The sequence below is a fragment of the Oerskovia enterophila genome (assembly GCF_044748475.1).
GTDB lineage: Bacteria > Actinomycetota > Actinomycetes > Actinomycetales > Cellulomonadaceae > Oerskovia > Oerskovia enterophila.
The window spans coordinates 667020-724528 of sequence record NZ_JBIVFZ010000002.1 but is presented as its reverse complement, the minus strand read 5'-3'; the positions used below and the strand labels follow the sequence as shown (position 1 = coordinate 724528).

Annotated in this window: 47 protein-coding genes (2 of these 47 cut by a window edge); 27 read left to right on the top strand and 20 right to left on the bottom strand. The window is 73.8% G+C overall.

What is annotated here, in order from left to right; translation table 11 throughout:
* From ACIPWA_RS07730 to ACIPWA_RS07695, 8 genes are all read left to right on the top strand, one after another.
* Window positions 1-709 carry the 3' portion of a hypothetical protein gene (locus tag ACIPWA_RS07730; RefSeq protein ID WP_400289276.1) on the top strand. 725 nt of this gene lie to the left of the window's left edge, so only the last 709 of its 1434 coding nucleotides appear in the window; the start codon falls outside the window, past its left edge; it ends in the stop codon at window positions 707-709.
* Window positions 710-1022: 313 nt separating this feature from the next.
* On the top strand, window positions 1023-2243 hold the full coding sequence (locus tag ACIPWA_RS07725; protein WP_400289274.1) for an inositol-3-phosphate synthase: 1221 nt from the start codon (window positions 1023-1025) through the stop codon (window positions 2241-2243).
* Window positions 2240-3286 carry an SCO3242 family prenyltransferase gene (locus ACIPWA_RS07720; RefSeq protein WP_068626166.1) on the top strand — a complete coding sequence of 349 codons (1047 nt, stop codon included), beginning with the start codon at window positions 2240-2242 and terminating at the stop codon, window positions 3284-3286. Before ACIPWA_RS07725 ends, ACIPWA_RS07720 begins: the two co-directional genes overlap by 4 nt.
* On the top strand, window positions 3283-4239 hold the full coding sequence (locus ACIPWA_RS07715) for a sugar phosphate isomerase/epimerase family protein (protein WP_400289272.1): 957 nt from the start codon (window positions 3283-3285) through the stop codon (window positions 4237-4239). Before ACIPWA_RS07720 ends, ACIPWA_RS07715 begins: the two co-directional genes overlap by 4 nt.
* Complete coding sequence (locus ACIPWA_RS07710; RefSeq protein ID WP_400289270.1) at window positions 4236-5030, top strand: EboA domain-containing protein; 795 nt, start codon at window positions 4236-4238, stop codon at window positions 5028-5030. The genes ACIPWA_RS07715 and ACIPWA_RS07710 overlap by 4 nt, the downstream gene beginning before the upstream one ends.
* Window positions 5030-5908 (top strand): TatD family hydrolase, encoded by an 879-nt coding sequence (locus ACIPWA_RS07705; RefSeq protein WP_056645150.1) that lies wholly within the window; start codon window positions 5030-5032, stop codon window positions 5906-5908. Before ACIPWA_RS07710 ends, ACIPWA_RS07705 begins: the two co-directional genes overlap by 1 nt.
* Window positions 5908-7197, top strand: a complete 1290-nt coding sequence (gene eboE, locus ACIPWA_RS07700) for a metabolite traffic protein EboE (RefSeq protein WP_400289269.1) — start codon at window positions 5908-5910, stop codon at window positions 7195-7197. The genes ACIPWA_RS07705 and eboE overlap by 1 nt, the downstream gene beginning before the upstream one ends.
* Entirely contained in the window at window positions 7194-8600 is a 1407-nt protein-coding gene (locus tag ACIPWA_RS07695) for an alkaline phosphatase family protein (protein WP_068626173.1), read from the top strand. The genes eboE and ACIPWA_RS07695 overlap by 4 nt, the downstream gene beginning before the upstream one ends.
* Before the next feature lie 220 nt (window positions 8601-8820).
* Here the strand turns inward: ACIPWA_RS07695 and ACIPWA_RS07690 are convergent, their stop codons facing one another.
* On the bottom strand, window positions 8821-12399 hold the full coding sequence (locus tag ACIPWA_RS07690) for a S8 family peptidase (RefSeq protein WP_068708617.1): 3579 nt from the start codon (window positions 12397-12399) through the stop codon (window positions 8821-8823).
* Window positions 12400-12762: 363 nt separating this feature from the next.
* Between ACIPWA_RS07690 and ACIPWA_RS07685 the strand changes: the two genes are divergently transcribed.
* Complete coding sequence (locus ACIPWA_RS07685; RefSeq protein ID WP_400289266.1) at window positions 12763-13443, top strand: hypothetical protein; 681 nt, start codon at window positions 12763-12765, stop codon at window positions 13441-13443.
* A 7-nt stretch (window positions 13444-13450) separates the two neighbouring features.
* Here ACIPWA_RS07685 and ACIPWA_RS07680 read toward each other — a convergent pair whose 3' ends face one another.
* From ACIPWA_RS07680 to ACIPWA_RS07655, 6 genes are all read right to left on the bottom strand, one after another.
* A complete protein-coding gene (locus tag ACIPWA_RS07680; RefSeq protein ID WP_400289264.1) occupies window positions 13451-15091 on the bottom strand; it encodes an AMP-binding protein in 1641 nt (546 codons plus the stop codon).
* Between the two features lie 147 nt (window positions 15092-15238).
* Window positions 15239-15907, bottom strand: coding sequence for a hypothetical protein (locus tag ACIPWA_RS07675; protein ID WP_400289262.1), 669 nt, complete (start codon window positions 15905-15907; stop codon window positions 15239-15241).
* Entirely contained in the window at window positions 15897-17834 is a 1938-nt protein-coding gene (locus ACIPWA_RS07670; RefSeq protein ID WP_400289260.1) for a hypothetical protein, read from the bottom strand. Before ACIPWA_RS07670 ends, ACIPWA_RS07675 begins: the two co-directional genes overlap by 11 nt.
* The gene (locus tag ACIPWA_RS07665) at window positions 17831-18946 is read right to left on the bottom strand and encodes a hypothetical protein (RefSeq protein ID WP_400289258.1); all 1116 of its coding nucleotides are present in this window, start codon (window positions 18944-18946) and stop codon (window positions 17831-17833) included. The genes ACIPWA_RS07670 and ACIPWA_RS07665 overlap by 4 nt, the downstream gene beginning before the upstream one ends.
* A complete protein-coding gene (locus ACIPWA_RS07660) occupies window positions 18943-20565 on the bottom strand; it encodes a MoxR family ATPase (RefSeq protein ID WP_056645168.1) in 1623 nt (540 codons plus the stop codon). The genes ACIPWA_RS07665 and ACIPWA_RS07660 overlap by 4 nt, the downstream gene beginning before the upstream one ends.
* A 111-nt stretch (window positions 20566-20676) precedes the next feature.
* The gene (locus ACIPWA_RS07655) at window positions 20677-23502 is read right to left on the bottom strand and encodes a cation-translocating P-type ATPase (protein ID WP_400289255.1); all 2826 of its coding nucleotides are present in this window, start codon (window positions 23500-23502) and stop codon (window positions 20677-20679) included.
* A gap of 159 nt (window positions 23503-23661) precedes the next feature.
* Between ACIPWA_RS07655 and ACIPWA_RS07650 the strand changes: the two genes are divergently transcribed.
* Window positions 23662-23979, top strand: coding sequence for a YbjQ family protein (locus tag ACIPWA_RS07650; protein WP_211268485.1), 318 nt, complete (start codon window positions 23662-23664; stop codon window positions 23977-23979).
* 37 nt (window positions 23980-24016) lie between these two features.
* Here ACIPWA_RS07650 and ACIPWA_RS07645 read toward each other — a convergent pair whose 3' ends face one another.
* Window positions 24017-25063: an AAA family ATPase gene (locus ACIPWA_RS07645; protein WP_068626192.1), complete on the bottom strand. Its 1047-nt coding sequence runs from the start codon at window positions 25061-25063 to the stop codon at window positions 24017-24019.
* Window positions 25060-25695 (bottom strand): nicotinamide riboside transporter PnuC, encoded by a 636-nt coding sequence (gene pnuC / locus ACIPWA_RS07640; protein ID WP_400289253.1) that lies wholly within the window; start codon window positions 25693-25695, stop codon window positions 25060-25062. The genes ACIPWA_RS07645 and pnuC overlap by 4 nt, the downstream gene beginning before the upstream one ends.
* Window positions 25696-25822: 127 nt before the next feature.
* Here pnuC and ACIPWA_RS07635 point away from each other — a divergent pair, with 127 nt between their 5' ends.
* Window positions 25823-26263: an OsmC family peroxiredoxin gene (locus tag ACIPWA_RS07635; protein WP_068626195.1), complete on the top strand. Its 441-nt coding sequence runs from the start codon at window positions 25823-25825 to the stop codon at window positions 26261-26263.
* Window positions 26264-26378: 115 nt separating this feature from the next.
* Here ACIPWA_RS07635 and ACIPWA_RS07630 read toward each other — a convergent pair whose 3' ends face one another.
* Window positions 26379-27419 carry an NAD-dependent epimerase/dehydratase family protein gene (locus tag ACIPWA_RS07630; protein WP_068626198.1) on the bottom strand — a complete coding sequence of 347 codons (1041 nt, stop codon included), beginning with the start codon at window positions 27417-27419 and terminating at the stop codon, window positions 26379-26381.
* A 180-nt stretch (window positions 27420-27599) separates the two neighbouring features.
* Here ACIPWA_RS07630 and ACIPWA_RS07625 point away from each other — a divergent pair, with 180 nt between their 5' ends.
* From ACIPWA_RS07625 to ACIPWA_RS07615, 3 genes are all read left to right on the top strand, one after another.
* Window positions 27600-28505: an ABC transporter ATP-binding protein gene (locus ACIPWA_RS07625; protein ID WP_400289250.1), complete on the top strand. Its 906-nt coding sequence runs from the start codon at window positions 27600-27602 to the stop codon at window positions 28503-28505.
* On the top strand, window positions 28502-30607 hold the full coding sequence (locus ACIPWA_RS07620; RefSeq protein WP_400289247.1) for a YhgE/Pip family protein: 2106 nt from the start codon (window positions 28502-28504) through the stop codon (window positions 30605-30607). Before ACIPWA_RS07625 ends, ACIPWA_RS07620 begins: the two co-directional genes overlap by 4 nt.
* A 217-nt stretch (window positions 30608-30824) precedes the next feature.
* Window positions 30825-31295: a DIP1984 family protein gene (locus ACIPWA_RS07615; protein ID WP_400289245.1), complete on the top strand. Its 471-nt coding sequence runs from the start codon at window positions 30825-30827 to the stop codon at window positions 31293-31295.
* A gap of 56 nt (window positions 31296-31351) precedes the next feature.
* On the opposite strand, the gene ACIPWA_RS07610 is transcribed toward ACIPWA_RS07615, so the two are convergent.
* Window positions 31352-31954 carry a helix-turn-helix domain-containing protein gene (locus tag ACIPWA_RS07610; protein WP_068708591.1) on the bottom strand — a complete coding sequence of 201 codons (603 nt, stop codon included), beginning with the start codon at window positions 31952-31954 and terminating at the stop codon, window positions 31352-31354.
* 246 nt (window positions 31955-32200) lie between these two features.
* Here ACIPWA_RS07610 and ACIPWA_RS07605 point away from each other — a divergent pair, with 246 nt between their 5' ends.
* The 5 genes from ACIPWA_RS07605 to ACIPWA_RS07585 all read left to right on the top strand — a co-directional run bounded on the left by ACIPWA_RS07605 (window position 32201) and on the right by ACIPWA_RS07585 (window position 38176).
* Entirely contained in the window at window positions 32201-32962 is a 762-nt protein-coding gene (locus ACIPWA_RS07605) for a GNAT family N-acetyltransferase (RefSeq protein ID WP_068708589.1), read from the top strand.
* 98 nt (window positions 32963-33060) lie between these two features.
* The gene (locus ACIPWA_RS07600) at window positions 33061-33564 is read left to right on the top strand and encodes a GNAT family N-acetyltransferase (protein WP_400289243.1); all 504 of its coding nucleotides are present in this window, start codon (window positions 33061-33063) and stop codon (window positions 33562-33564) included.
* A 10-nt stretch (window positions 33565-33574) separates the two neighbouring features.
* Complete coding sequence (locus ACIPWA_RS07595) at window positions 33575-34153, top strand: GNAT family N-acetyltransferase (RefSeq protein WP_068626212.1); 579 nt, start codon at window positions 33575-33577, stop codon at window positions 34151-34153.
* A gap of 60 nt (window positions 34154-34213) precedes the next feature.
* Window positions 34214-34651 carry a carboxymuconolactone decarboxylase family protein gene (locus ACIPWA_RS07590; RefSeq protein ID WP_400289241.1) on the top strand — a complete coding sequence of 146 codons (438 nt, stop codon included), beginning with the start codon at window positions 34214-34216 and terminating at the stop codon, window positions 34649-34651.
* Window positions 34652-35332: 681 nt separating this feature from the next.
* Window positions 35333-38176, top strand: a complete 2844-nt coding sequence (locus tag ACIPWA_RS07585) for an FAD-binding and (Fe-S)-binding domain-containing protein (protein WP_400289663.1) — start codon at window positions 35333-35335, stop codon at window positions 38174-38176.
* 96 nt (window positions 38177-38272) lie between these two features.
* Here the strand turns inward: ACIPWA_RS07585 and ACIPWA_RS07580 are convergent, their stop codons facing one another.
* Together ACIPWA_RS07580 and gadC are read right to left on the bottom strand one after the other, a co-directional pair.
* The gene (locus ACIPWA_RS07580) at window positions 38273-39265 is read right to left on the bottom strand and encodes a DUF6301 family protein (protein WP_068626214.1); all 993 of its coding nucleotides are present in this window, start codon (window positions 39263-39265) and stop codon (window positions 38273-38275) included.
* 61 nt (window positions 39266-39326) lie between these two features.
* The gene (gadC, locus tag ACIPWA_RS07575; RefSeq protein ID WP_400289239.1) at window positions 39327-40853 is read right to left on the bottom strand and encodes a glutamine/gamma-aminobutyrate antiporter GadC; all 1527 of its coding nucleotides are present in this window, start codon (window positions 40851-40853) and stop codon (window positions 39327-39329) included.
* Window positions 40854-41041: 188 nt separating this feature from the next.
* On the opposite strand from gadC, the gene ACIPWA_RS07570 reads away from it, so the two are divergent.
* Window positions 41042-41785 carry a nitroreductase family protein gene (locus tag ACIPWA_RS07570; RefSeq protein WP_400289237.1) on the top strand — a complete coding sequence of 248 codons (744 nt, stop codon included), beginning with the start codon at window positions 41042-41044 and terminating at the stop codon, window positions 41783-41785.
* 118 nt (window positions 41786-41903) lie between these two features.
* Here the strand turns inward: ACIPWA_RS07570 and ACIPWA_RS07565 are convergent, their stop codons facing one another.
* From ACIPWA_RS07565 to ACIPWA_RS07540, 6 genes are all read right to left on the bottom strand, one after another.
* The gene (locus ACIPWA_RS07565) at window positions 41904-42476 is read right to left on the bottom strand and encodes a GNAT family N-acetyltransferase (protein WP_068627742.1); all 573 of its coding nucleotides are present in this window, start codon (window positions 42474-42476) and stop codon (window positions 41904-41906) included.
* Window positions 42477-42585: 109 nt separating this feature from the next.
* On the bottom strand, window positions 42586-43359 hold the full coding sequence (locus tag ACIPWA_RS07560) for a CofC family guanylyltransferase (protein ID WP_400289234.1): 774 nt from the start codon (window positions 43357-43359) through the stop codon (window positions 42586-42588).
* Window positions 43360-43436: 77 nt separating this feature from the next.
* A complete protein-coding gene (cofD, locus tag ACIPWA_RS07555) occupies window positions 43437-44372 on the bottom strand; it encodes a 2-phospho-L-lactate transferase (protein ID WP_235535322.1) in 936 nt (311 codons plus the stop codon).
* 89 nt (window positions 44373-44461) lie between these two features.
* Window positions 44462-45175, bottom strand: coding sequence for a maleylpyruvate isomerase N-terminal domain-containing protein (locus ACIPWA_RS07550; RefSeq protein ID WP_056645198.1), 714 nt, complete (start codon window positions 45173-45175; stop codon window positions 44462-44464).
* 107 nt (window positions 45176-45282) lie between these two features.
* Window positions 45283-46500 (bottom strand): homoserine O-acetyltransferase MetX, encoded by a 1218-nt coding sequence (gene metX, locus ACIPWA_RS07545; protein WP_056645200.1) that lies wholly within the window; start codon window positions 46498-46500, stop codon window positions 45283-45285.
* 73 nt (window positions 46501-46573) lie between these two features.
* Window positions 46574-47938: a bifunctional o-acetylhomoserine/o-acetylserine sulfhydrylase gene (locus ACIPWA_RS07540; RefSeq protein WP_056760622.1), complete on the bottom strand. Its 1365-nt coding sequence runs from the start codon at window positions 47936-47938 to the stop codon at window positions 46574-46576.
* Between the two features lie 440 nt (window positions 47939-48378).
* On the opposite strand from ACIPWA_RS07540, the gene ACIPWA_RS07535 reads away from it, so the two are divergent.
* Entirely contained in the window at window positions 48379-49794 is a 1416-nt protein-coding gene (locus ACIPWA_RS07535) for a C40 family peptidase (protein WP_400289230.1), read from the top strand.
* Between the two features lie 132 nt (window positions 49795-49926).
* On the opposite strand, the gene ACIPWA_RS07530 is transcribed toward ACIPWA_RS07535, so the two are convergent.
* Window positions 49927-50430 carry an inorganic diphosphatase gene (locus ACIPWA_RS07530; protein ID WP_056645206.1) on the bottom strand — a complete coding sequence of 168 codons (504 nt, stop codon included), beginning with the start codon at window positions 50428-50430 and terminating at the stop codon, window positions 49927-49929.
* Window positions 50431-50721: 291 nt separating this feature from the next.
* Here ACIPWA_RS07530 and dacB point away from each other — a divergent pair, with 291 nt between their 5' ends.
* The 6 genes from dacB to folE form a co-directional block, all read left to right on the top strand.
* The gene (gene dacB, locus ACIPWA_RS07525) at window positions 50722-52119 is read left to right on the top strand and encodes a D-alanyl-D-alanine carboxypeptidase/D-alanyl-D-alanine endopeptidase (protein WP_400289228.1); all 1398 of its coding nucleotides are present in this window, start codon (window positions 50722-50724) and stop codon (window positions 52117-52119) included.
* Between the two features lie 70 nt (window positions 52120-52189).
* The gene (locus ACIPWA_RS07520; RefSeq protein WP_400289225.1) at window positions 52190-53386 is read left to right on the top strand and encodes a zinc-dependent metalloprotease; all 1197 of its coding nucleotides are present in this window, start codon (window positions 52190-52192) and stop codon (window positions 53384-53386) included.
* A gap of 11 nt (window positions 53387-53397) precedes the next feature.
* Window positions 53398-54564, top strand: coding sequence for a tRNA lysidine(34) synthetase TilS (tilS, locus tag ACIPWA_RS07515; RefSeq protein ID WP_400289223.1), 1167 nt, complete (start codon window positions 53398-53400; stop codon window positions 54562-54564).
* A gap of 5 nt (window positions 54565-54569) precedes the next feature.
* A complete protein-coding gene (gene hpt / locus ACIPWA_RS07510; RefSeq protein WP_056645212.1) occupies window positions 54570-55124 on the top strand; it encodes a hypoxanthine phosphoribosyltransferase in 555 nt (184 codons plus the stop codon).
* A 234-nt stretch (window positions 55125-55358) separates the two neighbouring features.
* A complete protein-coding gene (gene ftsH / locus ACIPWA_RS07505; RefSeq protein WP_400289220.1) occupies window positions 55359-57413 on the top strand; it encodes an ATP-dependent zinc metalloprotease FtsH in 2055 nt (684 codons plus the stop codon).
* 10 nt (window positions 57414-57423) lie between these two features.
* Window positions 57424-57509 carry the start of a GTP cyclohydrolase I FolE gene (gene folE, locus ACIPWA_RS07500; protein ID WP_056646542.1) on the top strand. It continues 517 nt past the right edge of the window, so only the first 86 of its 603 coding nucleotides appear in the window; its start codon is at window positions 57424-57426; the stop codon falls past the right edge of the window.

The window sequence follows — 57509 nt, the reverse complement described above, 5'->3', positions numbered from 1 at the left end:
CCCCTGGGGCTGCGTGCTCGTGGACCCGGCCGTGGGGTCGGACTCGCCGAGCACCGAGGAGATGCAGGTCGATCCCCAGGCCGGCTGCGGCCAGGCGGACCTGGGCACGGCGCCCGCGGCCGACGCGGCGATCGGGGCCGCGAGGGACGTCCTCACCTCGCTCGGGGTCGACCCGGCGGGCTACGAGCTCACGACCGACTCGTTCGACGAGGAGGGCAGGGCCGTGTCGGTGACCGCGGCGCAGGTCGTCGAGGGGCAGCGCACGGGGCTCGCGTGGAACCTCACGTACTCGGGGGCCGGGCTCTCGTCCCTCTACGGGTCGCTCGCTCCCACGGTCTCGATCGGCGACTACACGGTCGTCAGCCCCACCGCGGCGGTCGAGCGCCTGGGCGACCCGCGGTTCGCGGGCTCCGGGATGATCGCGTACGCCCAGGGCGGGCAGATCGGCGTCATGAGGGAGGACTCGGCCGTGGCGCCGGTCGAGCCGGTCGAGCCGACGGTGCCCCCGACGGCCGGCGAGGGGGCTGCGATCTCCTGGCCCGTGAGCGACGTGACGATCACCGCGGCCCGTCTCGGCTGGGCCGTGCACTACCAGGGTGACGGCGGGGCGGTGCTGGTCCCGTCGTACGAGCTGAGCGACGCCGAGGGCAACGCGTGGTCGGTCGTCGCGGTGACGGACGACGAGCTGGACTTCGCGCCGGTGGGCTGACCGCCGGGGGTGACGGCCCTGACCGCCGGGGGTGACGCACCCGGGTGCCGGGGGTGACGCGAGAGCGTTGCTCCCGGCACCTTTCTTTTGCCGCCATTTCCAAGACTCCACGGCAGAACCCTCCGGCTTTTGATTGACCATCGACAAAAGGGGGGTTAGGGTCAGGCCACGGCCTCGGCCCGGACAGCAGGAGCACGTCGCGCAGCAGCGAGAGTGCGCCCACCGCCGGGCTCGCAGGCCCGTCGGGGGCGACGAGGCCCTCGGCTCGCCACATCGACCCCGGTCCCCGGGGTCGACGGGACCAGGAGCGACGATGCACCTTTCAGCCCACCAGTCGACGTGGAACCACGGCCGCACCGGCATCTGGTTCGTCGGGGCCCGCGGGTCGGTCGCCACGACCGCGACCCTCGGCCTGGCAGCGATCGCCTCGGGACTCTCCGCCCCCACCGGCTGCGTCACCGCGCAGGCCCCGCTCGACGACGTCGCCCTGCCGGCCTTCGCGGACCTCGTCGTGGGCGGCCACGACATCAGCGACACGCCCCTCGGCAAGAAGGCCGAGCAGCTCGTCGAGGCCGGCATGATCCCCTACCGCCTCCTCGAGGCCGTACGCCCCCAGCTCGACGTGGTCGACGCGGACATCCGCCCCGGCTACGACGCGGCCCACCGCACGGGCTCCCAGGCCGCCGCGGCCGAGGCGCTCGCAGCCGACATCGTCGACTTCCGCGAGCGCCACGGCCTGGCCCGCGTCGTGGTCGTCGACCTCGCCTCGACCGAGCCGCTGCCGGCCCCGGCCCCCGAGCTCGAGGACCTGGACCTGCTGCGCGCGGCCCTGCAGGACCCCGAGCGCGAGGTCCTGCCCGCGAGCTCGGTCAACGCGTACGCGGCGCTCCTCGCGGGAGCCCCCTACGCGGGCTTCACGCCCTCGGCGAGCATGAACCTGCCCGCGCTGCACGCGCTCGCGGCCGAGCGTGGCGTGCCGTTCGCGGGTCAGGACGGCAAGACCGGGCAGACGTGGCTGCGCTCGGTCCTGGCACCGGCCATCACGGCCCGCGGCCTGCGGGTCCTGTCCTGGGCGGGCTCGAACCTGCTGGGCGGTGGCGACGGCGCGACGCTCGCGGACCCGCACGCTGTCCAGAGCAAGCTCGTGTCGAAGAACCGGGGCCTGCAGGACCTGACGGGCAGCACGGTCACCCCGCTGCACATCGACAACGTCCCGGACCTCGGCGACATCAAGGTCGCGTGGGACCACATCCACGTCGAGGGCTTCCTGGGCTCGCGCCTGACGCTCCAGACGACGTGGAGCGCGTACGACTCGATGCTCGCGGCGCCCCTCGTCCTGGACCTGGCGCGTCTCCTGGCGCTCGCCGACGCTGCGGGCCTGTCCGGTCCCGTGCCGGAGATGGGCTTCTTCTTCAAGGACCCGTGGGGCTCGGACGTGCACTCGTTCGCCGAGCAGTCCCGCGTGCTGGGCGTGTGGGCGCACCGGACGAGCGTGCAGGCGGACGCAGTTCAGGCAGGGGTCGACGAGCCGTGACGCTGCGCGACTACCTCGACCTGGTCCGTGCTCCTGCGGTCCTGTCCGTGGTGGGGGACACCCTGGCCGGGGCGGCCGCGGGTGGGCGGCTGGGCTCGGCACGCACGGTGCGTGCCGGGGACGTGCGGGCGTGGCGGCTCGCGCTGCTGCCGCTGTCCTCGGCCTGCCTGTACGCGGGCGGCATGGCGCTCAACGACTACGCGGACCGCGAGCTCGACGCGGTCGAGCGCCCCGAGCGCCCGCTGCCCTCGGGGCGCGTCTCGCCGGCCCAGGCGCTCGGCGTCGCGACGGGCCTCACGGCCGCGGGCCTGACGCTCGCGGCGGCCGGGGGAGGACGACGGTCGTTCGTCCTCGCGCTCCCGCTGGCGGCGAGCGTGTGGACGTACGACCTGGTGGCGAAGAACCACGCGTCCGGTCCGGTCGTCATGGCTGCCTGCCGCGGCCTCGACGTCCTCATGGGGGCGGGCGCCGGGAGGGTCCGCGCCGCGCTCCCGGCCGCGGCCGCGCTCACGGTGCACACCGCGGGCGTGACGGTCCTCTCGCGCGGCGAGGTCCACGGCACGACGCCGCCCGTCGCGGCCGCCGTGGCCGCGGGGACGGTCGGGGTCGCGGGGGCCGTGGCGGTCGGCGCGCTGCGGTCGCTGCGCTCCGGCCCGACGGCGGACCTCGCCTCGGCCGCAGCCCTCGCCCCGGTGGGTGGCTCGGCACGCCCGACGGCGGAGCCCGCCCTCGGGCGGTCCGGTGCGGGGCGGCGCGCACGCGCCGTCGTCCCGGCGCTCGCCGCGCTCGCGTCGGCCGGGGTCTACGCGGCCTCGTGCCTGCCGCAGCAGGCGCAGGCGGTCGGCGCGCCCGACGCCGCGAACGCGTTCGCGGCGACCAAGGCGGGCATCCGCTCGATGGTGCCGCTCCAGGCGGCGCTCGCCGCGCGGGGCGGGAGCCTGGGCTCGGTCGCGGTCCTCGCCGCGGTCGAGGTCGTGGGTCGCGCGCTGCGCGCCAGGAGCCGGCGCAGTACGAGCCCGAACCCGGGGCTGAGCGAGTCATGAGCCCCTCGACCAGCCCCTCGACCAGCCGCTCCACCAGCGCTGGTGCACCACCGTTCACCCTCGGGTACGGCACCAACGGCTTCACCGACCACCCGCTCGACGTCACGCTCGACGTGCTCGCGCACGAGGGCTACGGTGCCGTGGCGCTGACGCTCGGGCACCCGCACCTGGACCCGTTCGCGGACGACGCCGACGTGCAGGTCGCGCGGCTGCGCGAGCGTCTCGACGACCTGGGCATGCGCGTGGTCGTCGAGACGGGCACGCGCTTCCTGCTCGACCCGTTCCGCAAGCACCACCCGACGTTCCTCGATCCCGACGAGGACCTCGCGGACGTCCGGGTCCGCTTCCTGTGCCGTGCGGTCGAGGTCGCAGCGGGCCTGCGCGCCGAGTGCGTGTCGTTCTTCTCGGGGGTCCTGCCCGCGGGCACGACGGCGGAGGCCGGCTGGGAGCGCCTGCTCGCCCGGCTGCCGCGCGTCGTGGCCCACGCCCGCGAGCACGGGGTCCGGATCGCGCTCGAGCCCGAGCCCGGGATGCTCGTCGAGACCGTGGGGGACGCCCTGCGGCTGCGCGAGGACGTCGGGTCGCCCGCCGAGCTGGGCCTCACGGTCGACCTGGGGCACTGCGTGGTCGTCGAGCCCGACGGCGTGCGCGGCGCGCTGCTCGCCGCGGCGCCGCACCTGCTCAACGTGCAGGTCGACGACATGCGGCACACCGCGCACGAGCACCTGCCGTTCGGGGACGGAGAGCTCGACCTGTCGCTCGCCCTCGGCACGCTCGGCGAGATCGGCTACACGGGCGTCGCAGCCGTCGAGCTGCCCCGCCACTCGTACGACGCCCCCGGGCTCGCGCACCGCAGCATGACCGCGATGACCGAGGCCTGGGCCGCGTGGAGCGCGACCGACCAGACCTCTCCGACGACCACCGCATCCGCACCCCAGGAGGCACTCCGATGACCACCCCCGACCTGACCGCCGCACCGGGCGCCACAGCGACGGCGGGCCCGCCCGCAGCCGGTCACCCCGACGCCCTCGTGGGCCTGCTCACCGACGAGCAGGCCGCCTGGCTGGCCACGGCCTGCGGCGAGATCGCCGCGGACCCGGGCTCCGCCGTCGGGCACCTGGCACGGGCCGGGCGGGCCGTGGGACGCACGTCCCTCGACCCCGACCTGGACCCCGCCGGGGTCCTGCACGGGACGCTCGACGACGCCGCGCGCGCCCGCCTGGTCGTGGCGCTCGCGGACGCCCTGCCCACCGACGGCGAGTCGCTCGCTGCACGCCTGACCGAGACCTACCAGCGCGGGGACACGCCCGAGCGGCGCGGCGTGCTGCGCGGGCTCGACGCCCTCACGCTGGCCGGGCAGCCCGACGGCGCCCTGGCGCCCGCCGTGGTCTGCGCCGGGACGGCGCTCGCGGCCGACGCCCTGCGCGCCAACGACCAGAGCCTCGTGGCCGCCGCGGTCGGGCCGTTCGCGGCAGCCCACCTCGACGACCACGCCTGGCGCCACGCTGTCCTCAAGCTCGTCTTCATGGGCGTGAGCCTCGACGCGGTCGCCGCGCTCGACGAGCGCGCGGACGACGAGCTCGCGCGCATGGCCCGCGACTTCGCAGCCGAGCGCCGGGCCGCGGGGCGCGTCGTGCCCGAGGACGTCGCCCGTATCGCACCCGGGGCGCCCGACAGGACCGGCGCCCCCACCCTGCCCACCGTGCCCACGACCTCTCACGCGAACCACAGCAAGGACGCCTGATGCGCATCTTCGACCCCCACATCCACATGACCTCGCGCACGACCGACGACTACGAGGTCATGTACGCCGCGGGCGTGCGCGCCGTCGTCGAGCCCGCGTTCTGGCTCGGCCAGCCCCGCACGACCGTCGGGTCGTTCGTCGACTACTTCGACGCGCTGCTCGGCTGGGAGCGGTTCCGGGCCACGCAGTTCGGGATCCGCCACCACGCGACGATCGCCCTCAACCCCAAGGAGGCGAACGACCCGCGCTGCACCGAGGTGCTCGACGAGATCCCGCGCTACCTCGACAAGGACGGCGTGGTCGCGGTCGGCGAGGTCGGCTACGACTCCATGACCCCCGCCGAGGACGAGGCGTTCACGCGCCAGCTCGCCATGGCGATCGACGCGGCCCTCCCCGTCATGGTCCACACCCCGCACCGCGACAAGCTCGTCGGGACCCACCGCACGCTCGACGTGGTGCGCGAGTCGGGGATCGCCCCCGGGATGGTCGTGGTCGACCACCTCAACGAGACCAACGTCGCGCTCGTCAAGGACGCCGGGGCATGGATGGGCTTCTCGGTCTACCCCGACACCAAGATGGACGAGCACCGCATGGTCTCGATCCTGCTCGAGCACGGCACCGAGCGCGTCCTGGTGAACTCGGCCGCGGACTGGGGGCGCTCCGACCCGCTCAAGACGCTCAAGACCGGGCGCGCCATGCTCGCGGCCGGGTTCACCGACGACGAGGTCGACAAGGTCCTGTGGCGCAACCCCGTCGAGTTCTACGGGCAGTCCGGCAACCTGCTGCTCGACCCCGTGCCGGGGTTCGTCGAGGGAGAGGCGCCCGCGGCGAGCGCGAGCTTCGAGGGCAGCTCGGTGCTGCGCGGGGCACGGGTCTGATGCTGCTGTCCTACTGCACCAACGTCCACCCCGCCGAGGACCTCGACGGGGTGGTCGAGCAGCTCGCCCGGTACGCCGGGCCCGTGCGCGAGGCCGCAGGGCTCGACGTGCTCGGGGTCGGGCTGTGGCTGCCCGCCTCGCTCGCGCACCGGCTCTCGGCCTCGCCGCGCGCGGCCGACGACATGGCCCGGCTGCGGGCCGCGCTCGACGAGCACGGGCTGCAGGTGCACACGCTCAACGCGTTCCCCTACGGCGGGTTCCACGACGACGTCGTCAAGCTCGCGGTCTACTCGCCCACGTGGGCCGACGCCGAGCGGCTCGCCTACACGCTCGAGTGCGCCGAGGTCCTCGCGGCCCTCCTGCCCGACGGCGTGGACGGGTCCATCTCGACGCTCCCGCTCGCGTGGCGCGAGCCGGGCGGGGAGCCCTGGTCGCCCGCGCAGGACGCGATCGCGACCCGGGCGTTCGAGGAGCTCTCGGACGGGCTGCGCGACCTCGCGGCCCGCACGGGCAAGGTCGTGCGCGTCGCGGTCGAGCCCGAGCCCGGCTGCGTGCTCGACACGGTCGAGGACGTCGTGACCTGGCTCGAGGCACGTACCGGCGGGGCGGGCGAGGCCGAGGCGGAGCGCCCGGGGCGCCCGGGGCGTGTCGGGGGCATCGACCCCGCGTTCGTCGGGGTCTGCCTCGACACGTGCCACCTCGCGGTCTCGTTCGCCGACCCGGCCGCGGCCGTCGCGCGGATCACGGGGGCCGGGCTGCGCGTGGTCAAGGTGCAGGCCTCGGCCGCGCTCCACGTGGCCGAGCCGTCGGCACCCGAGGCGCGTGACGCCGTCGGGCAGTTCGTCGAGAAGCGCTACATCCACCAGGTGCGCGAGCTCGCCCCGAGCGGCGACGTCCTGCCCGTCGACGACCTGCCCGACGCGCTGGGCGACGGTGACGCGCTGCCCGGGCTGCCGGGGGACGGCCCCTGGCGCGTGCACTTCCACGTGCCCCTGCACCACGAGCCCGCCGCACCCCTGACCGCGACGACCGACGTGCTGCGCGAGGCCGTCGAGGCCGTGCGCGCAGCGCCCCACGGCGACGAGGCGCACCTCGACGTCGAGACCTACACGTGGGCCGTGCTGCCGCCCGACTCGCCGGCGTTCGGTTCTGCCGGGGCCGTCGAACCGCTCGTGGGAGGCATCGCCGCCGAGCTGCGCTGGGCCACCGACCATCTGCTCACCCCCGGTGCTGCCCCCGGCCCCGTGGAGACCGTGACCATCCCCGCACCCTCAGGAGTCCCCGCATGAAGCCCGTGCTGCTGCTCGACGTCGTCGGGCTCACCGAGAAGGCCCTCGCCCACATGCCCCGCCTGCGCCAGATGGCCGCGGGCGGCTGGCAGACCCAGCTCGCGACCGTGCTGCCCGCGGTCACGTGCAGCGTGCAGGCGACCATGATGACGGGCCTCGCGCCCGCCCAGCACGGAGCCGTGGGCAACGGCTGGTACTTCCGCGAGCTCGGCGAGGTGTTCCTGTGGCGCCAGCACAACAAGCTCGTCGAGGGCGAGAAGATCTGGGAGGCCGCACGCCGCTCGAACCCCGACCACCGGACCGCGAACGTCTGCTGGTGGTACGCCATGGGTGCCACGACCGACGTGACCGTGACCCCTCGGCCGATCTACCACGCCGACGGGCGCAAGTCGCCCGACGCGTACATCCGCCCGCCCGCGCTGCACGACGAGCTCACGGGCCGCTTCGGCGAGTTCCCCCTGTTCACCTACTGGGGCCCGACCGCCGCGATCGCGTCCTCGGCCTGGATCGTCGACGCGACCCGCCACGTCCTGCGCACGCACTCGCCCGAGCTGACCATGGCCTACGTGCCGCACCTCGACTACGACCTGCAGCGGTTCGGCCCCGACTCACCAGAGGCCGACGCCGCGGCCGCCGAGCTCGACACGGTCCTGGCCCCGCTGCTCGACGACGCGGCCAACAACGGGATCGCGGTCGTCGTGGTCTCCGAGTACGGCATCGCCGAGGCGAACCGGCCTGTGCACCTCAACCGCATCCTGCGCCGCGAGGGCCTGCTCGAGGTCTACGTCCAGGACGGCAAGGAGCAGCTCGACCCGTGGACGTCCAAGGCGTTCGCGGTCGCCGACCACCAGGTCGCGCACGTCTACGTCGACGACCCCTCGCGCCTCGCGCGCGTCGCCGACCTGCTGCGGGCCGTGCCCGGCGTCGACGAGGTCCTCGACCGCGAGGCGCAGGCCCGCTACGGGCTCGACCATGCGCGCTCGGGCGATCTCGTGGTCGTCGCCGAGCCGGGAGCCTGGTTCACCTACTACTTCTGGCTCGACGACGCCCGCGCGCCCGAGTACGCACGCGGCGTCGACATCCACCGCAAGCCGGGCTACGACCCGGCCGAGCTGTTCTTCGATCCCGCCGACCCCCTGGCCAAGGCCAAGGCCGGCCTCAACCTCGTCAAGAAGAAGGTCGGGCTGCGCTACGCCATGAGCACCGTCCCGCTCGACGCGTCCTACGTGCGCGGCACGCACGGTCGGCTGCCCGACTCGGCAGCCGACACCCCGCTCATCCTGTGCTCGGAGGCCGAGATCCCGGCGTCGGTCGCGGCGCTGGTCGAGCGCGGGGGACAGGTGCCCGCCGCGGCGATCAAGGGGCTCGTGCTCGAGATGCAGAACCTGGGCGTCAAGGTGTAGGGGCCCGTCGCCCCCTGGTGGGCACAGAGCTGTCAGGACGAGCGTGAACATGGGGCCACGCTCGTCCTGAACGGTCCCTCGGTGTCTTCTGGACCCGGGGACGCCAGAAGGGCGCGACCCGTGGGTCGCGCCCTTCGTCATGCACGCTGCTCCGGGGATCAGGGTCGGCGTGACCGCGAGGTCACGCCGACCCTGAGCACTCTCTGGAGCGGTCGAGGCCTCAGCCGCAGCTGATCGCCTCGTACCCGGCCTCGAACGGCGTCGTGACCTTGACGCCGTCGATGACCGCAGTGCCCGTGACCGTCGCCGCGCCGGCGCCGATCGAGACCTCGCGCGAGTTGAACGACTGCGACGCGGACTTGCCCGGCGCGACGTTCTTGAACGTCTTGGTCCCGAACGGCGTCTCGACCACGACGTCGGCCTTGACGTCACCGTCGTTGACCGCGCGCACCGAGACCTGCGCCTTGCCCGACACGCAGCGCGACTGCGCCGTGACCGAGAGCTCGACCGACGCGTCCAGGGTGGAGACCCCGACCGTCTGCCAGCGCTTGGCCGCCGTGGCGTTGTGCAGGTGCAGCAGGAGCAGCTCGCCCGTGCCCGCCTCGGTGGCCGCGGCCGACCGGTTGACCGTGACGGGTGCGTCGTCGGCGCCCACGAACAGGAGCTGTCCGCCGCCGCTGAACCAGTACGCGGGGTCGTACGGGTCGCCCGTGAACGGTCCGACCCGGTCGATCGACTGGTCGGGCTGCGTCCCGTAGTACGAGTACGTCGCGACCGTGAACGACGGCACGGTGCCCGGCTCGATGCCGAGCTCGCCGATCGCGATCGGCACCACGAGCACGTTGCTGTCGAAGACCGACGTGTCGACGTTCGCCCAGACCGAGTTGACCGGCTCGAGCAGCACGCCCTCGCCCGCCCCGTACTCCTCGCCGTCCGGACCGGTCCAGTCCTTGAGCGTGTACGTGGTCGCCAGGGTCAGGTCCGACTCGTTGTACTTGCGGACCACGGTCTCGAACTCGGCCGAGCCGTCACCGTCCACGTCGGTCTCGACCGACGGGAACATGACCCCACCGAGCGAGGCCCAGTCACCGTCCATGGCCACGCCGATGCCGATCCGCCCCGCGCCCGGGTCGTCGCCCGCGGCCGCGTACTGCGGCGCGCTCGACGTGAAGCCGACAGCGCGGATGTCACCCGACGCGACCGCCGAGGCCGAGGAGCCTTCGGCCGCGTCGGCCTCGAGCCGCGGGCTCGTCGCCTTGAGCTCGAACGGCGCCACGAGCGACGTCCAGCCGCCCGAGGCCACGCCGCGTCCGTCGAGGTCGAGCTCGGCCGACGTGTCCTGGTTCAGGAACGTGACGTCCTTGCCCGTCAGGTCGCTCACGAGCTTCGGCGCTGCCTGGACCGGGACGCGCAGCTCGCTGCCCGACTCCGGCGTCAGGACCAGGCGACCGGTGAGCATGCCGACGAAGTCGCGCGGCACCCCCGAGGTGGTCGCGGCCGACGTCGGGTCGAGCTGCTTCGCGAGCGTCGCCGGGTCGGCCGTCAAGGTCAGCGTGACCGTCCGGGTCTGCCCCGCGGGGATCGTGAGGTTCGCGGGCGAGACCGTGACGGTCGCGCCCCCTGCGGAGCTCGACGTCGTGAACGCCGCCGCGTACTTCACGGTCTGCGAACCCGTGTTCTGCACGTCGACCGTGCGGCGCTCCTTGACGGTCTTGTCCGCCACGGGCACGAGCCCGTACGACACCGAGACCAGCTCCTTGTCCTGCGCCGAGAAGGCGAGGGTCGAGTTCTTCACCGCGTCGACCGCGTCCACGCGCCCCGACCCCACGCGCTCGGGGCCGTACGCCGTGCCCGTGCCGCCCTGACCCGTCCACACGTCGTGCGAGGCCGTGTTCATGACGGCCGTCTTGACCTGCTGCGCGCTCCAGCCCGGGTGGGCCTCCTTGACGAGCGCCGCGATGCCCGCCACGTGCGGGGTGGCCATCGACGTGCCCGACTTGATGCCGGGCTGCGTGAGACGACCCGAGGCCACGGACGAGATCCCCGTGCCCGGTGCGGCGACGTCGGGCTTCACGACGCCCAGCGAGCCGTGCACCCCGCGCGAGGACCCCGCGTTGAGCGTGTCCCCGATCGCGGGGATCTCGACGAACGACGAGTTCGCGAGCGACGGGCCCAGTGTCAGGACGACGCCGCCCGCCTCGATCGCCGGACGCAGCGCGTCGTGGCTCGGGCCCGTGAGCTGCGCGCCCGGGATGCCCGCGTTGCCCGCGATCCCGGCCGCGAAGACCTCGAGCTCGGAGGACAGCAGGACGCCGACCGCGCCGGCGGCCTGCGCGTTGTTGAAACGCGCCGCGCTCCCGCACGCCCGCGTGGCGTCGTCGTCGTCCCAGTAGAGGAACGCGATCTTGCCCGCCGTGGCGGTGGCCTGCGCCGGTGTCAGGGGCGTGCACCCGCTGACCGTGGCGCCCAGGAACGCGACCTCCGCGGTCACGTCGGCGTCGCCCGCGTAGCTCTGCGAGTTCTGCGCGGGATAGGAGCCCGCGACGCCCGCCGGGGCCGTGACCTCGACGCCGTCGAACGTCTGGGTGTTGCCCACCGAGTTCGCGACCGTGAGCGAGGTGCGCGCGTTGCCGGGGGAGCCGCCCACGTCGGTCACGTCGCCCGCGTTGCCCGACGCGACGACCGCGAGCGTGCCCAGGCGCGAGAGCTGGTCGATGAACAGGTTCTCCGGGTCGTCGGCCGGGCTGTTGTCCGAGCCGAGCGACAGGTTCACGATGTCGAGCCGGTCGGACAGGTCGCCGTCACCGTCGGGGTCGGCCGCGAACTCGAGCGCGTCGACCACGACGTTCGTCGAGCCGCCGAGGTCACCGAAGACCTTGAGCGCGTACAGGCCCGACTCGGGGGCCGAGCCCGGCCCGACCGTCCAGTCGGAGATGTCGGTGAGGGTCGTGTAGTCGCCGTCGAACGTCGTCCCGTCAGCCAGGACGCCGTAGCCGCCCGTCGTGCCCGCGACGTGCGAGCCGTGACCCGAGCCGATCGTGTCGAGCGAGTCGATGGGGTTCTCGTCCGGGGTGGGGATCAGCGACGTGCCCGGCACGGTGCCCGACGCGTCGTAGTCGTACCCCGCGAAGTCGTACCCGCCGAGGTACTTGGCGTCGTCGAACGTCCCCGCGGGGACGGGACCCTGGCCCTTGACGCCGTACGCCTCGTCGTAGGCGGCCTGCGTGCCCGGGCCGCCGAAGCCCGCGTGCGTGTAGTCGATGCCCGTGTCGATGATGCCGATCCGGACGCCCTGCCCCGTGTAGCCCGTGCTCTGCCACGCCTCGAGGGCCCGCGTGAACGCGTCGGTGCCCTTGTTGGAGGGCGTCTTGGGGACGATGCGGTAGACCGTGACGACCTTGTCGTCACCTGCCAGGGCCCGGACCTGCTCGGCGTCACCCGTCACGACGACACCGGGGACGAGCTTGCTCGTGACCGACACCTGCTGGGGCGCGCCCGCGGCACGGGCGCTGCGGGCGTTCGTCTGCGCGGGGACGACGCTGTCCGCGAGCTGCTCGACGACTGCCTGGTTGTCCTCGACCTGCGCGGCGCTCGCGCCCTGCTCCGACAGGTCGACCCCCGAGGGGGTGTCGAGCTGGACGAACGCGGTCACGGTCCCGGAGGACTCGGCGAGCGACGGGGCGACCTTGCCCTGGTCGAGCGCGAGCGACTCCGAGGACTGCGAGGTGAGGGTGGGGCCGGACGGGCCGGCCGGGTCGGACGGTGCGGACGCGGCGGGCAGCGCTGAGGCCGCGACCACCGCCAGTCCAGAGACTGCAGCTAACAACGAACGGTGCTTCATCGACACTCATTTCCCCGGTACGGACCGGTGGCGTTGAAGGTGCTTGGTGTTTCCCCCGTTGCGGTCGCCGACGGCTGTGTGCAGACGACCGTGCCTGCACGCTATAGGGGAAGCCGTGCGACCGCGCGTCACGCGGGCCCGGGGCAACAGATCCGGGGGCTGTGGGTGAACACAGGGGACAAACGGGACACGACTCCGACCTGCCCCTAGGATCGGTGCGGGGGCGTGGGACGAGGTTGTCCCGCTGTCGGTCCTCACCCACGTGTCGGTCCTTCGCGAGGTCGCGAAAGGCTCCCGGCCCACGCTGTGAAGGAGCACCACATGTCACGACGCATCACGCGCTTGGCCGCCGTCTCGGCGGTCGTCCTGGTCCTCGGGGGGATCGGTGGGGCACCGGCCCTCGCGAGCGGTCCCGACCTGACGTCGCAGGGATTCCCCACCGACGACCAGGTCTGCACGGTCATCGCGCAGCCGACCCCGGCCGGGCAGGACATCGCCCTGACCCCCGCGCCCACGACCGCGTGCTTCGACACGCTCGGCGAGGCGCTCGAGTCGGTCTCGGGGGAGCCCGTGACGGACCCGCGCGTCCTCGCGGGGGACATCACGGCCCTGCGGGGCTACGCGAACGAGCAGGCGGCCAAGGCGGCGGCCGCGCCCCGGGCGGCGAGAGCGGGCACGGTCACGACCGCCGCCGCCAGCTCCATGATGCTGGGCATCGCGTACAAGAACACCAACCAGACCGGTGGCGCCAAGGTCTTCTACGGCAGCAGCGGCTACGGGTGCATGACGGGCAACACCTACGGGTTCCCCAAGATGTCGGCCTACCTGATGAACAACAACATCAGCTCCATGGCGACGTACGCCCGGTGCTGGTCGACGCTCTACGACGGCGAGAACTACTCGGGCACCACGACCAACTGCGTCCCGCTGTGCACGAGCCTCGGGTCCATGAACGACCGCACCTCGTCGATCGTCTTCCGCCCGGAGGGCAACATCGGCTGACCGGGACTCACGCCTGACCGCCGGGCACGTCGCTCGAGTAGCGGCGTGCCCGGCCGTGTCCCAGGCGGGCCGGCGTCGTGACCGTCACGACGACGTCGCGCCCGATCCACCGTCGCAGGGCATGCGCAGCCGAGCCCGCTGCGGGTCCTCCCGCCCCGGACGCGCCGCCCGGACCGTGGCCCGACGGCGCCCCGCCCGCGGGTGCGTCCGGCACCACGGTCAGGTCGATCGTCCCGTCGGCGCGCTGGTGGAGCTGCCAGGCCGCGATCCCGGCCGCCTGGAGGACCTGGGTCGCGTCGACCGAACCGAGCCAGCGCCCGTCGGCGTGCAGGTAGCGCACGGGCGAGCGCCCCTCGAGGTCGTGCAGCTCGACCCGCCCACCGGGCCCGTGGGGGCGGACGATCCGTGCGCGGTCTCCCGTGCGGTAGCGCAGGAGCGGCAGGTAGGGGTTCTCGTCCGTGGTGACCACGACCTCGCCCGGCGACCCGTCGGGGACGGGCGTGCCGTCGTCGGACAGGATCTCGACCCAGACACGACGCGGCACGACGACGAACGGGCCGTCGTCCGCGCGCGAGGCCACCGCGCCCGTCTCGCGCAGGCCGTACAGGTCGATCACCGGGACGCCCCACGCGGCCCGCAGGCGGGCCCGCGCGGGCGGGGTGAGGTGAGCGGCCCCGCTCACGACCGCGACCGGATGCAGGCCGAGCCCTTCGCGCGCGTCGAGGTCGGCCAGCGCCAGCAGCGGGAGGGGTGAGCTGCTGAGGACCTGCGGGTCGGTCCCGCGCAGGAACGTCGAGCGGTCGGCCGGGTCCCGCCACGCGCCGGGGTCGAGGTTCACGCGCGCCATGAGCGGCACGGCGACGTCGCTCGCGGCCCGACCAGAGGCCGCGTCGAAGCCCGTCATGGCCGACGCGTACGTGAACGCGGCCCGCTGGTCGACGAGGTTCACGAGACCCAGCCGGTCCTCGCGCGGTTCCCAGGCTGCGCCGGCGCCCCGGACGAGGAGGTGGAGGAGCGCGAGGTCGGCCGCGACCGCGACGGGGTGCAGCGGGACGACCACGGCCGCCCCGGTGCTGCCCGAGCTCGTGCCCTCGAGGACGCGCGACAGGTCGACGTCGACGGGCACGAACGACGCGAGGTCGGCCCGCAGGTCGTCACGGGTCACGGGGGGCAGGTCGGTGAGCGGAGAACGAGCGTGGCTCCGGCGCTGGTCCCGGGCACGCCGGTAGCGCGGGACGACCGTGTGCGCGCGCTCGACGAGGTCCGTGACCCACGCGGGGACGTCGCGCCCAGCCGCCGTGCGGGAGGTGCCGGCGCGGAGGGCTGTGCCTGGGCCGGCGTCGTCGCGGCCGTCGTCCCTGGTCCCGGCATCTCTGCCGCTGTCGGCCCCGGCGAACCGGCGCGCGGTCGCGGCGAGCACGGGCAGGTCGTCGGCCGTGAGCCGGTCGCCCGTCGCGTGCACCCAGACCGGTGCCGCCGGGTGGTGACGCAGCGCGTCGAGGCGAGCGGCGCCGTCGGGCGTGAGCGTGGGCCAGCGCTCGGCGTCGTCGAGCGCGACGTTGCCGAACGGTGCGTACTCGCCGAGCAGCGCGTCCGGGACACCGCTGGGGAGGTCGGGGGACCGGGGTGCGTCAGGGGCGGGGGGCACGGGACTCCTCGACGGGTGAGGGACAGGTCGTCGTCGGTCGTCGCACTGTACGTGAACGGTCGGGCTGCTGGGGTGGCGGGGCTCGATGGGCTCGCGCTCTGCGACGCGCTCACGAGCGCGGCTCGCCCCCCTGGCCCGCGCGACGCCTCAGTAGTTCGCGTACTGCGCGGCGGCCTCGGCCGCGCGCTTGGCCGCGAGGGCCTTGGCGAGCTCCTCCGAGCGCCGGACCTCCTCGGCCATCTCCCGGTCGACGCGACGCTGCTCGACCGTGCTGACCGCGGACCAGCGGTCCTCGGCGACCGCGTCGCTCTCGCCCGCGGGGCGCAGCCGTGCCGCGCGCAGGAACGCGCGTGCGGCCTCCTCGCGCCCCTCGGGGGACGAGACCCAGGTCTGCGGGTCGCGCACGGGCGCGAGATCGTGCGCGAGGGCGTCGACCACGGCGAGGAGCCAGGCAGCGGGGCCGTCGGGCGCGGCCTCCCGCAGGTGGGGCAGGTGCGTGAGCTCGGGAGCGCGCACGAGCCAGACCGCGATCCCGGCCCCGGCGCGCGAGGCCGCGGGCGCCCCCGCCCCGCACGTGCGGTCGAGCGCGGTGCGGGCGTGCGCGTCGAGCTGCCACCAGCCGGGCACGCTCAGAGCCAGGAGGTCGACGGCGTCGCCCACCAGGGCGGGCACGTGCACCCCGGGGTCGAGCACGTCGGGCGGCGTGAGCGTCAGGCGCTGCACGAGGACCGCGAGGGCGGGGCCCTCGACCGTGGGCCGGGAGGATCGGGGTCCGACGGAGCCGGCGGGCCCGGCAGAGGTGGTGTCAGCGGGCACGGTCCGCTCCCTTCGTGGTCCACAGCGTGCGGGAGAAGTCGCGCGAGAAGCGCACGAGGTCTTCGGTCGAGCTCACCGCGAACGTCCGGTAGCCGGGCGCCCAGCCGGCGACGCGTCGGGCGAGGCCGTCGCTGCCCTGCAGGACCAGGCTGCCGCCGCCCCCTGCGGCCCGGACGGCGCGCGCCGCGAGCGTGTCGTCGGGCGCGGCTCGCGGTGCGGAAGGGTCGAGCGGCCAACCGCCCAGGTGGTCGAGGAACATCGAGCTGATCCCGTCGTCGGAGATGACCGACACGTGCGCGGGTCGGGTGCGCACGGGCGGGGCGCCCGTGACGGGGTCGCCCAGGTGGGTGCGTTCGAGCAGGGGGACCGGGAACGAGGTGCCGCCGCCGAAGTGCGCGACGATCGCCGCGAGGATCGCGTCGGCGTCGCGCGTGAAGCCGTCGGTCCCCGCGATCTGCCCGGGTCCGCTCCACGTCGTGGCCTGGACGCGTGCCCCGGCGCGCAGCGCCGACAGGGCCAGGACCGCCCCGGCCAGGGCGATGGGCGCGAGCCGCTGCTGGGGGTCGGGCATGGACCCCGACGAGTCGAGGTACAGGTCCAGGTCGCACGGGCGCGGCGCGGGGTCGTGCCCGTCCTGCTGCTCGTGCACGCGGCGCACGGTCGTGACCCCCGGGACGATCACGGGCGAGCGCAGCACGGTCGCGGCCCAGTCGACGTCGGCCAGGTCCTCGCCCAGGTCCCACTGCTCGTGCCCGCCGAGCAGCTCCTCGTCGACCGGGGAGTCTGTGCGCACGGGGAAGGGGACGAGGAAGCGCATGGCGTGCTCGCGGTACCAGCGCGCGGCGGACTGCGCGCTCGACGTCGTGAGGCCGAGCAGCCGCAGGACCGCGTCGTAGTGCGCGGGCGAGATGGCCTGGCCCAGGGCGTCGGCGGCCCCGGTCGTGTCGCTCGCCGCGACCGGTAGGGGACGCTCCTCGTCCGGGCCCGACGGCGTCGCGCCCGTCACGCGCGGATCGACCGCCGGGTGCAGCACGGGTCGTCCGAGCGTGGGGTCGGTCGCGAGGCCCGCGGGCACGGCTCCCGCGGGCTCCGACTGCGAGCACAGGACGCCGTGCTGCCCGCCGGAGGCTGCGGCGCTCGCGCCGTCCGCCGCGGGACCTGCTCCGTCGGCCGAGCCCCCCGGCGCGGCGCCCGGCTCGTCGGACGGCGGGGCCACGAGCAGCGGGCGGATCAGGGCGGCGAACCCGCCCGCACCCCCCACGGGGTCGTTGGCGTAGGCCCGCACGAGGCGCGCGCACAGGCTCGCCTCGCGCTCGGGCACCGGATGGTCGGGATGGGTCAGCGTCCCGCGGGGCAGGCCCCAGAGGATCTCGTCGGTCCGCATGACCATCTGCGCGAGCGGTGCCCGTCCTGCGCCGAGGGCCGCGAAGATCGCCGCCATGTCGAGGCCCGCGCGCCGCTGCAGGCGGTCGTTGACCAGCAGGTCGGACCACAGGTTCGCCATGGCCCCCGCGAGCGGGTCCAGGTCGACCAGCCCGTCCCGGACGCGCGAGAGGATCCGGGCGCTCGTCGTCAGGTCGCCCGGGGACAGCAGGTGGTGCCCGATCTCGTGCGCGAGCACCGCGACCGCGTGGTCCTCGAGCCCGCGCTCGGCGATGTCGTCGAGGTCGATGTGCACCTCGACGTCCACGGTCGAGAACCACGCGAACGACCCGACGTCCTGGGGCCGGTCGTCGCCGTGGTGCAGCACGGGCGCGTGCAGGCGGGTCTGCGTGCCCCAGGCGGCCAGGGCCTCGGGCCAGGCCGCGAGCCACCGGTCGCGGAGCCTCGTGCGCGACGGTGCGTGCCGCGTGCCGGCGCCGGGCGCCGGGGGGAGCGACGCGGAGCCGTCCGCCGCCGTCGGGCACGGCGTGGGCGTACCCGTCATCGGGGCGCCCGTACCAGGTCGAGCGAGTACGAGTGCTCGCGGCTGACGAGCGTCAGACGGGTCGAGGGCGTGAGCGTCGAGGCCTGCCCGGTCACGTCGTCGAGCCAGGGGACGCCGGCGGGCGGGGTGCGGTCGGTCGCGCCCGGGGCAGGCCGTTCCTCGGCCCCCGGGGCGGCGCGCAGCGCGGCCCACCCGTGGACGTCGCACACGAGCGTCCAGTCCTCGGCCTGGGGCCGGGCCGTGCGGACGGCCCACAGCAGGCCGGGCTCACCGGGCAGCGGCCCGACGACGAGCGGCAGCGTGAGCCACGGACCGCCGAACCCGCGGAAGCCCCCGAACCGGCTGACCGCGGGGGCCGCGCCGTGCGAAGCGGCCGCGGCCTGCCCGGGCCACCACCACGGGTCGTTCGCGTGCCGCTCGAGGACCGCGCCGACGTCGGTCCCCGGGGCCAGGTCGAGCGCCGCCGCGGCGACGGGCGAGGGGAGCGACGCCGCGGCGCGCAGCGCGGCCTGCCGGTAGCGGACGAGGCCGCTGCGCCACGCTGCGACCAGGACGACGTCGCGGACGGTGGCGGCAGGCGAGCCGGGCGCTGCGAGCCCCTCGGACGCCGGCCCGCCGCGGGCCGCGAGCGTCGCGGCTCCTGCGACCTCGGCCGCAGCGGACACACGCCGTCCCCAGCCGGTCGCGTCCCCGCGCGCCGCGACCGGGCGCGCCGCGTCCGTGAGCGCGGCCACCGTGACGGCCGGGGCAGTGCGCAGCCACGGCAGGACCTGGGGCGCGAGCGCGAGGACCGCCCACCGCTCGGCCGAGTCGGGGCGCCACCGGCGAGCCGCCACGCACCGGGTCGCCGTGGACACGAGCGCGTCCACGACGCCCGCGAGCTCGCCGGCGTCGAGCGCGGGCGCGAGCCCGTCGACGACCGGGCGCAGCTCGCGCACGGCCGCGGCCACGTCGTCGCGGTCCGCACCGAGCGCGACCGCGCGCGCGAGCACCGCGTTGAGGTGGTCGCGCTCGCGCACCAGGTGCTCCGCGAACGGCGAGCGCGTCGGGGAGTCCTCGCCGGGGCCGGGGCCGGGGCCCGAGCCGCGGCCGCCGTCGGGCCGAGCGTTCACTGCCCGCTCCAGCGCAGCCACGCGAGGTAGTTCGTGTAGCGCTGGTGCGCGTACTTCAGGACCAGGGCGTCCTCGTAGACGTTCCCGTGCAGCTTGACCGCGTCCTGCCACAGGGACAGCAGCCCCTCGATCTGCGCGGTGCGCCGCAGGACCTCGGCCTCGCCCAGCCCCTCGAGGCCCGCCTCGACCGCCGAGAGGATCTCGGCCACGGGGTCGTCCTGGTCGAGCCCCGCGGCGTCGTACTGCTGGCAGGCCGTGTCGAACAGGTCCCGGATCCACGAGACGCGGTCGGCGCGCAGGGGCTCGCGCTCCTCGTCGTCGAAGGGTGCGGACTGCAGGTCGGGGACCAGCTTGTCGTGCAGCACGAAGGGGAGCACCGCGCGCAGGTCCGCGAGGTCCACCTCGGCGTTGCCGCGGAAGAACGCCATGGCCTTGGCGTACGAGATGAGCGACTGCAGGGCCCGCACCGAGAGCCCGTTGAGGGTCTGCGCGCCGATGTCGCCCAGCCGGTCGCGGCCCGTGTCGGCCGCGGCCAGGAGGTGCGGGTCGATCCCCGCGAGCTTCGCGGTGTCCTTGGTGCGGTACTCGAACTGCCACGCGGCCCGCTCCAGCACCTCGAGCTGGCTCGCGAAGAACTCCAGCCGTCGCCGCACCGGGACCGGGATGCGCACCGCGAGCACGTCGCGGTGCAGGCGGTCGTGCTCGTCGGCGTCGAACACGATCTCGGGGGGCACGTTCTCCTCGGGACGCACCCCGCGCTCGGCGCGCGCGACCAGGTCGCCCAGGAAGCGGTTGTTGAACGGCAGCGCGTGCACGACGACGTCGATCCGGTCCCGCAGCGCGTCGACGACCTGGTAGGTCCCACCGCCCGCGTCGTCGTTCGCCGTGAGGTACCAGGCGGCGGCACCCGTCTCGTAGACCTGGTCGTAGACCTCGACGTAGCCGTCGGCCAGGACCGTCAGGAGCGCCGACTGCGTGCGCGTCGGGATGCGGTTGTACTCGTCGACGATCTTGACGCGCATGCCCAGCCACGTGCGCCACGCGACGTCGACGTCGGCGAGCGAGTCTGCCTGCACCAGGTCCTTGGGCAGGGGCGTGCCGAACAGGTCCGAGACCGTGAGCTGCGGGTGCCCGTGCTGCATCGCGCGCCGCACGTCCCGGACCGGGTAGCCCGCGAGGACGCCCATGAGGACGGCGCTCGCGGTCTTGCCGCGCCCCGGGCCGCCGACCATGAGGCACCGGCCTCGCACCGCGAACGTCAGCAGCGGGAGCAGCACGAAGCTCGAGTACGACTGGTCGCTCGGCAGGTTCAGGCGTGCCCGGGAGTCCCCGAGGCGGAACGAGACGTCCGGGGCCGTGGGGCCGGCCGAGAACTCGACGTCGTAGTGCGGGCTGATGATCGCGTGGTTGACGACCCAGAAGTACGCCTGGCGCAGCTTCTCGTCGAGCGGCGCGAACGTCGTCGAGCCGTGACTCGTCCCGGCTGTGCCCGGGGCGCCGGACACGGGCGTGCGGAACAGGTCCGCGACGTCCAGGTCGAAAGGGTTCGTGGCCGCCGGCCCGGGGCGCGTGGGAGCGGAGGAGACGTGGTCGAGGTCCTGCTGCTCGGCGGGGGTCACGGAGCGATTCTGCCAGGAGAGTGCGTGGGTCTTCGCCGTGACGTAGAGGGTTCTCGTCGAGAAAGAGGTCTGGGGACCTCTACCTCGACGGAAACCCTCTACCTCGTCGATCTACCTCGACCGTGCGGCGGAGGTCCGCCTCCTCCCGAACGCCTTGGCGGCCTCGACGAGGAGGAACACCACGACCGAGAGCCCGAGCGTGATGCCCCACTCGCGCAGCCCGATCGGCGCCGAGCCGAACCACGAGTGCATGAAGGGCGCGTAGACGAACACGGCCTGCAGCGCGACGAGCGCGCCCGCCGAGCACCAGACCGCCCGGTTGCCCCGCAGGACCGCGAACGTGATGGACGACCGGTCCAGGAAGCGGCAGTTGAACAGGTAGGCGAGCTGGCCGAGCGCGAGCATCGTCACGGCCGTGGTCTGGGCCTCGGGGACGCTCATGCCCTGGTCGCGCTCGACGAAGTACACGGCCATGGTCGCGCCGCCGATGAGGACCGAGACGAGCAGGACCCGTCGCAGGTAGGCCGCGGTGAGGATCGAGGCCTTGGCGTCGCGCGGCGCGCGCGACATGATGTCGGGCTCGGCGCGCTCGTTGGCCAGCGCGAGAGACAGCGTGACGGCCGTGACCATGTTGATCCACAGGACCTGCACGGGCTGGAGCGGCAGCGCCCACCCGAGCAGCACCGCGACGAGGATCACGAGCGACTGCGCGCCGTTGGTCGGCAGCAGGAACAGGACCGACTTGCGCAGGTTGTCGTAGATCCGTCGCCCCTCCTCGACGGCCCGCTCGATCGTCGCGAAGTTGTCGTCGGCCAGGACCACCTCGGCGGCCTCCTTGGTCGCCTCGGTGCCCTTGATCCCCATCGCGACGCCGACGTCGGCCTGGGTCAGCGCGGGGGCGTCGTTGACGCCGTCGCCCGTCATGGCCACGACCTGCCCGCGTGACTGGAGCGCCGAGACGATGCGGATCTTGTGCTCGGGGCTCGTGCGCGCGTAGACGTCGACGTCCTCGACGACCGCGCGGAGCTCCTCGGTGCTCATGGCCTCGAGCTCGGCACCCGTCAGGACCTGGGGCGCAGGTGCTCCGGCCCCCGCGCCGGTCGGTGGCACGATCCCCATCTCGCGGGCGATCGCGAGGGCCGTGCCCGAGTGGTCGCCCGTGATCATCTTGACCGTGATCCCGGCGTCCTGGCACTGGGCGATGGCCTCGATCGCCTCGGGGCGGGGCGGGTCGACGATGCCGACCAGTCCGACCAGCTCGAGGCCCGCGTCGACGTCCTCGGGGGAGAGCGTCGTCCGACCAGGGGCCGCACCGGCGCGCGCGGCGGCCAGGACCCGCAGGCCCTGGGCGCCGATCGCGTCGATCTGCTCGTACCAGAGGTCGCGGTCGAGCGGCTCGGGCCGCCCGTCCGCACCGGTCTGGGTCGCGCACCGGTCGAGCACCCGGTCCGGGGCACCCTTCACGAGGACGTGGAGACCGCCGTCGGGGTCCTGGGTCAGCGTGGCCATGTACTTGTTCTCGGACTCGAACGGGACGAGCGCGACGCGCCGCCACCCGGTCGGGTCGAACCCGGCCTTGAGGCCCAGGGTCCGCAACGCTCCCTCGGTCGGCTCGCCCACGAGCCGCCAGCCCGGCGCGTCGCCCTCGCCGGCGTCGTCGTCGTGTCCGCCCTGTCCGTCGGTCCCCTCGGGGCCTCGGTCCTCTCCCTCCACGGTGGACCGGACGATCCGGGCGTCGTTGCACAGCGTCATGACCTCGGCCAGCCGCCGCAGGTCGGCGTGCTCGGCCAGCAGCGCGGGGGAGCCGTCGAGGTCGACCTCGCCGTCGGGCGCGTAGCCGATCCCCGTCACGGCGTACTCGTGCGCCGCGGTCCGCACGGTGCGGGCCGTCATCTCGTTCTTGGTCAGCGTCCCGGTCTTGTCCGAGCAGATCGTGGTCACCGAGCCGAGCGTCTCGACGGCCGGGAGGCGGCGCGTGATCGCCCGTCGTCGGGCCATCTGCTGCACGCCCAGCGCGAGCGTGATCGTCACGAGGGCCGGCAGGCCCTCGGGCACGGCCGCGACCGCGAAACCGATCGCCGCCGAGATCAGCTCGGGGGTGTCGAACCCGTGGACCACGCGCCCGATGACCACCATGACCACGGCCATCACGAGGATCAGGACCGCGAGCTTCTTGCCGAACGCGTCGAGCGTCCGCGACAGGGGGGTCTCGAGCGAGTCCACCTCGGAGATCAGGGTCTGGATGCGGCCGATCTCGGTCGTCTCGCCCGTCTCGACGACCACGCCCGTGCCCGTCCCTGCCGAGACGAGGGTGCCCGAGAACAGCATGCTCGACCGGTCGCCCACCCCGGCGCCGGCGGGGACGGGGTCGCTCGACTTGGACGCAGGGACCGACTCACCCGTGAGCGCCGACTCGTCGACCCGGAGGTTGACCCCCTCCAGCAGCCGCAGGTCGGCCGGGACGCGGTCGCCCGACCGGACCCGCACGACGTCGCCCGGGACCAGGTCGTCGGCGTCGATCTGCGTCCAGGCGCCGTCGCGCCGGACCTGCGCGTGGACCGACAGCATGCTGCGGATGCCGTCGAGCGCCTTCTCGGCCCGGCCCTCCTGGACCAGCCCGATCGCGGCGTTGATGACCGCGACCGCGAGGATCACCGTGAAGTCGATCCAGTCGCCCACGATCGCCTTGAGCGCGGCCGACACGAGCAGGATGTAGATGAGGACGTCGTCGAACTGCGAGAGCACCCGGCGCCACCAGGGCGTGCGCGCGGGCGGGGCCAGCCGGTTGGGGCCCACCTCGGCGAGCCGCGTCCGGGCCTGGTCGGCCGTGAGCCCCTCGTCGCTCGACCCGACCTCGGCCAGCACCGCCCGTGGCGGGAGCGCCCAGGGCGTCGGCTCGGCGGTCGCGGTCGCGGTGGGGGAGTCCGAGGCGCTCATGCGTCCATTCAAACCCGGCGGGCCCGCGACCACGCGGCGAGCCGCCGGGGTGGGACGAAGCGTTCCACGGCCCCTCGGCCCCACCGGGCGCGGCGCCCGGGGACCTCCTACGGTGAGGGAGACGTCGCGCAGGTCGCGCGACCGTGAGGAGGACGTACCGTGCTGGTCTCCACCATGAACGATGTCCCGGGCCGGACCGTGCAGCAGGTCATCGGCGAGGTGACCGGGCTGACCGTCCGGTCGCGCAACGTCGGCGCGCAGATCGGGGCGGGGTTCAAGTCGATCGTCGGCGGCGAGCTCAAGGGCTTGACCAAGCAGCTCCAGCAGTCACGCGACGAGGCCGTGGCCCGCATGGTCGAGGAGGCCACGGCGCAGGGCGCCAACGCGATCCTCGCGATGCGCTACGACAGCGACGAGGTCGGCAACGGCTATCAGGAGATCGTGGCGTACGGGACGGCCGTGGTGCTCGCGCCCTGACGGCGGGGGTGCGCCCGAGGGGCGCTCGCGGCCCGGCTCAGTAGGCGTCGGTCCCGGCCTGCGTCATGGGCGCGGCCACGGCGCGGGGCGTGGCGAGCAGCGGCCCGACGGCGTCGATCGCGCGGGCGAGCCTGCTCGCCCGGTCTCCGCGCACCTCGAGCCACGGCACGTCCTGCCCGGCCAGGACCTCCCGGAAGCGGTCCTGCATCGCGTGGCGGATGTGCTCGCCGTCGCGCAGCCCGTCCTGGACGAACGGGATCTCGTCGCCCGTGAGGAGGTAGAGGTCGGGACGGCGGGTCGCGGCGAGCGCCTCCACGCTCGCCGACCGTGAGCCGACGTAGCGCTCGTGCCACAGGGTCGTCGCGAGCACGTCGGTGTCGCACACGACCAGGGGGACCGGGGTCAGGGCCGCGGCCTCGTCCTCGCGCCGGGCCTGCTCCCGGGCGACGAGGTCGAACTCCGCGGTGTGCCACGGCGCCTCGAGCCCGCCCGGCCGGACCTCCGACCACTCGCGGCCGAACTCGAGCACGGGTTCCAGGCGGTAGTGCTCGGCGAGCTCGGTGGCCAGGGTCGTCGAACCGGTCGACTCGGCACCGAGCACCACGACGCGGCGCGCGAACCACGCTCGGACCGAGGCGGGCAGCGCCCACCAGTGCGCCCCGGGGTCGGCGCGGACCGCGGTCCCGGACACCGAGACCACCGCGCGGCCCGGGTCGACCTGGACCCACTCGGCGTCGAACCGGCGAGCCAGCTCGACGCCGTACCGGTCCGACGTGAACACGGCGTCCACGGGGGCGTCGGCGGGGTCGAGGAGCGACTCCATGACCTTGACGTGCTCGGCCCACGCGTCGGGGCTCGCGTAGTCGACCGGGGCGTCGTCGAGCCCCGTGACGACGTGCGCGCCCGGCACCTCGGCCCGCAGCCACCCGGCGCGGACCTTGCCCGGGATCGACTCCTGCGAGGCCGTGAGCACCTGGACGGTCACGCGCTCGCACCGCGACAACGCCGTGCGCACGAGGTTCACGTGGCCCGCGTGCACGGGGTAGAACTTGCCGATCACGAGGCCGTGCGCGAACCGGGTCATCGGGCGTCCTGCCGGGCCGCGGGCGCGGCGCCGTCGGGCTCCGTGGGCGCGCCCGTGCCCCCGCCCGTGTGCGTGCCGGCGCGCAGCTCGGCCGACCAGTCGCGCAGCCCCAGCGCGCACAGGCCGATGAAGCCCACGTAGAGGACGGCCGTCAGCCACAGTCCTTGGCTCGCGTAGAGGCCGACGAGCATCACGTCGGTCACGATCCACACCCACCAGCTCCCCACCCACTTGCGCCCCAGCATGAGCTGGGCGACCAGGCTCGTCGAGGTCGTCAGGGCATCCCAGAACGGCACGGTCGAGTCGGTCCACGTCGACAGGACCCAGACCAGCAGCGCGGTCGCCGCGGCGGCGCCCGCCGCAGCGGCGGGCCAGACCCACGCGGGGGTCCGTCGCACGGTCAGCGCACGGTGCGCCTCGCCGCCGCGCACCCACCAGTACCAGCCGAGCGCGCCCAGCACGAGGTACACGACCTGGAGCCCCGCGCCGGCGTAGAGCCCCGTCGAGGCGAACAGGACCACGTACACCGCGTTGTTCGCGAGACCGATCGGGAAGGTCCACACGTTCTGCCGGACGGCCAGCCAGACGCACAGGGCGCCCGTCACGAAGCCGATGATCTCCTCGATGCTCACCGGGACACCCTAGGGGCACCCGGGGGCGGGGCGGGCGACGGACCCTTCTGCGAGCGGCCCGCCTCCGGGGTTACCGTCGGTACGCACGGTCCTGCACCCCTGATCCCCCGCTCGAAGGAGCCACATCATGGCAGTCCGCACCGCACGCACCGCATGGAACGGCACCCTCCAGGAGGGAACCGGACAGGTCGAGCTCACGAGCTCCGGCGTCGGGACGTTCGACGTCAGCTTCCCGCGCCGCACGGCCGACGCGGCCGAGGGAGTCACGAGCCCCGAGGAGCTCATCGCGGCCGCGCACACCTCGTGCTACGCGATGCAGCTCTCCGGCGTGATCGGCGCCGCGGGCGGCACGCCCCTCGCGCTCGACGTGTCGGCCGACGTCACGCTGACCCCGGACCCTGCGGGCGGCCTGCGGATCTCCGCGATCGCCCTCACGGTCCGTGGCGAGGTCGACGGCCTCGACGAGGCCGGCTTCCTCGAGGCGGCGGAGACGGCCAAGGCCACGTGCCCGGTCTCCAAGGCGCTCACGGGCACGACGATCACGCTCGACGCGACCTACGAGTCCTGACCCGGAACCTCCGAGTCCTGACCCGGACCCCGCGGGCCGCCGGGCGCGAGGAGGGCGGCTCGACCGAGCAGCCCGCACCACGCGCCCGGCGTGCCGCGGCTCGCGGCCGCCGACCCTAGTGCGGCAGCAGCGGCGGGCTCTGGGTCCCGGCACCCTCGACAAGCCCGTCGACGACCTCGGTGACGGTCGACCGGGCGTCGTGCGACGGTGCCCAGCGCAGCAGCCGGCGCGCCCGCGACGCGTCGAGGACCGGTACCGCGAGCGCGACGTCGAACCAGCCCGGGTCGAGCGGGACGGCTCGTGCCGCCCAGGCCAGGGCGACCAGGCGGCGCAACGACGTGGGCGAGACCTCACGGAGCCGTCCCTGCGAGACGATCGCGGCGACGTCGGGCCCTGAGAGGACCTCCGGAGCGGCGACGTTGAACGTGCCCGCGTGGCGCCCCACGAGGATCGCGCGGTAGGCCTCCGCGAGGTCGTCCGCGTGGACCACCTGGAGCCGCATCCCGCGCGGCCACACGAGCGTCGGCAGGAAGCCCTTGCGACGCAGCGGCAGGGGCAGGAGCCGCCCGAAGAACAACCGGGACACCTCGCTCGCGGCGTCGCGCTGGAACGTGAACGGTGCGCGCACGCGCGTCACCACGACGCCCGGGTGAGCGGCCGAGAACCGGTCGAGGAGCTCTTCGACCTCGACCTTCTGGGCGCTGCTGACCGACCCCGCGATGCCCGCGGTGGGCCAGTACTCGTCTCGCGGGACGTCGTCGAACGCGGGCGAGCACGCGCTCGCGCACGACGCGACGACCAGGTGCCCCACCCCCGCGCGCGCCGCGGCCGCGGCGACCCGCCGCGTGCCCTCGACGTTGACGCGGGCCAGCTCGTCCCGGTCGTGCGCGGGATCGATCGCCCACGCGAGGTGCACGACGGCGTCCGCGCCCACGAACGCCCCCTCGAGCCGCGAGGTGACGACGTCCTCCGGGTCCCTCAGGTCGCACCGCACCCACTCGGCGGTGTCGAACGGCGGGACGACCGTGCTCGAGCCGTCCGCGCGCGGCACCCGGCTCGCGACCCCCACGACCGAGGTCACGACCGGTTCGACCGCGAGCCGGCGCAGCAGGGCCGACCCGACGTTGCCGCTCGCACCGACGATCACGACGCGCATGAAGTCTCCTCTCGTCGCCCGTTTTCCCAGGCTACCGACGATGGGCCGCCTCGGCCGGGGGACGTGCGACCTTCACCCGGACGGCAGGGGACAAGGTGCGCTCCCCGGCGGTCCAACGGAAGATCGACGGGAGGCTGCCGCGGCGTATCCCGGTGGGCCTCGCCACGAGAGGACCCGAAGGTGCAGATCACGTTGGACGCCGTCCAGGTCGAGGGCCGGCGCGCGCCGATGCTCGAGGCCACCACCCTCAGCGTCTCGTCGGGCGAGTGCGTGCTCCTCGCGGGCGAGCCCGGGCACGGGCACACCGCGCTCGCGCTCGTCGCGACCGGGCGCCTCGCGCCGTACACGGGGACGGTCACGCTCGTGGAGGACGACGGCTCGACCACCACGTCCACGGCCGAGCTGCGTCGTGTCACGGCCGTGGTCGACGTGCCGGGCATCTCCGAGCCCGACGAGGCGCTCACGGTCGGCGACGTCGTCGCCGAGGAGCTCTCGCTCGCGGGCCGGCGGTCGCTGCCCGGCGACGCCACGCGGTGGCTCGCGGACCACGACCTGCTCGACCGTCGGGGCGAACGCATCGACGCGCTGCACGGCGCGGTGCGGACCGCGCTCCTGTCCTCGCTCGCGTCCGAGCGCAAGGACGTCCGGTTCGTCGTGCTCACGCTCCCCGACCGGCACAGCGGCGAGCCGTCGGGCTGGTGGTCGGTCGCGGAGTCCCTCGCCTCGCTCGGGTACGGGGTCCTGGTCGAGTGCACGCGGTCCTCGGCCCGTGACCTCGGGGCGGAGCTGCCCCCCGCTCGCGGCGCGGACGCCCTGCGGGCCGCGCCCGTCGAGGCGTTGCGGACCCGGCCCGAGCCCGCGGTGCTCGCACCGGTGGGCGGTGGTCCCGAGGAGGAGGGCGTCGAGGAGACCGACCCGACCCGGCTCTTCGACCGCGAAGCCCCCGGCCGGCACCAGGCCACCGGCGAGGCCCCTGGCGGTGCCGAGCCGCCGGCGCCCGCCGGCGCAGCGGACCCTGTCGTGCCCGTCGAGCCCGTGCCCGTCGTGCCCGACGCTCCCGCCCCCGGGAAGGAGACCGACCGATGACCGCCATCCGCCTGGGCATCTCGGAGCTGCGGCGCATCAGCGCGGGCACGCTGCCGAAGCTCGCGATCCTCGCCATGATCGTCATCCCGACGCTCTACTCGGGCCTCTACCTGTTCGCCAACGAGAACCCGTACGACAAGCTCCACGAGATCCCCGCGGCCCTCGTGGTCCAGGACCGCGGCGCGACGGTCGAGGACGCGGCCGACGGCACGTCGACCCAGACCAACTTCGGTGACGAGGTGGCCGAGCAGCTGCTCAGCGGCGACGGCGGGTTCGGCTGGGTCGAGACGAGCCAGGCCGACGCCGAGGTGGGCGTGCGCTCCGGGCGCTTCGACGCGGCGCTCATCATCGGGCCGACGTTCTCCGAGGACCTCGCGTCCTCGGGCAAGTTCGAGCCGCAGCAGGCGAGCCTGATCCTCATCACCAACGACGCCAACAACTATCTGGCCGCGACCATCGCCGACACGATCGTCGGCAAGGTCCGCGACTCGATCGCCGAGCAGGTCGGCACCGAGGCCGCGGACACGTTCCTCAAGGGCTTCGCGTCGATCCACACCAACCTCGCGAGCGGGGTCGACGGCGCCCAGAAGCTGGTCGACGGCGCCACGCAGCTCTCGGACGGGACCGTCCAGCTCGTCGACGGCACGGCCCGGCTCGCCTCGGGGGCAGGGGAGGCCGCGAGCGGTGCGTCGCAGCTCGCGACGGGGGCCGACGAGCTCGCGACCGCGAGCGGAAGGCTCTCCTCGGGCGCGGCCACGCTGTCCGACGGGCTCGACACGCTGCGCAGCAAGACCGCGAGCCTTCCGTCCCAGACGCAGGAGCTGGCCGACGGTGCGCAGCAGGTCGCGGACGGCAACGCCCAGGTCGCGGGCTACGGGCAGGAGGCGGCCGCGGCGGCGAGGGACGTCGTCGGGCAGCTGGGGAACGCCCAGACGGACGTCGCGGCCCTGCTCGCCGAGCTCGTCGCCTCGGGCGAGCTCACCCAGGAGCAGGCGGACCGGATCCTGCCCGTGGTGACCCAGGTGATCGACGACGTCACGCCGCGCGTGGAGGCCGCCGCGACCCAGGTCGAGGGCGCGTCGCAGAAGCTCGACGAGCTCAGCTCGGGCTCGGCGCAGGTCGCGGCGGGGGCAGCGACCCTCGCGGGCGCGACCCCCGCGCTCACGCAGGGCATCGCGACCGCAGCGTCGGGAGGCGACCAGCTCGCCTCGGGCGCGGCGCAGCTCGACGCGGGCGCGGACACGCTCGCGAGCGGGGCGGGCACGCTCGCCTCGGGCACGGCCCAGGTGTCCGACGGCGCCACGGAGCTGGCGTCCTCGAGCGTGACCCTGCGCGACGGGACGGGCGAGCTGCTGTCCGGCATGACCGAGCTGCGGGACGGGCTCGTGGCAGGGCTGGGCAAGATCCCCGACGTCGACGAGCAGACGCAGGAGGACACCGCGAAGACGATCGGCAACCCCGTCGAGGTCAAGAAGGACACGATCGCCAACGCCGGGACGTACGGGGCAGGGCTCGCCCCCTTCTTCATGTCGCTCGCGGCGTGGATCGGGGCCTACGTGCTCTTCCTGCTCGTGCGTCCGCTGTCGACCAGGTCGCTCGCGGCCGGACGGCCCGCGTGGCAGACCGCGCTCGGCGGGTGGATCCCCCCGGCCGTGATCGGGATCGCGCAGGTCGCGCTCATGTTCACGGTCGTGAAGTTCGCGCTCGACATCGACCCCGTCTACGCCGTGGGGACCGCGGTGCTGCTGGTGCTCGCGTCCGCGACGTTCGTCGCGATCCTCCAGGCGCTCAACGTCTACCTGGGGGCCGTGGGGCAGTTCCTGGGGCTCGTGCTCATGCTGGTCCAGCTCGTCACGGCCGGCGGGACGTTCCCGTGGCAGACGATCCCGGAACCGCTGCGCTCGCTGCACCGGTTCCTGCCCATGTCCTACACGGTCGAGGGGCTGCGGCAGCTTCTGTACGGCGGGGACCTCGCGACGGTCGCGCGCGACGTCGGGGTCCTGCTCGTCGTGCTCGCGGTCGCGCTGCTCGCGACGACCTATGCGGCGTACAAGCAACGGGTCTGGAGCCCGTCGAGGCTGCAGCCCGAGCTCGTGCTCTAGCGATCGGTCCCGGTCCGCGGGGCCGAGATGCGGCGGACGGGGGTCGAACCGCCGGGACGACCCCCGTCGGCCGCATCTCGCGGCGGACGGGAACCCGCGTGCCGCCATCGGCTCGGGGCGCAGTGCCGCGCAGTGCCGGGCGCAGTGCCGTGACGACGGTCCCGGGATAGGTTCGGACCCACACCCTGTCCCCCCGAGAACCAGGAGTCGACCCACGATGAAGCTCGCCGAGGCCCTCGCACAGCGCGCCGACCTCCAGCGCCGGCTCGCCCAGGTGGCGAGCCGTGCGGTCGCCAACGCACGGCACCAGGAGGGGGACCGGCCCGCCGAGGACCCCGTGGCCCTGCTGGCCGAGCACGAGCGGCTCGCGGCACAGCTCGAGTCGCTCATCGCCCGGATCAACGCGGCCAACCTCGCGACCGAGGTCGAGCCGGGTCTGACCATGACCGCGGCGCTCGCCCGCCGGGACGTGCTGCGCCTGCGGCACCGTCTGCGGACCGACCTCGCCGACGCGGCGTCGGCCTCCCAGGACCGGTTCACGCGCACCGAGCTGCGGTACGTGTCGGGCGTCGACGTGCCCGCCACCCGGGCGCAGGCCGACGACCTGGCGCGCACGCTGCGCGAGCTCGACACGCGCATCCAGCAGGTCAACTGGACCGCGGACGTCGAGGGCGACGCCGGGGACTGAGACCGTCGTCGTGAAGCCCGTCGCGTCCGGTCAGGACGGCCGGACGGTGCGGCGGATCACGGTGCCTCGTCGGCGCCTTCCCGCGGGGTGGACGCCCGGATGTGCATGTGTTCGCCATGCTTGCCGAAGAGGCTGAGGACCTCGACGTCCCCCTGACCTGCGGAGCCGAACCAGTGGGGGTTCTCGGTGTCGAACTCGGCGACCTCTCCGGGCCCCAGGGTCAGGTCGAGGTCGCCGAGGACCAGTCGCAGGCGGCCGTGCAGCACGTACAGCCACTCGTGGCCTGCGTGGCTGCGCGGCGTGGGGTCCTTCTGGTCGGCGGGAATGGTCATCTTGTAGGCCTGGGGGCCTTCGTGGTGCCTGGAGAGGCGGACGTAGAGCCGGCCGCCGGTCTGCTGCTGCCGCTGGGGCATGCGCGGGTCGACGACGCGAGGTGGAGCCACCAGGTCGTCGAGCGGGGTCGCCAGCGCGACGGAGATCGGGAGGAGGAGCTCCAGGCTCGGCTTGCGCCGTCCGCTCTCCAGCCTGGACAGGGTGCTCTTGGAGATACCGGTGCGCTCGCCGAGCTCCGCCAGGGTCAGGGCACGCTTCCGCCTGGCGCGCCGTAGGCGTGCGGGCACCTGGTCGAGGGTCGATGCGACCGCCGGGTTCGAGTCCATGCCGCCACCCTAGGAAGACGGTTCCTGTTCTGGCAAAAGTCAGTTGCTCTTCAAGATCGAGCGGGTCATCGTAGGAGCCCTGCCGACCTCGCTCGTCGCCCACCACGCCATCGGCACCGGCACCGCCGGTCTTCTCTGCGCCCACCCGGGCCGGCGAGCACGCTCGACGTTCCTGCCCGCCCTCGCCGCAGCGCATCCGACCATCGCGCCCAGAACCCCCACGCGACTACTCATGGAAGGGCCGTCATGAGCCACTTTCCCGACAGCATCGTCACCACCTGGCGCAAGCCGTTCCTCGGCGACACCATCCACAGGGACAGCAGCGTGAGCCTCGTCGTCATTCCTCGGCTGGACGAGGACAGGTCTGTCACCGTCCTGCGCACGGCGGCCGACTCGCACACGGCGATCGCCGTGCTGCCCGACGTCGTCGACAGGCTCGAGTCCACCGGCCTCTTCCGGTCTGGGCCGATCACCGAGGCGCGTGTCCGTGAAGCGCTCGTGGCGGGGGGAATCACCCTGCACGGCGCGGACAACCTCTACTACCTCCCAGCAGCCCTTCGCGCGGGCGTGACCTCCGAGAGGGACCGCGAAGGCGTGCGCCTCCTCTCGCCCGCCGACACCGAGGCGTTCGGGGAGTTCGAGTCTCGGGCGACCGAGCAGGACCTGGACGACGCACAGGTGGGGATCGACGACTGGGCCGCTTTCGGGGCGTTCGGTCCTGACGGGCGCCTGTCGAGTGCGGGAAGCATGTACCCGTGGGGCGAGGGAGCCGTGTTCGCGGACATCGGGGTCCTCACCCTCGCTGAGGCGCGTGGGCAGGGGCAGGGGCGCGCCGTGGTCCGCGCGATGATGCGTCACGCCCTGAGTCGCGGCCTCGAACCCCAGTACCGGTGCCAGCTCGACAACGTCGCGTCCGTCGCCCTCGCGGCCGCCAGCGGCCTCGCGCTGTTCGGGACCTGGGAGGTCCCCACCCCTGAGGACGACCCGGCAGAGGACGACAGCAGGTGAAGCCGTCGCGGGGACCTCTCGTGGCGAAGGGCCCGTGCCGGCACTCTCGACGAGTATCGGATGGACCGAGCTGGGACGGTCGTGCCACGATCGATCTCATGGCTGCCAGCACCGAAGAGCTCGTTGTTCGCCCGGTCGACGGGCCGACGGAGTATCCGGCGCTCGTCGAGATCTGGCGCAGTGCGGTGCGGGCCACGCACGAGTTTCTCGACGACGCCGACTTCGAACGTATCGAGGCCGCCCTCTCTCCCGCCTACTTTCCCGCGGTGACCCTCGTCGTCGCCGAGCGCGGGGGGAGGTCGATCGGGTTCGTCGGCGTCTCGGAGGGCATTCTCGAGATGCTCTTCGTGATGAACGAGGCGCGGGGCGAGGGCGTGGGGTCGGCGCTGCTCGCGGAGGCGATCGCCCACCACGGCGTGACCAGGGTCGACGTGAACGAGCAGAACGCTGGTGCGCACGCCTTCTACCTCGCCCGTGGATTCCGTGTGGTCGCGCGGAGCCCGCTCGACGGCGACGGTCGCCCGTACCCGATCCTCCACCTGCAGATCGAGGAGCCCGTCAGTCCCACGATCGACGGGTGCGCTCGTCGACATGAACTCTGAGAGGCCCTGCATGAATCACTCGATCCGCACCGCCACCTCCCATGATCTTCCCGCCGCGGCGCGCACGCTGTCGGTCGCTTTTGCCGACTACCCGTGGACTCGATGGACCATTCCTGACGACGATTACGCGCACCGGCTCGAAGAGCTCCAGTCTCTGTATCTTTCTCATGCGATCGAGCACGGGCTGGTGCTGGTCGACGCCCACGGACGAGGAGCTGTCGCCGTCCTGCCCTCGAGTGCGCCGCCTCTCGCCGACGACCTGCAACGGCAGGTGCGCGAGCTGCACGGAGACCGGCTGGAAGCCCTGCTCGCAGCCGACCTCCCCGCACATCCGATGCCGTCGTGGGAGCTTGCCACGCTCGGAGTGCGCCCCGAGGCGCGCGGTGCAGGCCTTGGCTCGGCCCTCGTCGACGCGGTCGTCGCGGAGGTGGGCCGTCTCGACCCGGGCTGCACCATCGCGCTCGAGACGTCCGACGACCGGAACGTGCGACTGTACGAGGGACGTGGATTCTTCGTGACAGCGCACACGTCCACGGCAGACGGCCCGGCCGTGCACTCGATGCAGCGAACCCTGCCGGCCACGAGCTGACGGCACAGACGAAGAGAGGGCAGCACCCAGATGGTCACGTCGACGGAGCGGAGCTCTCGGATGCCGCGGGTCAACATCAGCAAGGAGCACCCTGACGTCTATCAGCACGTCGCTGAGCTCAGCAAGGCAGCAGGAGCGGCCGCGGCAGGAGCCGGACTCGACCCACGGCTCGTCGAGCTGATCCGGCTGCGCGTGTCCCAGCTCAACGGATGTGCCTTCTGCTGCCGTCTGCACACGCGCGACGCGCTGCGTGCCGGCGAGAGCGCGGACAGGCTCGCAGTGCTGCCTGCCTGGTGGGAGACGCAGTACTTCACGGAGATCGAGAAGTCGGCCCTCGGACTGGCGGAGGAAGTGACACGGCTCTCCGTCCCTGCGCGCGACGACTGGGACGACGGGTCGCTGACCGCCGAGCAGGTGTCGGCGGTCAGCTGGCTCGCCGTGGTGATGAGCGCCTGGAACCGTGTCGCGATCCGCAGCGGCTACCGGGTCGCGCCCTAGCCGACGGCTCGTGGCGCCCCCGTGCTGCACAGCGGATGCGGAGGTCGTGGCCTCCCCGCCCGCGGCGCGCCCTGCGGCGACCCGCAGTACCGTTGCCACCGGAGCGGACGGAAGTCGGTAGCCACGAGCGGGAGCGAGCACGACCCGGCCCGGGCAGGGCACCTCCAGGAGCCGGTGGGCAGGCTTGCACAGGGTCTCCCTGGCACATCGCAGCCCAGCACGGCGCACACGTGCACCGCGCACCCGGCACAGCGCACCACCGAGTGCTGACCCGCACGTGGCGAGGGTGGGTCCGGGGACCTTCCGTCCGCTCCGCACGCTCGACGCCGCAGCGCACCGCGCCACCCGGAGCTCAAGCGCCTCGCGCCACCCCCGAACCCCCGCGCCACCCCCGAACCCACGCTCCGCCGTCGGGCACCGCGCCCGGCCTCGTCCCACGCCGGACCCGGATCCGGGACACTCCCCGGACGGGCGTCACCCCCTCCCGGGAGTGGTGGGAGAATCGCCGACGTGACTGCTGAACTCGACGCCGCAGGAGCCCCCGTCCCGCCAGAGCGCACCACGGAGGCAGACGCCCAGCACGCCGCGAAGGCGGCCGCCGCCGAGGCGTCCGCACGGTCCGCGGCCCGCAGCGAGGCAGAGCGCGCAGCGGACGCGGCCCGCGAGGCCGTCGCGACCGCGGTGCGGACCACGACGCGCGGCATCGTCGACACCTCGACGCGGCGCCGGGCCGAGTACTCGACCGACGCCTCGAACTACCGCGTCGTCCCGGAGATGGTGGTCTTCCCGATCTCGACCGACGACGTCGTCGCGACCCTCGACGTGACGCGCGAGCTGGGCGTCCCGCTCACGGCGCGCGGCGCGGGCACGTCGGTCGCGGGCAACTCGATCGGCCCGGGCGTCGTGATCGACTTCTCGCGGCACGTCAACCGCGTCCTGTCGCTCGACCCGGAGGCACGAACGGCCCGCATCGAGCCGGGCGTGGTCATGTCGACGCTCCAGAAGGCCGCGGCCCCGCACGGCCTGCGGTTCGGGCCCGACCCCTCGACGCAGAACCGCGCGACGCTCGGCGGGATGATCGGCAACAACGCGTGCGGCCCGCACGCGGTCGCGTACGGGCGCACCGCGGACAACGTGGTCGAGCTCGACGTGGTCGACGGCACGGGCCGGCGCTTCACCGCGGGCAAGGGCGACCCGACGTTCGCCGCCGTCCCGGGCCTCGCGAAGATCGTCAAGGACAACCTGGCGCTCATCCGCACCGAGTTCGGGCGGTTCGGCCGCCAGGTCTCCGGCTACTCGGTCGAGCACCTTCTGCCGGAGAACGGCTCCGACCTCGCCAAGATGCTCGTGGGCACCGAGGGCACGCTCGTGACGATCCTCGAGGCCACGGTCGCCCTGGTCCCGATGCCGAGCGCGCCCACGCTCGTCGTCCTCGCCTACGAGGACATGCCCACCGCGGCCGACGACGTCCCCGCCCTCCTCTCGCTGGGCCCGCTCGCGGTCGAGGGCCTCGACGCCCGCCTCGTCGACGTGGTGCGCCGCGCCAAGGGCGCGGACTCGGTCCCCGAGCTGCCGCCGGGCGGCGGCTGGATGATGGTCGAGGTCGGGGGCGCGACCCCCGAGGAGGCGTACGCGAACGCCGAGGCGATCGTCGCGGCGTCCGCGTCGACGTCCACGCGCATCCTGCCCGCGGGCCCCGACGCCACGGCCATGTGGCAGATCCGGGCCGACGGCGCCGGGCTGGCCGGGCGCACCCCCGCGGGCGAGCAGGCGTGGCCGGGGTGGGAGGACTCCGCGGTCCCTCCGGAGAAGCTGGGCGCCTACCTGCGCGACCTCGACGAGCTCATGGCGCGCTACGGCGTCGACGGCCTGCCGTACGGGCACTTCGGCGACGGGTGCGTGCACCTGCGCATCGACATCCCGCTCGAGACCTCGGGATCGGTCCTGCGCACCTTCATGACCGAGGCCGCGCAGCTCGTGGCCAAGTACGGCGGCTCGCTGTCGGGCGAGCACGGCGACGGCCGCGCGCGCTCGGAGCTGCTGCCCGTCATGTATTCACCCGAGGCCATCTCGCTGTTCGAGCAGATCAAGGCGCTGTTCGACCCGCAGGACGTGCTCAACCCGGGCGTGATCGTGCGGCCCAGCGCCGTGGACGCCGACCTGCGCCGGCCCAGGGCGCTGCCGGTGCTGCCGACCAAGGGCGGCTTCTCGTTCAGCCACGACCACGGCGACATGACCCAGGCCGTCCACCGCTGCGTCGGCGTCGGCAAGTGCCGCGCGGACTCCTCGGCGTCGGGCGGGTTCATGTGCCCCTCGTACCAGGCGACCAAGGACGAGAAGGACGTCACGCGCGGCCGCGCCCGCGTGCTCCAGGACGCGATCAACGGCACGCTCGTGGGCGGCCTCACGTCGCCCGAGGTCCGTGACTCGCTCGACCTGTGCCTGTCCTGCAAGGCCTGCTCGGCCGACTGCCCCGCGGGTGTCGACATGGCCCAGTACAAGGCCGAGGTGCTGCACCGGACCTACCAGGGCAAGCTGCGCCCCATGAACCACTACGCCCTGGGCTGGCTCCCGCGCTGGGCCCGTCTCGCGGGCATGATGCCGCGGCTCATCAACGCGGTGCTCGGCATCCGTCCCGTCGCGAAGCTCGTGCTCACGCTCGGCGGCATGGACTCGCGCCGCGAGGTCCCCCGCTTCGCCGAGGTCCCCTTCCGCACCTGGTGGAAGCGCGGAGGCGCGACGAACGGGGTGCCGGGGCTCGCCGTCGGGCAGACGCCCGGGCGGCCCAGGACCAGCAAGCGGCCGCAGGTCGTGCTGTGGACCGACTCGTTCAGCGACGCGCTCGCGCCCTCGGTGCCGCAGTCCGCGGTCACGGTGCTCGACGCCGCGGGCTACGACGTGATCGTGCCCGACCAGCAGGCCTGCTGCGGCCTGACCTGGATCAGCACCGGCCAGCTCGACGGTGCCCGCAAGCGCCTCGAGAACCTGCTCCAGGTCCTGGGGCCGTTCGCGGTCAACGGGATCCCGATCGTCGGGCTCGAGCCGTCGTGCACCGCGGTGCTGCGCTCGGACCTGCTCGACCTCTTCCCCGACGACCCGCGCGCGAAGGCCGTCGCGGGAGCGACGAACACGGTCGCCGAGCTGCTCACGCGCCCCGAGACGCGGCCCGCACCCGAGACCGGGTGGAAGGTCCCCGACCTGTCCGACGTCACGGCCGTCGTCCAGCCGCACTGCCACCAGCACTCCGTCATGGGCTTCCAGGCCGACGAGAAGCTGCTCCGCGGCGCGGGCGCCACGATCGACACGCTCGCCGGGTGCTGCGGGCTCGCCGGGAACTTCGGCATGGAGAAGGGGCACTACGACGTGTCGGTGCAGGTTGCCGAGAACGCGCTCCTGCCCGCGCTGCGGGCCGCCGGGCCGAACGACATCTTCCTGGCCGACGGGTTCTCGTGCCGCACCCAGGCCGACCAGCTCGGGGGAGTGCAGGGCAAGGCGCTCGTCGAGCTGCTCGCCGAGCGGCTCTAGACCCGTCGCGGGGTGTGCGCGGGTCGCCCCTCGGGAGGGGGCGGCCTCGGCGGAGCAGCTCTCAGGTGGACGTCGGACCGGTCCGGGGGCAGGGGCTCAGCCCTCGGACCTGAGGTCGAGCGCGACGCCCTGGGGCGTCCGGAACATCGCGCTCAGGCTGCTGGGGGCGCAGCGGAAGGAGATCTGCGCGCCGGAGGCAAGGTCCCAGGTCGCGGACACGGTGCCGTCGAGCTCGTGCATCGCCGGCCTTCCCCAGCCCGCTTCGCCGGCGCGCACCATGCGCGTGAAGCCGTCGCCGAGGAAGGCCGTGGACTCCGGGGTGACCTGGCGGATCACGTCGGAGGTCCGCAGGCTCAGGTAGTTCAGGTCCTGGTGGGCCCCGATCGTCGAGACGTCCGGGACGGTGAAGCCGGAGACGGTGTTCATCAGGTACGGGGTGCCGTCCTCGACCTCGATCGTCCAACCGAAGCGTTCGACGGCCAGACGCTGCACCTCGTCCCGCGACAGCGGCCAGGGGCGAGCCGCCCAGTACTCCATGAGGTCGCGTACCTCGGAGGGGGACATCGCCTTCCAGGTCCTGAGGGCGGGCGCGACGGACACCCCAGGAGTCCGGGGTCGGTTCGCGTCGAGCCCCAGGGTGGGGAGCTCCAGCGCACGGACGCCGCGATCCATGCGCTGGAGGCGCTCGGCGGACCACGTCCGACCTGCCGGCATCTGCTCCGGCTCACGCCACGCGCGATAGCCGAGGTCGTCCGGGCTCCCGATGCCGTACGCGTCCCGCAAGGCGTTCACGCACCGCAGGGCGAGCGCTCGATACTCGGCGGTGAGCGCTGGGAGCGCGGTCGACGCCGTCCAGTTCGGCTGTGCGATCCCCGGAGCCGTCCAACCAGCGGCGCTCAGCACGGACTCGTCCGCATCGGCGACGACGTCCGTCGCCGGAGCCTCCGCGTCGATCCTGCCAGGACCCCCTGCGAGCTGCACGTACCGCACAGGGGTCGACCTGGAGGCGACGATCAGGAAGACCCGATCGGACACGCTCCGGAACGTCGCCGCGAGCCGTTCGCCGAGCTCCGTCCAGTCCGACGTCATCGGTCACCGGCCCCGGCCGGTGACATCGTCCGCCAGAGCGCAGGAGATCCGTAGGACGCCCTCATCCACCCATCACATCACGTGAGGCGTGAGATCCCGGCGCATGACCGGAGCTCTGATCCACCGGCGCCTCGACCTGCCAGGTGAAGGGCGCGAAGTCGAGCGTCTCGTCGCGCCACGACGGCCTGCGGGCGCTGTACGCCCAGAACGGCAGCGCCACGAACACCACGCTGAGACCGACGAGCAGCCCCACGTACGTCGTCGCGCTGCCGACCTCGATCTGGGCGGGAGGCACGAAGCTCACGACGAGCGCGAGCGTGGCCGCGAGCAGCCCGCACCCGCCGATGACCCACACCCCCACGATCCCGCCCGGCACGTGGTACCGGCGCGGTCGGTCGGGCTGCGAGTACCGCAGCGCGATCACGGCCGCGAACATCAGGACGTACGCGACGAGGTACAGGATCACGGTGAGCTGGCTCAGGAGCTGGTACGCGGCCTGGACCGACGGCAGGATCACGAACATCACGGACAGTGCCGTGACGATCGCCGCCTGCACGAGCAGGATGCGCGACGGCATGCCCGCGCGGTTGGTCCGGTGGAACCAGCGGGGCAGGTAGCCCGCGCGGGCCACCGAGAGCAGGCCCGTCGCGGGGCCTGCGACCCAGGTCACGACGCCCGCGAGGACGCCCACGGCCAGCATCGCGGCCAGGACGGGCCCGGCCCAGCCGATGCCCGCCCAGTCGAGCAGCGTGTCGTACGCGGTCAGCAGGCTCTGCGTGAGGTTGATCTGCCCCTCGGGCACGACCACGGCGATCGCGAGGGTGCCCAGGACGAGGACGACGACGGCACCGAGCGCGGCCACGAGGATCGCGATCGGGTAGTTGCGGATCGGGTTCTTGATCGACCGCACGTGCACCGCGTTCATCTCCATGCCCGCGTAGAACAGGAAGATGCCCGCGGCGAGCACGATGTTCGAGAACTTCGACAGGTCCGGCACGAACGCGCCCCACGAGAGCTCGACCTGCGAGGTGTTGCCGCCCGCGAGATAGGCGGCCGCGAGGCCCACCAGGAGCGCGGCGGGCACGAGCGTCCCCACGATCCCGCCCCACTTCGCGACCTGCGAGAACGACTTGACGCCGCGCAGCGCGATGAGGGTCGCGAGCCAGAACACGCCGAGGACGACCACGAGCACGAACAGCTTGTTGCTCGAGATCTGTTGGGCGGCCTCGGCGTCGGACCCCGTGTAGGCGAGCGTGACCGCGGCGAACGTGAGGATGGTCGGGAACCAGATGCAGCCCTCGATGAAGACCATGAGGATCGCGAGGAACCCCCAGCGGCTCCCGAACGCCTCGCCGACCCAGCGGAACATGCCGCCTTCCTCGGGCCAGCCGGTCGCCAGCTCTGCGGCCACGAGGCCCACGGGCGCCAGGAAGAAGAGCGCCGCGAACAGGTAGTAGAACGTCGAGGCGAGGCCGTACTCGGCCTCGGCGGGCAGCCCGCGCAGGCTCACGACCGCGACGATGTTCATGACGGTGAGCCCGGCGACCGTGATGGTCCCCGCGCCGGGTCTCGTGCGTTCTTGGCTCACTGGCTGGGCCTTCCTGCGACGGGCTGGTGCGGGGTCGGGGCCGACGGTGCGACTCACGCATCCTGGCACCGGAGGGGCGGTGGCGCGCGGGGAGGAGCGGCGAGGGGGTCGTGGGACCGGCCGTGCTCGGTGCGGGCGGGCGCAGCGAGCGTCCCGCGGCGCGGGCGCGGGCTGGCAGCATGGTCGGCATGGAGTTCCAGGACGTCGTCCGCCGTCGCCGCATGGTCCGTCGCTTCACGGGGGAGCCGGTCGCGCCGCGGGCCGTGGAGCGCATGCTGCGCAACGCGGTCCGCGCACCGAACGCGGGCTTCACGCAGGGGTGGGCGTTCGTGGTCCTCGACCGGCCCGACGACGTCGCGCGCTTCTGGTCCGCGACCTCGCCCGTGGCGGCGGGAGAGCCGGGCGGGGACGAGGAGGGGGTGGCCGGTTCCGCCGGGGGTGCGGCCGGCGAGGGGAACGCGGCCCCTCGCGGCGCCGCGAAGGAGAGCCGGTGGCTCGCCGGGATGCGGACCGCCCCCGTGCTCGTGGTGGTCCTGACGTCGCGCGACGCCTACCTCGCGCGGTACGCCGAGGACGACAAGGCGCGCGCCGCGGCTCAGGCTGCGGGCGAGGGGGAGTCGCCGTGGGACGTGCCGTACTGGCACGTCGACGCGGGCATGGCGTCGCTGCTCATGCTCCAGACGGCGGTCGACGAGGGGCTCGGGGCGTGCTTCTTCGGGGTGCCGCCCGGACAGGTCGAGGCGTTGCGCGCCGAGCTCGGGGTGCCGCGCGAGCTCCTGGTCACCGGGGTGGTCGCGGTGGGGCACGCGGCGGACCCGGCTCCTCGGGAGGGCGCGGCAGGGCTGGGGACCGGTGCTGCGTCGTCGGGCGGGTCGCCGACGAGGCGCCCACGGCGACCGCTCGAGGACGTGGTGCACCGCGGCGGGTGGTGAGCTGCAGCGGGTGGTGAGGGACTGCCGGAGATGACTGGAGGAGTGTTCTCGCTCCACGGACCAGTTGTCAGAAGTGAACCGGGGGACAGCCCGGTCCAGCTCTGACAGCTCGTCGGGGTCAGCGCAGGTCGAGCCGCATGAGGACGCGCGGAAAACCGTTGAGCACCGAGCCGGTCGTCGCCGCCTGGGTGAACCCCGCGTCCTCGAAGAGCTTCTTGGTGCCCGCGTACGCCATGGTCAGGTCGATCTTCCTGCCCTCGTTGTCGAGCGGGTAGCCCTCGACCGCGGGCGCCCCGTGCTCGCGCGCGAACGCGACCGCGCCCTCGAGCAACCGGTGCGAGATCCCCGCGCCACGGTGCCCGGGCCGCACCCGCAGGCACCACACCGACCACACGTCGAGGTCGTCGACGTGCGGGATCTTGCGGTTGCGCGCGAAGCTCGTGTCGGCGCGCGGGTGGACCGCGGCCCAGCCCACGACCTCGTCCCCCTCGTACGCGAGCACCCCTGGCGGAGGGTCCTGGCGGCAGAGCTCCTCGACGAGCGTCCCGCGCTCGGGGCCCACGAGCGCGACGTTCTCCTTCGAACCGATGCGGTAGCTCAGGCACCAGCACACGTTGGCGTCGGGCCGCTTGGGCCCGACCATCGTCCTCACGTCGGCGAACACCGTCGCGGGCCGCACCTCGATCCCCATGCGGTCACGATGCCACCCGCCGGGAGCGCCGGCAACGGAGCGTCGCTCACGCCGAGGTGCCCGACGAGCGCGACCGGTCCTACCGCACCCGCCCTGACAGGCGCGCGGCTCAGGTGTCAGAACTGGCCCGGTCCATGGCCCGGTGCAGCTCTGACAACTCGTCCCGTGCCCGCACGTCCGCGGGCAGCTCGGCCCAGTCGTCGAGCGTGTCGAGGTCGACCGCGGTCCCCGTCCGGTGCACGACGGCGGCGCGCACGCCCCGCAGGTCCGCCTCGGCCAGGTGGGCCTCGAGGCTCCCGACGCCGAACCGGAACGTGAACGGCGCGTCGGCGTCGAGCACCAGGAGGTTGGTGCCCGCATGCACCCGGTCGGTCGCGACCACGACGGGTGAGTCCTCGGTGAGCAGCGACTCGACGTCCTCGACCGTGAGGGCAGGGAGGTCGGCGTGGGCGACCAGGAGCCGCACGGGTCCCGCGGGACCGTCGACAGCTCCCGAGGTGCCCGAGGTGCCGACCACGAGCTCACGACCGACGTCGAGCGCGGCGTTCAGGCCGGGGCGGCTCGCAGGCTGCAGGACGATCTGGAGCCGGCCGGGGCCGTCACCCTCGGCGCCGGGTCCGTCGCCCTCGACGGGCGTGCCCGTCGCCCTCGGCGAACCCTGGGCGTCGTCCAGGGGCGGCGGCACGGGCGGCACCAGGCTCCCCAGCGCACGCCATGCGAACCGCGGGTCCGACGTCACGACCAGCACCCGCTCCACGGCCTCGCTCGCGAGCAGCGTCCCGACCACGTGCCGTGCGAGCACCGCGATCAACCGGCTGCGCTCCGCAGGATCGAGCACCACCGCGAGCCGCGACTTGCCCGAGAACCCGTCGCGCAGCGGCACCACGGCAACCACCCGCCGCCGGGCTGGGGACGCACCCGCCGCACCGGCTCTCGCACGGTGCGTGACGCCGTCGGGCGTCATGCCGATGCCGCGGCGAGGAGCTCGCGAGCCAGTCGTTCGCGTCCCTCCGCGCCACCCATGACCGTGTCCGTCACGAGCACCTCGAGGCCCAGCGCCTCGATCGCGGGCGCGAGGTCCCGGTCGGCCTCGTCGATGCACATGACGTCGACCAGTCCCACGTACAGGCGCGCGACACCCAGGGCCGAGACGTCGTGCCCCAGGCTCGCGAGCACCGACGCCGCTGGCCCCTTGAGCGCGCGGCCCCCGATGATCGGGCTCACCGCGACACGCCGCACGGTCGAGGACGCGAGGGCCTCGCGGACCCCCGGCACGGCCAGGACCGGGGCGATCGACAGGAACGGGTTCGACGGCGCGACGACGAGCAGGTCCGCACCGGAGACCGCGTCGAGCACGCCCGGCGCCGGGGACGCCTGCTCGGCCCCCACGAACGTCAGCCCCAGGACCTCGTCGCGGTGCTGGCGGGCGACGAAGTACTCCTGGAAGCCGAGCGGCCCGTCGGCCGTCTCGACCACGGTCGCCACGAGGTCGTCCGTCATGGGCAGCAGGCGCGCGCGGACCCCGAGCGAGCCCGTGATCTGCGCCGTGACCTCGGTCAGCGTGGCCCCGGCGCGCAGGCGCGCCGTGCGCACCACGTGGGTCGCGAGGTCCTTGTCGCCCAGCGTGAACCAGGTGTCCTCGCCCAGGCGCCGCATGGCCTCGAGCGTCGCGTACGTCTCCCCGGCCAGGCCCCAGCCGCGCACGTCGTCGGCGAGCCCCGCGAGCGTGTACGTCACGGTGTCGAGGTCGGGGCTGATCGCGAGCCCGTGCAGCTCGACGTCGTCGGCCGTGTTGACCACGACCGTGAGGTCGGCCCCCGCGAGCTCCATGCCGTGGGCGAGCTTCGCGCCACCCACACCGCCTGCCAGGACCGTCACCCGCGCGTCGTTCACCACCGGTCGAGCATAGTCGGGCGGCCTGGGGCGGCCGGGCCCTGGTGCGGCCGGGCCCTGGTGCCGGTCCGCCGCACCGAGGGCGGCGACCCTCAGAGCAGCGGCAGCATGCGCCCCAGGTCCGGGACCGAGTCCGAGGTGTGGAGCGGCGCGAGCGCGCGGGCCAGGTCGTCGGTGTCGTACGGGGTGCGGCCCGTCGCGAGCCGGACCCACAGGCGCGGGTCGACGACCTCGAGGCTCCACCCGCCGCGCGTCACGACGATGCGCAGCAGCTCGGCCGCGACCAGGTCCAGGGCGCCGCGGTCGACGGCCTTCTCCGCGACCCCGGGCAGGCTGCGCTCGAGGTCGTCGGCGTGCACGACGAGCTCGATGAGCCGGGAGACCACCATGTCGCGCAGCGTGATGGGGCCGCGACGGGCCTGGATCACGGTCTCGGTCGGGGCGAGCTCGTCGAGGCGCGCGAACGCCCGGCGCGCGTAGCCCGAGACCGCGGTGAGGCGGTCGGCGGCGATCTCCTCGTCGAGCGCACGGGTCACCTGGGCGATCTGCTCGGCGCGCTCGGGGTACGTGCCGAGGTACTCGGCGAGCGTCAGAGGGTTGGTGCCGGGCGCGACGGGCGTCGCGGCCACGAGCGCGTCCATGGCGCGCCCCAGGTGCGACACGAGCTCGCCCACGGTCCAGCCCGTCAGGACGCTGGGCTGGTCGACCGCGTCGTCCAGGGTGTCGTCGAGCGAGCCGAGCCACCTCTCCAGGCGGTCCCACTGGGCGTGGAGGGCGGCGGTGGCCTCGGTCAGGTCTGCGGTCATGGGGACATCGTGCCTGGTCGGGGGCGCGGCGTCACGCACCGCGCAGGCCACGGGGACCGGAACGGCAGATGCGCGGTCCAGGTCCGGCCCGGCGCGAGGGGGGCTTCTCAGACCTGCGCGCGCTCCGCCAGGAACTGCGTGACGATCGGTCCGAGCTGGTCGAACTCGATGAGGAAGCCGTCGTGCCCGAACTCCGAGTGCAGCAGCCGCAGGGGCTGCGCGCCCGGGACCTTCTGCGCGATGCGTGCCGAGTCCTCGGGGAGGAACAGGCGGTCGGTGTCGACGGCCACGACGAGCGTGCGGGCCGTGATCTGGCCCAGGGCCTCGTCGACGCCACCGCGGTCGCGGCCCAGGTCATGGGTCAGCATGGACTCGGTGAGCACGACGTAGGAGTTCGCGTCGAAGCGGCGCGAGAGCTTGTCGCCGTGGTGGTCCAGGTAGGACTGGACGGCGTAGCGCCCGTCTGTGAACGGGTCCTCGCCGCCCTGGGGCAGCCGGCCGAAGCGCTCGTCGAGCTCGCGTGCGCTGCGGTAGGTCGCGTGCGCGATCTGCCGCGCGATGCCCAGGCCCACGTGGGGTCCCTGGTCGTCGGGCACGTCGTAGTAGTCGCCGCCGCGGTACTTCGGGTCCGCACGGATGGCGCCGATCTGCGGGTGCGCCCAGGCGATCTGGTCTCCCGAGGTCTGCGCGGCCGACGCGATGACCGCGACCGACTCGACCGAGATGCCGGACTCGGGGCCGAGGATCGCCCACTCGAGCACGCGCAGCCCGCCCATGGACGCGCCGATCACGAGCGCCCACGACGAGATGCCGAGCGCCCGCGCGAGCTCGATCTCCACGGCGACCTGGTCGCGCGTCGTGATGCGCGGGAAGCGCCCGCCCCACGGCCGGCCGTCGGGGGCCGCCGAGGCGGGCCCCGTGGTGCCCTGGCAGCCGCCCAGGACGTTGGGTGCGACGACGAAGTACCGGTCGGTGTCGATCGGGGCGCCCGGCCCGACCATGGCCTCCCACCAGCCGGCCGACAGGTGGCCAGGGCCGGCAGGACCGACGACGTGCGAGTCGCCCGTCAGGGCGTGCAGGACGAGCACGGCGTTCGACCCGTCGGGCGCGAGCGTGCCCCAGGTCTCGTACGCGACGCGGACGTCCGGCAGGCGCCCCCCGGCCTCGAGGTCGAACGTGCCGACGTCCGCGAAGAGGCGGGCTCCGGCGTCGTCCCCCTCGCGCCACGCGGCCGTGGCCGGCACGGGCGCCTTGGCCCGTGCGCGCGAGTCCGACCCGCGCCGCGCGGGCGGGCGGGAGGACGCGGAAGGGGGTGGGGGAGTCATTGCCGACCACTGTACGGCCGGGGCACCGGGGGCGCCCCGGCCGTCCAGAATCGTCATCGTGGGTCCCGGTGCCCTACTCCGCCACGACCGAGGCAGCGGCCGCGGCGTCGGCTCCCTGGGCGGACTTGGCGGCGATGAAGCCCGCCTCGAGGTCCGCGAGGATGTCGTCGACGTGCTCGATCCCGACGGACAGGCGGACGAGGCCGGGCGTGACGCCCGCCGTGACCTGCTCCTCGGGGCTGAGCTGGGCGTGCGTCGTGGACGCCGGGTGGATGACGAGCGAGCGGACGTCGCCGATGTTGGCGACGTTCGAGTGGAGCGCGAGCGCCGAGACGAACGCCTGGCCGGCCTCGGCCCCGCCGTCGAGCTCGAACGTGACGATCGCGCCAGCACCGCGCGGCGTGTACTTCTGCGCGTTGGCGTACCAGGGGCTCGACGGGAGACCCGCGTAGCCCACGGACAGGACGTCGTCGCGAGACTCGAGCCAGGCCGCGACGGTCTTGGCGTTCTCGACGTGGCGCTCGACGCGCAGCGACAGGGTCTCGATGCCCTGGGCGATGAGGAACGCGTTGAAGGGCGAGATGGCCGACCCGAGGTCGCGCAGGAGCTGCACGCGCGCCTTGAGGATGTACGCGAGGTTCGCGCCCAGGATGCCGTCCACGCCCAGGTCGCGGGCGTACACGATCCCGTTGTAGCTGGGGTCCGGGGTGTTGAAGCTCGTGAACCGCTCGGGGTCCTTCGAGAAGTCGAAGTTCCCGGAGTCGACGATCACGCCGCCGATCGCCGAGCCGTGCCCGCCGAGGTACTTGGTCGCGGAGTGGATGACGATGTCCGCGCCGAACTCGATGGGGCGCAGCAGGTAGGGCGTCGCGACCGTGTTGTCCACGATGAGCGGGACGCCGACCTCGTGCGCGGCGGCGGCCACGGCCTCGATGTCGAGGATGTCGGCCTTCGGGTTGGGGATGGTCTCGGCGAAGAACGCCTTGGTGTTCGGGCGGGCCGCGTCGCGCCAGGCCTGCGGGTCGTGCGGGTCGGTGACCCACGTGGTCTCGATGCCGAGCTTGGCGAGCGAGTACTGGAGCAGGTTGTACGTGCCGCCGTACAGCGACGGGCTGGCCACGACGTGGTCGCCCGCCTCGGCGACGTTGAGGATCGCGAAGGTGGTCGCGGCCTGGCCCGACGCGAGGAGCAGCGCACCCACGCCGCCCTCGAGGTTGGCGATGCGGTTCTCGACGACCTCGGCGGTCGGGTTGCCGATGCGCGTGTAGATGGGGCCGAGGTCCTTGAGGGCGAAGCGGTCGGCTGCGACGCCCGCGTCGGGGAAGACGAACGACGTGGTCTGGTAGATCGGCAGGGCGCGTGCCCCGGTGGTGGGGTCGGGCGTCTGGCCGGCGTGGATCTGGCGGGTCTCGAAGGACCAGCGGGGCTCGGTGCTCATGATGGCTCCTGGAAGGGGGGAGGGGAGCCGCAGAGGGGGCCGTTCCTGGCCGGGGTCCGCGGCGGGGCAGTGGTGGACTGGTGCGCACGCGGGGGTGCGGGCCTTCCGGGCGAGGCTGGCGTGCTCCTGCCGACGTCGTGGTCGGCGGGTGCAGCTCGTCCCGGAGGGGGTCCGCAGGCAGGCGAACGTGCGCTGGGGGTCAGCTACACATTCGGCGGCAGGTCATGCTGTCGAGAGTAGGTCGGTATCTCATCCGGCGAAACCCGCGTCTTGCGATGTGAGATCACCAGGTCTCGCGAGACGATCGATCGACCCGGCGCGGGCCGTGGTCGGCTCGCGCGGCGCCGCGGCACCGGGGAGACTGGACGTCCGCCGCGCCCGCGGCGGCGCCCGTCCGCCCGCGCGGCAAGGGCGCGTCGTCGACCGATCGGGGAACCGTGGTGCGCCTGTTCCCCTCTGCCCGACGGCGCAGCGCGCCCCTCGAGAGCACGTCACCGCGGCGGACGGGCCGTGCGGCGCTCGTCGGAGCCCTGGTCGTGACGCTCGGTGGCGGGATCGCCCCGGCCGTCCGGGCCGAACCCCCGACCGACGACGACGTCCGGTCGGCCCAGCAGGACGAGCAGGCGGCAGGGGCACGGGTGGCCGAGATCGAGGCCGACCTCGCCACGCTCGCCGAGCAGCGTGACGACGCCTGGATCCGGGCCGGGCTCGCAGCCGAGGACTACGCCGACGCGCAGGCTGCGCTCGACGCGGCGCGCACCGAGGTCGACGCGGCGCAGACCGCCCTCACCGCGGCCGAGGCCGGCGAGGCCGAGTCCCGCTCGGCCATGGGGGCCGTCTACCGCGCGTCCCGGCAGTCGGGCGGGTCGCTCGACGCCCTGCAGGTCGTCGTGGAGTCGGACGGCCTCGACCAGATCGTCGAGTCCGAGCGCGCCCAGAAGCTCACGGGGCGCAAGGTCCAGACGGTCGCCGACGGGCACCGCACCGCCCGGGCGCTCGCGGACGCGGCGAGGGCGCGGGCGACCGCCGCCGAGGAGGCGCGCGTCGCGGCCTCGGAGCGAGCCGAGGAGACGTTCGCCGCGGCGCAGGAGGCGCAGCAGGCGATCGAGGGCTCGATCCGGGCCGCAGCCGCCCGGCGCGACGAGCTCATCGCCGACCTCGCGGCAGCGCGTGCCACGACCGTCGAGGTCGAGAGGGCGCGCCAGGACGCGCTCGACGCCGAGCGCGAGCTCGCCGCCGAGCGTCAGGCGCAGGCCGAGCGGGACGCCCTGGCCGTTCCTGCGCCCCCGGCGCCCGACGCCGGGACGCCCGCTCCGCCGTCGGGCGGGGGGAGCGCCCCCGTGACCCCGCCCGTCACGCCTCCCGTGACGACGCCCGACCCCCCGGTCGCTCCGCCGGTGGCCCCTCCCGTGGCGCCGCCCGTGACTCCACCCGTGACGCCCCCGGTCACCCCACCCGTCACGCCTCCCGTGACCTCGCCCGGGTCCGGCGCCGCCAAGGGGCAGGCCGCGGCCGACTGGGCGCGCACCAAGATCGGCGCGCCCTACCTGTGGGGCGGCAACGGGCCCGCGTACGACTGCTCGGGCCTCACGTCGCAGGCCTGGGCCAGCGTGGGAGTGAGCATCTCGCGGACCTCGCGCTCGCAGTACGCGAAGGTCGCCAAGATCGGCTACGACCAGCTCCGACCCGGCGACCTCATCTTCTACGGCGACGACCCGCAGGACCCGAGCTCGATCTGGCACGTCGCGATGTACGTCGGGAACGGCCAGATGATCGAGGCCATCTACGCGGGCGTGCCCGTGAAGATCAGCGCGGTGCGCTGGAAGAGCTCGATGCCGTACGCGGGGCGGCCCTAGGGGCCGTCTCGACGGTGGTCGGTCGGAGTCCGGCGCCCTCGGACGCACGAGGACCCGGCCTCCTGGTGGAGACCGGGTCCTCGTGGTGGTTCGTGGCCGTTCGGCGGCCGACCCTGCGCGGTGTGCGGAGGGTCAGTGGCCGGGCGTGTGGTAGCCGCTGTCGATCGCGCGCTGGATGGAACGCTCGATCTCGGCCTCGGCCTCGGTGCGACCGGTCCAGTGGGCGCCCTCGACGGACTTGCCCGGCTCGAGGTCCTTGTAGACCTCGAAGAAGTGCTGGATCTCGAGACGGTGGAAGTCCGACACGTCGTCGATGTCCTGGCGCCACGCGGCACGCTGGTCGCCCGTGGGGACGCACAGGACCTTGTCGTCGCCCCCGGCCTCGTCGCGCATGCGGAACATGCCGAGCGCGCGGCAGCGGATCAGGCAGCCGGGGAACGTGGGCTCCTCGAGCAGGACCAGGGCGTCCAGCGGGTCGCCGTCCTCGCCGAGGGTGCCCTCGATGAACCCGTAGTCGTCCGGGTAGCGCGTCGAGGTGAACAGCATGCGGTCAAGACGGATGCGACCTGTCGCGTGGTCGACCTCGTACTTGTTGCGCTGGCCCTTCGGGATCTCGATCGTGACGTCGAACTCCACTGTTCTCCTCCAGTTGAACCGGCGCACCCGCTCGGTCGCGGTGCGGCGGTCATGAAAATCGGCTGTCGTGCGCACGCGGCTCCGGTGTTTCCCTGCCAGGTGGAGGTGGGCCGTCCCGAGGGACGGCGTGGACCTTCGAGGGGAGACCGGGCCATCATGCGCCCTCTAGTGTGACACGAACGACCTGGGTCAGCAGTGGCCGGACCCCGGGAACGTTGCGGTTCCTGAGTGATAATGCGCACGGAGAGCGGTCCCACCCGAAGGGTCGCCGGCAGGAGGGAAGAGGATCAGATGGGTTGGGCAGCGCGGACGGGCATCACTGCGGGGATCGTGGTGGTGCTCGCGGGCGGCTACCTGACGGCCGACGCGTACGACGTCGTCCCCGGGATCCTCACGACCGCGCCCGCGGTCGCGCCCGCTGCGCCCTTCCCGACGCCTCCGGGTGCCGTGGGCACCGCGTCACCTGCGCAGACGCTCCCGGTGCTCGACGAGAGCGCACCCGTGCCGGACGCCGCGGAGATCTCCGCCTCGCTCGACGCGCTCGTCAAGGATCCTCGGATGGGGAGCCGGGCCGGCGGCGTCGTGCTGGACCGGATCACGGGCGAGGTGCTCGCGCAGAGCAGCGCGGGGACCCCCATGGTCCCGGCCTCGACGCAGAAGATCTTCACGGCCGCCGCGGCCCTCGCGTCGCCCGGGCCCGAGGTGACGCTCACCACGAAGGTGGTCGACGTCGGGTCGGGGACGATCGCCCTGGTGGGCGGCGGCGACATGATGCTCGCCGCTGGGGAGGGCGATCCCCTGGCGGTCAACGGGCGGGCCGGACTCGCGGACCTCGCCGCCCAGGTGGCCGGCAAGCTCCAGCTCACGGGCGCGACGACGGTGCGGCTCGTGGTCGACGACCGGTACTTCTCGGGTCCCACCGTCAGCCCGGCGGTCTTCCCCGGGAACGTGACCGCGGGCTACGTCGCGCCCGTCACGGCCCTCGGGGTCGACGTGGCCCGGCTGAGCGACGCGGAGTACGCCAAGCGGAGCCCCGACCCCTCGCTCGCCGCGGCCGAGATCTTCGCGCAGCGGCTCGCCGACGTGGGCATCACGGTCACGGGCGCCCCCGAGCGCGGGGAGGCCCCGGCCGACGCGACGCTCCTCGGGTCGGTCGAGTCCGCGACGCTCGAGGAGGTCGTGGGCTACTTCCTCCAGCACTCCGACAACACCATCACCGAGGTCGTCGGCCGCCTCGTCGCGATCGACGCGGGCCTGCCCGCGACGTTCGACGGCGCGACCCAGGCGGTCCGGGCGAGCATGGAGCGGCTCGGGGTGGACATGCAGGGGGCCGTGCTCGCGGACTGTTCGGGCCTCGGGGACGGCTCGGCCGTGACCGCGGACCAGCTCGCCGCGACGCTCATGCTCTTGACGGACCCTGCGCAGCCCGGGCTGCGGGCCGGCGCCGTGGGCCTGCCGATCGCGGGCCTGTCGGGGACGCTCGACGACCGCTTCCTGGCGTCGCCCGGGCGCGGTCTCGTCCGTGCCAAGACGGGCAGCCTGCCAGGAGTGACCTCGCTCGCCGGGACGGTCGTCACGGCGCAGGAGCGCCAGCTCGTGTTCGTCCTCCTCGCGGACGCGCTGCCCGAGGGCGGGTCGTACGGGGCCCGGCTGCTCATGGACGGGTTCGTCGGGGGCCTCGCGGACTGATCGCGTGCTGCGGGTCGTCTGCAACGGGCGCGACGGTCGACCGGCTGAGCGCAGCGGCTACGGTGGGGCGATGACGTCTCCCGTGCTCGGCACGCCGCTCGTCGACTGGTCCGCAGCAGCGCAGATCGCCGGACGGGTGGCCCGGCCGGGTCCCCTGGCCTCGCGCGACGAGCTCGCGGAGCTCGTCGCGGGCCTGCGGGCCGCGGCGTCGGACGCGGTCCCGCACGTCCTGCGCGTCACGCGCATGGTGCCGGCCGCCCTGCCCGGCAGCGCAGCAGCACCGGGGGGCGTCGCGAGCGAGGAGCCTGGCGAGCTGTCGCAGGTGTTCGTGGTCGACCGACCGCGCTGGGCGCGGGCGAACACCGAGGTCATGGCGAGCCTGACCGACGGAGTCGCCGACGCGCTGACGGGGAAGGACGACAAGCCGGTCTCGGTGACGACGGCCCTGGTGGGCGCGGCGCAGGTGGGGGCGGTGCTCGCGGCGCTGTCGAGCAGGGTGCTGGGACAGTTCGATCCGTACAGCGCCGCAGGCGGTAGTGGACTCAGCGCCGCAGGCGGTAGTGCGGAGAGCGCCGCAGGCGGTCGGCCCGACGGCGGCGCACCCCCCGGCCGCCTGCTCCTCGTCGCGCCCAACGTCCTCCAGCTCGAGCGGGACCTGGACCTGGTCCCGGCCGACTTCCGCCTCTGGGTGTGCCTCCACGAGCAGACGCACGCCCTGCAGTTCGCGGCGGCCCCGTGGCTCGCCGACCACCTGCGGGCCCGCGCGCACGACCTGCTCGTGGGGCTCTCGGAGTCGTCGCGTCACCTGGCCGACGCCCGGTTGCGGGAGAAGGTCGCGACCGCGGGCCGCGTCGTCGTGCGTGCGGTCCGGGGCGAGGGCGGCGGCGTGGCCGAGGGCCTGCTCACGCCCGACCAGAAAGCCGTGCTCGAGGAGGTGTCCGGAGTCATGGCGCTCCTCGAGGGGCACGCGGACGTCATGATGGACGCCGTCGGTCGCCGGACGGTCCCCACGGTGCGTCGCATCCGTGCCCGGTTCGAGGCGCGACGCGACGGGCAGGGCAGCAGCACGCTCGACACGGTGCTGCGCCGCTTCCTCGGGATGGACGCCAAGCTCGCGCAGTACCGCGACGGTGCGGCGTTCGTCCGTGCCGTGGAGAGGCAGGTCGGGCGCGACGGCCTCAACGCGGTCTGGACGAGCCCCGGGACGCTGCCCTCGGCCCGCGAGATCGCGGAACCCGGCGCCTGGGTGCGCCGGGTCCACGGCTGACGGTGCGCAGGGTGGTCGGACCTCGTCCCGCGGACGCCGCGGCCCGCCGTGCGGTGCGTGCCGCGCTGCGCGACCTCGCGCCCGGCTCGCTCGTGCTCGTGGCCTGCTCGGGCGGGGCGGACTCGCTCGCGCTCGCGGCCGCGACGGCGTTCGTGGCGTCGCGCGACGGGCTGCGGGCCGGTGCGGTCGTCGTGGACCACGGGCTCCAGGAGGGGAGCGCCGACGTCGCGGCGCGCGCGGGCGAGCAGTGCCGCGCGCTCGGCCTCGATCCGGTGGAGGTGCGCAGCGTGCGGGTCGGGAGCCGGGGCGGGCTCGAGGCGGCGGCGCGGCACGCGCGCTACGCCCTGCTCGACGACGTCGCTCACCGCACGGGGGCGGCCGCGGTCCTGCTGGGGCACACGCTCGACGACCAGGCCGAGACCGTGCTGCTGGGTCTCGCGCGCGGGTCGGGGGCCCGCTCGCTCGCGGGCATGGCGGCCAGACGGGGCGTCTACCGGCGTCCGCTGCTGGGGCTGCGTCGCACCGACACCGAGGCCGTGTGCGCCGCGAACGGGCTGACGTGGTGGACGGACCCCACGAACGGCGGCGCGGCCGGCGCGCCGTCGCAGGACGCGGGGGTCGACCTGCCGCTGCGCTCGCAGGTGCGCGCCCGGGCGCTCCCGGTGCTCGAGGACGTGCTCGGCCCGGGGGTCGCGGTCACGCTGGCGCGGACGGCCGACCAGCTCCGCGAGGACGCCGACCTGCTCGACGACCTCGCGGCCCGGCTGCTCGACGAGGCGCGGGTCGCCGAGCCCGACGAACCTCGCGAACCGCTCGGAGCGGACGCCTACGCCCCGGCCTCACGGGGCGCCCGGCCCGTCGGGACGCGCGACGAACCGCCCGTGACCCGACCGGACGTCGCTGTGGTGCTCGACACCCAGGTGCTGGCGGACGCCCCGGCCGCGCTGCGCCGTCGGGCACTGCGCGCCGCGGCCCAGGAGGCCGGGAGTCCCGCCGGTTCGCTCTTCGCGAGCCACGTCGCGACGCTCGACGCCCTGGTCGTCGCGTGGCGGGGCCAGGGCCCCGCGCACCTCCCGGGCGACCTTCGCGCCTCGCGCACCCGTGGGAGACTCTTCCTGGGGCCGGAACGGCCTCCCTCGCTCGCGCGAACCCCATCAGAAGAACCAGCACAGGAGTGAAACCCGTGGACTCATCCGACGTCGGCAACGACCTCGAGAACATCCTCCTCACCGAGGAGCAGCTCCGCGGGAGGCTGGACGAGCTCGCCGAGCAGATCGACCGCGACTACGCGGGCAAGGACCTGCTCCTCGTGGGCGTCCTCAAGGGAGCGGTCATGGTCATGGCCGACCTCGCCCGCCGCCTGCACCACGACGTCGAGATGGACTGGATGGCCGTCTCGTCCTACGGCTCGGGCACCAAGTCCTCGGGCGTCGTGCGCATCCTCAAGGACCTCGACGCCGACCTCACGGGGCGCCACGTGCTCATCGTCGAGGACATCATCGACTCGGGCCTCACGCTCTCGTGGCTGCTGTCGAACCTGCGCAGCCGCGGCCCCGCGTCGGTCGAGGTGGCGGCGATGCTCCGCAAGCCCGACGCCGCGAAGACCGAGGTCGACGTGCGCTACATCGGCTTCGACATCCCCAACGAGTTCGTCGTGGGCTACGGCCTGGACTACGCGGAGAAGTACCGCAACCTGCCGTTCGTGGGCACGCTCGCCCCGCACGTCTACTCGTCCTGACGCCTCACCCCAGCCCCGACCGGTGACGGCGGCGGGGGCGCCGACCTCGGTCGCGCCCCCGCCGCCGGGCACCGCGGGGCGAGCCCGCGGCTCAGGCCGCGACCCGCGCGGGACGCCGCTCCTCGAAGCCACGCCCTGGGCGAACAGACCAGCCAACTGCCAGGTTGTGCGTGTAACTTCACTGGCGGAACCATTGCGCGAGTGGAGGGATGCGGGGGCTCGTCCCCGTCGCCGATGAACATCAAGAAGATTCTCAGCGGGCCGATCGTCTGGATCGTGGTGGGTCTGGCGATCCTCGGGATCGCCTTCATGGCCCTGTCCGGACCCAGCGTCCACCGTGTCGACACCTCGACCGGGCTCGAGCTCCTCAAGGACGGGAAGGTCGAGCAGGCCCTCCTGGTCGACGGGGACCAGCGCGTCCAGCTCACCCTCACCGAGAACTACGAGGTCGACGGCAAGTCCCAGGGCAAGAGCGTGGAGTTCTTCTACGTCGCACCCCAGGGCGAGGCCGTGGTGAACGCCGTGACCGAGGCGAACCCTCCCAAGGGCTACAACTCGGAGATCGCGCGTCCCTCGTTCCTCGCGTCGGCGCTCTCGCTCATCCTGCCCTTCCTCATCATCGGGCTCGTGTTCTGGTTCCTGCTGTCCCGCATGCAGGGCGGCGGCTCCAAGGTCATGGGCTTCGGCAAGTCCAAGGCCAAGCTCGCCTCGAAGGACACCCCGCAGGTCACGTTCGCCGACGTCGCCGGCGCGGACGAGGCCGTCGAGGAGCTCTACGAGATCAAGGAGTTCCTCGCCGAGCCGGACAAGTTCCAGGCCGTGGGCGCCAAGATCCCCAAGGGCGTGCTCCTCTACGGGCCTCCCGGGACCGGCAAGACCCTCCTCGCGCGCGCCGTCGCCGGCGAGGCGGGCGTGCCGTTCTACACGATCTCCGGCTCGGACTTCGTCGAGATGTTCGTGGGCGTCGGCGCGAGCCGTGTCCGTGACCTGTTCCAGCAGGCCAAGGAGAACTCGCCGGCCATCATCTTCGTCGACGAGATCGACGCCGTCGGCCGCCACCGCGGTGCCGGCATGGGCGGCGGGCACGACGAGCGCGAGCAGACGCTGAACCAGCTCCTCGTCGAGATGGACGGGTTCGACGTCAAGACCAACGTCATCCTCATCGCGGCGACCAACCGCCCCGACATCCTCGACCCCGCGCTCCTGCGTCCGGGCCGTTTCGACCGCCAGATCGCGGTCGAGGCGCCCGACCTCAAGGGCCGCGAGGCGATCCTGGCCGTGCACGCCCAGGGCAAGCCGATCGTCCCGGAGATCGACCTGGCCGCCGTCGCGCGCCGCACCCCCGGCTTCACCGGTGCGGACCTCGCGAACGTGCTCAACGAGGCCGCGCTGCTCACCGCGCGCTCGGGTGCCCAGCTCATCGACGACCGCGCGCTCGACGAGGCCATCGACCGCGTGATCGCCGGCCCGCAGAAGCGGACCCGCGTGATGAACGTCAAGGAGCAGAAGATCACGGCGTACCACGAGGGCGGTCACGCCCTGGTCGCCGCGGCCATGCGCTACACGGACCCCGTCACCAAGGTGACGATCCTGCCGCGTGGTCGTGCGCTCGGCTACACCATGGTCATGCCGCTCGAGGACAAGTACTCCACGACGCGCAACGAGCTGCTCGACCAGCTCGCCTACGCCATGGGCGGCCGCGTGGCCGAGGAGCTCGTGTTCCACGACCCCACGACGGGCGCCTCGAACGACATCGAGAAGGCGACCGCGATCGCCAAGAAGATGGTCACCGAGTACGGCATGAGCGAGCGCGTCGGCGCGATCAAGCTCGGCATCGGCGCGGGCGAGCCGTTCATGGGTCGCGACATGGGCCACACGCGCGACTACTCCGAGTCGGTCGCGGGCACGGTCGACCACGAGGTCCGCCGCCTGGTCGAGTCGGCCCACGACGAGGCCTGGGAGGTGCTCGTCCAGTACCGCGACGTGCTCGACCACCTGGTCCTCGAGCTCCTCGAGAAGGAGACGCTGAACCAGGCCGAGCTCGCCGAGATCTTCGCTCCCGTCGTCAAGCGCGACGCGCGTGAGGTCTGGCTCTCGAGCGAGCAGCGCTCGGTCTCGCAGCGGCCCCCGGTCATGACCGAGGCCGAGAAGGCCACCCTGCCCAAGGACCCGCAGGGGCACCCCGTCGTGGTCCCGCAGGACGAGGCCGCCGCGGCGGCCGACGAGCTCCCGCCCGAGCGCATCGGCGAGGTCCCCGCGGACCGCGTGGTCGACGACGGGCAGGTCTGACGTGGCCCAGGTGCCCGACCAGGGGCTGCGCGCCCCGGCGGACGTCCCCGAGTACGACGAGGAGCGGGCCCGCGCAGCAGTGCGTGAGCTCCTGCT

Excerpts from the sequence above, each read along its gene's own strand:
- ACIPWA_RS07725 (WP_400289274.1), top strand. The coding sequence starts at position 1,023 with ATGCACCTTTCAGCCCACCAGTCGACGTGGAACCACGGCCGCACCGGC.
- ACIPWA_RS07695 (WP_068626173.1), top strand. The coding sequence starts at position 7,194 with ATGAAGCCCGTGCTGCTGCTCGACGTCGTCGGGCTCACCGAGAAGGCC.
- ACIPWA_RS07610 (WP_068708591.1), bottom strand. The coding sequence starts at position 31,954 with ATGGACTCGAACCCGGCGGTCGCATCGACCCTCGACCAGGTGCCCGCA.
- ACIPWA_RS07590 (WP_400289241.1), top strand. The coding sequence starts at position 34,214 with ATGCCGCGGGTCAACATCAGCAAGGAGCACCCTGACGTCTATCAGCAC.
- dacB (WP_400289228.1), top strand. The coding sequence starts at position 50,722 with ATGGGTTGGGCAGCGCGGACGGGCATCACTGCGGGGATCGTGGTGGTG.
- eboE (WP_400289269.1), top strand. The coding sequence starts at position 5,908 with ATGCTGCTGTCCTACTGCACCAACGTCCACCCCGCCGAGGACCTCGAC.
- ACIPWA_RS07595 (WP_068626212.1), top strand. The coding sequence starts at position 33,575 with ATGAATCACTCGATCCGCACCGCCACCTCCCATGATCTTCCCGCCGCG.
- ACIPWA_RS07705 (WP_056645150.1), top strand. The coding sequence starts at position 5,030 with ATGCGCATCTTCGACCCCCACATCCACATGACCTCGCGCACGACCGAC.
- ACIPWA_RS07540 (WP_056760622.1), bottom strand. The coding sequence starts at position 47,938 with ATGAGCACCGAGCCCCGCTGGTCCTTCGAGACCCGCCAGATCCACGCC.
- ACIPWA_RS07600 (WP_400289243.1), top strand. The coding sequence starts at position 33,061 with ATGGCTGCCAGCACCGAAGAGCTCGTTGTTCGCCCGGTCGACGGGCCG.
- ACIPWA_RS07710 (WP_400289270.1), top strand. The coding sequence starts at position 4,236 with ATGACCACCCCCGACCTGACCGCCGCACCGGGCGCCACAGCGACGGCG.
- ACIPWA_RS07620 (WP_400289247.1), top strand. The coding sequence starts at position 28,502 with ATGACCGCCATCCGCCTGGGCATCTCGGAGCTGCGGCGCATCAGCGCG.
- ACIPWA_RS07615 (WP_400289245.1), top strand. The coding sequence starts at position 30,825 with ATGAAGCTCGCCGAGGCCCTCGCACAGCGCGCCGACCTCCAGCGCCGG.
- ACIPWA_RS07520 (WP_400289225.1), top strand. The coding sequence starts at position 52,190 with ATGACGTCTCCCGTGCTCGGCACGCCGCTCGTCGACTGGTCCGCAGCA.
- ACIPWA_RS07605 (WP_068708589.1), top strand. The coding sequence starts at position 32,201 with ATGAGCCACTTTCCCGACAGCATCGTCACCACCTGGCGCAAGCCGTTC.
- ACIPWA_RS07670 (WP_400289260.1), bottom strand. The coding sequence starts at position 17,834 with ATGACGGGTACGCCCACGCCGTGCCCGACGGCGGCGGACGGCTCCGCG.
- ACIPWA_RS07565 (WP_068627742.1), bottom strand. The coding sequence starts at position 42,476 with ATGGGGATCGAGGTGCGGCCCGCGACGGTGTTCGCCGACGTGAGGACG.
- ACIPWA_RS07685 (WP_400289266.1), top strand. The coding sequence starts at position 12,763 with ATGTCACGACGCATCACGCGCTTGGCCGCCGTCTCGGCGGTCGTCCTG.
- ACIPWA_RS07645 (WP_068626192.1), bottom strand. The coding sequence starts at position 25,063 with ATGACCCGGTTCGCGCACGGCCTCGTGATCGGCAAGTTCTACCCCGTG.
- ACIPWA_RS07570 (WP_400289237.1), top strand. The coding sequence starts at position 41,042 with ATGGAGTTCCAGGACGTCGTCCGCCGTCGCCGCATGGTCCGTCGCTTC.
- ACIPWA_RS07630 (WP_068626198.1), bottom strand. The coding sequence starts at position 27,419 with ATGCGCGTCGTGATCGTCGGTGCGAGCGGCAACGTCGGGTCGGCCCTG.
- ACIPWA_RS07635 (WP_068626195.1), top strand. The coding sequence starts at position 25,823 with ATGGCAGTCCGCACCGCACGCACCGCATGGAACGGCACCCTCCAGGAG.
- ACIPWA_RS07550 (WP_056645198.1), bottom strand. The coding sequence starts at position 45,175 with ATGACCGCAGACCTGACCGAGGCCACCGCCGCCCTCCACGCCCAGTGG.
- ACIPWA_RS07655 (WP_400289255.1), bottom strand. The coding sequence starts at position 23,502 with ATGAGCGCCTCGGACTCCCCCACCGCGACCGCGACCGCCGAGCCGACG.
- ACIPWA_RS07580 (WP_068626214.1), bottom strand. The coding sequence starts at position 39,265 with ATGACGTCGGACTGGACGGAGCTCGGCGAACGGCTCGCGGCGACGTTC.
- metX (WP_056645200.1), bottom strand. The coding sequence starts at position 46,500 with ATGACTCCCCCACCCCCTTCCGCGTCCTCCCGCCCGCCCGCGCGGCGC.
- ftsH (WP_400289220.1), top strand. The coding sequence starts at position 55,359 with ATGAACATCAAGAAGATTCTCAGCGGGCCGATCGTCTGGATCGTGGTG.
- ACIPWA_RS07715 (WP_400289272.1), top strand. The coding sequence starts at position 3,283 with ATGAGCCCCTCGACCAGCCCCTCGACCAGCCGCTCCACCAGCGCTGGT.